The sequence below is a fragment of the Bradyrhizobium sp. CCGE-LA001 genome, assembly GCF_000296215.2.
Classification (GTDB): Bacteria; Pseudomonadota; Alphaproteobacteria; order Rhizobiales; family Xanthobacteraceae; genus Bradyrhizobium.
The window spans coordinates 7,345,071-7,402,741 of sequence record NZ_CP013949.1 but is presented as its reverse complement, the minus strand read 5'-3'; the positions used below and the strand labels follow the sequence as shown (position 1 = coordinate 7,402,741).

Here is a 57,671-nt window from a genome sequence, read left to right as displayed (position 1 = left end):
TTGCAAATACCTCCAGAGTTCCCCTGCCTCCTCTACGAGGACATGGCCCGATTGCGCTGTTGGCGGCTCGGTGATGCGGAATCACACAAGCAATAGATGGTTTCGCTAAGGACTTGGTAATGCTATGCAAGCTTAGGCAGTAGATACTTACTTAGATTTTAACCCTTTTTACGGTGCGCGGTTGAATTACGCTGGCAAATTTGACGCCGCGATCCCCTTGGATGGCCAGGGTTCCCGTTCGCTCGGCGATATCCATGTCGATTCTTTTGCACCCAAGCCGTTCATCGCAAAGGCGCATGGTCACGTGCCCGAGGGTGCGGTCGTCGTTCCCGACCCCAACCTGATCTTCAATGGCGAGTTCAAGCGCACGGGCCTCGATCTCGTGCTGTCCCATGAGGGGCGCGAGTTCGTCGTTCACGATTATTTTAGAGGCGACAAGCGCCCGGCCATCGCCTCGCCGGACGGCGCCCACCTCACCGGCGACATCGTCAACGCGCTCACCGGCCATGTGCAATATGCGCAGGCCGCGCCCGGCCCTGCCGCGGCCCAGGTCATCGGCCACGTCACCAAGCTGGTCGGCAGCGCGACAGCGATCCGTAACGGCGTCTCGGTCATCCTGAACAACGGCGACAACGTCGAGAAGGGCGACGTCGTCTCGACCGGTGCCGATTCAACGCTCGGCATCACCTTCATCGATGGCACCGTGTTCGGCCTGTCCTCGAATGCGCGGATGGTGCTGAACGAGATGGTCTACGACCCCAACGGGTCGAGCAACTCCTCGCTGCTGAGCCTGGTCGCCGGCACCATCACCTTCGTCGCCGGCGAGACCGCCAAGCACGGCGACATGAAGATCGACACGCCGGTCGCAACCATGGGCATCCGCGGCACGGCGGTGCTGACCCAGATCAATTTCGTCGTCCCGGCCGGGGGCGGCGATCCCCAGCCGCAGGCCAGCTTCCAGGTGCTGGTCGAGCCGAACGGCACGACGGGCTCCTACATCCTGTTCGACAAGGTCACGCTGCTGCCGATCGCGACGGTCAACCAGGCCGGTCAAATGATCCAGATCAGCGGCGGCAACGTCTCGATCTCCAATGCGCTGATGTCGCCGGATGTGCAGAAGCTGATCACGGACGTGTTCACGCTGAAGTTCAGCGACAACACCAACACCAAGCTGACCACGAACTTCACCGACACGCTTACGCCGATGAGCCTGGACGTGGTGTTCAAGTCGGCATTCGGCGCCGTCGCAACCGCGACATTCGTCAACCTCAATACGCAAGGGCAGGAGGGGCCGAGCACTCCCCCGCCGCTCGTCACCCGTATTCCCGGCCAGCCGCTGGTGCAGAGCCTCGATTCCGGCGGCAACGTGAAGACGGCGTTCGCACTGACCGAGCGCGCCGACACGACGGGCGCGACGACGCCCGACACGGTCTTCGGCCGGATCACCTTCATCGATCAGAATCTCGGCGACCGGCCGACGGTGAGCATTAGCCTCGCCGAGGCGCCGAACTACATCTACAAGAATGCCGGCCAGCAGGACGTCACCGGCTCGCTCTCCGTGCTCCAGAAGCAGGCCATCGCGGCGACGCAGATCCAGATCGGCGTCGTCCCCGATCCCGGCAACAACAACAGCGGCTCGGCGGTCTGGACCTATACGATCCCGGACAAGGTCTTCGACTTCCTCGCGGCCGGCGAGACGCTGACGCTGACCTACATGGTTCGCGTCGACACCAATTTCACGGTGAACCCCGAGAGCAAGTTCATTCCCATCACCATCACGATCACGGGAACGAACGACAAGCCTACCGTTGCGACGTCAGGTGGCACCGTCATCGAGCAGGTCGGGACCGGTAACGAGGCGCTGGACGTCATCACGGGCACGGTCACCTTCACCGACGTCGATCTGACCGACCGGCCGATCGTGAGCGCGGCGCTCTCGACCGCCCAGCCGTTCAAATATCTCGATGCCGAAGGCACCGATGTCACCGTGTTCCTGACGCCGGAGCAACGCGCCGCGATCGCCGCCGTCGAGGTGCCGCTGACCGTGGTTCAGGGCGCCGGAAACGGCAACAACGGCACGGCCACCTGGACCTATAGCGTTCCCGACCATCTGTTCGATTTCCTCGGCAAAGGCGAGAAGCTGATTCTCAATTACGTGGTGCAGGTCGATGATGGCCACGGCGGTGTCGTCAGCACGCCGCTCACGGTGTCCATTGATGGCGCGGACGTCAACGTTGAGGGCACCAACGACGTGCCGACGATCGTCGAGGACTCGACGACGCCGACGGGCGCTGTGACGGAGGATTCGGCGGCAACCCTGACGGCGAACGGCACGGTTTCCTTCAACGATCCCGACCTCACGGATACGCACACTGCGAGCTACGTCCTGAAGTCGACGACCTCGAACGCGCATCTGCCCGGCTTCGGCAACGGCACCTCGCATATCGGCACTTTCGCGCTGGCGGCGGTGAGCGAGAGCCCCGGCGTCAGCACGCGCGGATCGGTGGGCTGGACCTTCACGCTCAACGACAACGATCCGGTGCTGCAGTCGCTGGCCAAAGGCCAGACCATCACGCAGGTCTATAGCGTGACCGTCGACGACCATCACGGTGGGACGGTGACCCGGGACGTCACAGTCACGATCACCGGCGCCAACGACGCGCCGACCATCACGAGCGATGCCGACGCTGCAAAGGGGAGCGTCACAGAGGATTCCGGCGCGACGCTGTCGATCGAGGGCACGCTTGCGATCCAGGATCTCGACCTGATCGACACCCACACCGCGCAGGCGGTGTTCACCTCGTCGTCCGTCAGTTCAGCTCTGCCGGGGTTCGGCGCCAACGCGAATATTGGCACGTTCACGATCGATCCGTCGGTGCTCGAATCCAGCACCGATACCAACAACGGCGCGACGCTGGGCTGGCACTTCAGCCTTAGCAACAACAACGCGGTGCTGCAGTCGCTGGCCGAGGGCCAGACCATCACCCAGGTTTACACCGTCACCTTCACCGACAATCACGGCGCGCAGGTCTCGCAGAACGTGACCGTCACGATCAACGGCGCCAACGACGCGCCGACGATCACGAGCGATGCCTGCGCGGCGAAAGGCGAGGTCACCGAGGATGACGGCAGCTTGCTGACCACCTGCGGCACGCTGGCGATCCAGGACGTCGACCTGATCGACACCCACACGGCGCAGTGGTCGTTCAAGTCTTCGTCCGTCAGCACGGATCTGCCGGGCTTCGGGACCGGCTCGCATATCGGCACTTTCTCGATCGGCGCGGTGTCCGAATCCAACGCCGACACCAGTAACGGCGCGACGCTCGACTGGCACTTCACGCTCGACAACAGCGATCCCGTGCTGCAGTCGCTGGCGGAAGGACAGACCATAACCCAGGTCTACACCGTCACGTTCACCGACAATCACGGCGCGCAAATCTCGCAAGACGTCACCGTCACCATCACCGGCACCAACGATGCGCCTGCGGTGTCCTATGTCACGTCAGACTACATGAACTTCGATGGTGCGACCATCGCGGTCGGCGACGTGCCGACGGTCGCCACCGACGACGTGACGCTGGACGGCTGGGTGAACTGGAACGGAGATGCTGCGTCCGCCAGCCAGGTCTTGTTCTACAATGGCAATACCTCGACCGCCGGTTTCGGTCTCATGGGCACCGTCATCAGCGGCAAACTGGAGTTGGCGATTCTCGAGGGAGGCGTCGAGATCCAGGATACCGGCTTCGCGCTCACTGCAGGGGAATGGCATAACCTCGCCTTGACGCGCGACGACGGCATCTTCACGCTTTACGTCGATGGGAACGCCGTTTATTCCCACAGCGGAGGCGTGAACTCGATCGGATACGGCGGCGATCCGTCCTACATGATGATCGGGGCGGCGAGCGACAGATTTGCCCCGGGCTTCGGGGCGCAAGGCTTCACCGGCTCGATCGCCGATGTCAGCGTCTGGACCACCGCACTCTCGCAGGCGCAGATACGATCGCTCGACTTCACCGCGCTCACCGGCAACGAAGCGAACCTTGCCGGCTATTATCAGCTGGCCGACGGCAGCGGATCCATTGCCGCCAATGCAGTCAACTCCGCCCAGAGTCTCTCCATCGAGGGTGATGCGGACTGGGCGAGCGGGACCTCCGGGCCTGGCGGCGCATTTGCCGATCTGATGGAGACCAATGCCGGCCAGGTCTCGCACGGCGTGCTGGCGGTCTCCGATGTCGACGCGACCGATCACGTCACGGTGGCGGTCAGCCAGGTGCAGGTCAAACTCGACAACGTGTTGCAAACGGGCAGCGTCGGTGGGCTGTCGCATGCCGATCTCCTGAACTATCTCACCGTCCCCTCCGGCGACATTCTCGACGGAACGTCGACCCACGCCCAGTTTGCCTGGCAGTTCAATTCGGCCGGCCAGGCTCTCGATTTTCTCGCCGCCGGCCAGACGCTGTCGCTGCAGTACACCATCGTTCCCTCGGATAGCCACGGCGCTGGCACGGGTGCGGTCGTCACCATCAACATCGCCGGCACGAACGACGCGCCGACCCTGTCCGATCTCCACATCGGTCCGCTCACGGACACCGCCGCGGCCGACACCTTCTCCGATATCACCGGGCAATTGTCCGGGACCGACGTCGACAGCGGCGAGACGGCGACGTTGACCTACGCCGTCCTCAATGCAGATCACCACGCGGCGACGACCGTCGCGGGCCTGTACGGGACGCTGACGGTCAACTCCGACGGCAGTTATAGCTACGTTCCGAACGATGCGGCGATCAACGCGCTGGCGGCCGGATCGTATGTCGACACGTTCACGGTCCTGACCACGGACATCCATGGTGCGACCGACACGGCAACGCTCACGGTGGACGTGACTGGGGCCGATGACGCCGGCGGCCCGGTCATCAACACCGAGAGCTTCCAGGTCGAGCACATCATCGAGAACAGCAACGAGATCATCACCGATCTCGAGATTACTGACACCGATCCCGGTGCCGCGACGGACACTTTCACCGTCACGCTGTCGACCGCGCATCCGGATGTCAGCCTCGCCAGTGTCTATCCGACGACCGGTACGCTCGCCCAGATCAACACGGGCCTCGCAGAGGGCGCGGGCATCGTCTACGATCCGATCGGCGCCGATCCCGAGGCGGAGCTGCCCGGAATCGAACAGATCACGCTGACCGTTGCCGACTCGGCCGGTCGTTCTGACACCGTGAACTTCATCTTCGTCGAAGGAGCCGAGAGCCAGGGCATGACCCTGCAAGGCACCGCCGGCAAGGACGTCATTTTCGCGACCGAGTCGAGCGACACGCTCATCGGAGGCGGCGGCAAGGACCAGTTCGTGTTTGCGCCAGCATCGTCGCAGGATACGGTCCAACACACCGTCGACGATTTCGAGTTCGGTCTCGACAAGATCGACCTGCGGCATTTCAGCGGCATCAGCTCTTTGAGCGACCTTACCCCGACCACCGCGCAGGATGGCGGCACGCTGCTCACGCTGGATAGCCACGAGACGATCCTGCTCAAGGGTGTCGCGCTCGCAAATCTCCAATCCAGCGATTTCATCTTCGGCACTCATGGCGCCTAGTGAATGCGGTGGCCGCCGGCTGGCCTGTAACCGCGGCAAAAAATCCATGATCCTCAGCACTCGGGAATAGCTAATCGCGCGCCGACGCTCCATGATCGCTGCGCCCGGCATGATCCGGGGCAGGAAGTCTGACTGGCATGAAACGTCTCAAAATCCTGCGGCGGTGGTTTGCGCGCAAGTTCGGCTTCGCGCGGCTGATGTGCCTCGCGCTGCTGGTGCTGTTCGCCGGCGCGCGCCTGTGGGATCCGCCGCCGATCCAGGAATTGCGGCTGCGCACCTTCGACATGTTCCAGCTGATCGACCCCAGGCACAAGGCGGCGCGGCCTGTCGTCATCGTCGACATCGACGACAAGAGCCTCGCCAAGCTCGGGCAATGGCCGTGGCCGCGCACGCGGATCGCCGATTTGATCCAGAACCTGACCAGTAACGGCGCCGCCGCGATCGGCTTCGACGTGGTCTTCTCCGAGCCCGATCGGCTCAACCCGGATCTGGTCGCGAGCCAGATGCGCCATCTCGACGATGCCACCCGCGCCAAGCTGCGCGAACTGCCGACCAACGACCAGATCCTCGCCGAGGCGATCAAGCGCTCGCGCGTGGTGCTGGGCGAAACCGGGCTTCCGGCCGTCTTGTCCGAACTCGATAAATCGCTTCCGTTCACCGGCGTGGCGACGGTGGGGGAGGAGGGCGCCGAACGCTTCCTGTTCGAATTTCCAGGCTTGCTGCGCAACGTGCCGGACATAGAGAAGGTCGCTGCCGGCCGCGGCCTGTTCTCGATCAGGAAAGAGCGCGATGGGTTCATCCGCCGCGTGCCGATGGTCATGCGGGCCCAGGGCAACATCATGCCGTCGCTCAGCCTCGAGATCCTGCGCGTGGTCACGGGCACGCCGACGCTGCTCGTCAGGACCGACAAGACCGGCGTGCGGGCCGTGCGCCTCAAGGGCGTCGAGATCCCCACCGACAAGAACGGCCAGTTCTGGGTGCACTACGCCCGCCGGGATCCCTCGATCTACGTCTCCGCGGCCGACGTGCTCGACAACAGCGTGTCACCGAGCAAGTTCGCCGGCAAGCTTGTGCTGGTCGGGACCTCCGCGGCCGGGCTCAACGACATCAAGACCACGCCGGTATCCGCGACCATGCCGGGTGTCGAGATCCATGCCCAGGTGCTGGAGAGCGTGCTCAGCGGCGCGGTGATCTCGCAGCCGAACTACGCGCTCGGCATCGAGCTGATCGCGGCGCTGGTCATAGGGCTGCTCGTCATCATCTTCACGCCGAATCTCGGTCCCGTGCGTCTGGTGCTCGCCGGTGCGGCCTTCGCCGCCATCCTGGTTGGGGTGTCCTGGTTCTTCTACACGCAATACCGCTATCTCATAGACTTCACCTATCCGCTGCTGTCGACCACCGCGGTCTATCTGACCTTGATCTTCGCGAGCTTCGTGCGTGAGCAACGCCAGCGCGTGCAGATCCGTGGCCAGTTCGCGCAATACATGTCGCCGGTGCTGGTCGAGCAGCTGGTGCAGTCGCCGGAGAAGCTCGTGCTCGGCGGCGAGGAGCGCGAGATGACCATCATGTTCTCCGATGTGCGCGGCTTCACCACGATCTCGGAGAGCTACAAGCACGATCCCCAAGGCCTCATCGAGTTGATGAACCGCTTCCTGACACCGCTGACGGACGTGATCATCGAGCAGAAGGGCTACATCGACAAATACATGGGCGACGCCATCATGGCGTTCTGGAACGCGCCGCTCGACGATAACAAGCACGAGGTCAACGCCTGCGAAGCCGCCATCCAGATGCTGGAGCAGATCGACACGGTCAACAAGGAGCGCGAGCAGGAAGCCGCCGATGGCGGCCACGTCTACATTCCGCTCAATGTCGGCATCGGGCTCAACACCGGCATCGGCGTGGTCGGCAATATGGGCTCCGACCTGAAGAAGAACTATTCGGTGCTCGGCGACAGCGTGAACCTGGCCTCGCGCCTCGAGGGCCAGACCAAAGAATACGGCTTCCCGATCATCGTGGGATCCCGGACGGCGCTCGCCGCCAAGGACAAGTTCGCCATCCTCGAGCTCGACTTCATCATGGTCAAAGGCAAATCCGAGCCGGAGGTGATCTACGCCATCGCCGGCCGCGAGGACGTGATGCATTCGGGCGCCTTCCAGCGCCTGCGCAACATCACCATCGAAATGCTCGGCTGCTACCGCAGCCGCGACTGGCAGGGCGCCCTCGACGCCATCGAGCGCGGCCGCAAGAGCGAGGATGCCGACACGCTGGAAAAGCTGTTCAGGCTGTACGAAAAGCGGATCAAGGATTTCCAGGTCGACCCGCCGCCGGAGGGATGGACCGGGGCGTATGCGCTGCTGACGAAGTAGGGTCGTCAGGTGTGGTTTGAAGGCCGCCCCATCGGCGGTGTCATCCCCGCGCAGGCGGGGATCCATACCCACAGGGAGCGGTTATGGCGCGAGCCGGCAACTCCGAGTTTCCGCACAATTGCGGCCTGTGGCTATGGGTCCCGAGCTCGCGACTGCGTCGCGCCCCGGGACGACAGGGCAATGTGATGCGTAATTGTGGCTGCCCCCCTCACTCCGTCCCGATCGTCGTCAGATCCTGAAACCAGTGCTGCGCCTGCACGAACTGCTTGATCTTCGGCGACAGCGCGTGCGGGTTGGTGTCGTGGACGACCCAGACCAGCGTGGCGTCGTCGACGATCAGCGCGTGCGCCTGCGCCAGCAGCGCGTCCTGCTTGGTGGCATCGAAGGTCTGCTTGGCCTCGTCGATCAGCGCATCCACCTTCGGGTTCTTGTAGCCGCCCCAGTTGACGCCGACGGGTGCGATCTGGCCCGAATGGAAGAAGCGGACGATCGCGTAGAGCGGGTCGGAGGTGACATAGGCGATGTTATTGGCGGTGATGCCGGCGTTCATCTCGTCCGCCGCGCCCTTGCGCCAGTGCGTGTAGAGCGTCTCGAGCTCGACCACCTTGAAGTCGATGTCGATGCCGATCTCCTTGAAGCTCTGCTGTAGAAACTCGTTCATCGGCAGCGACAGCATCTGGCCGGTGCCGCCTTGCGCGATGATGAAGGTGGCCTTCAGCGGCTTCGCCTTGGAGTAGCCGGCTTCCTCGACCAGCTTCTTTGCGGCGGCGAGATCGTATTTCAGCTCGAAGCTCGGCTTGCCGAACCAGGGGCTCGACGGATCGACCTGTCCTTTGGCGGGTTTTGCCAGCCCATTCATCAGCCCAACCACGGCCTCGCGGTCGATCGCGAGATTCAGCGCCTTGCGCAGGCGGATATCGGTCCAGGGCGAGCCCGGCAGCACGCTGAGATGATAGTTCCAGACATGCGGCGTGACGTTGTCGACGAGCTTCATGCCGGCTGCTTTCAGCTGCGGCACGGCATCCGGCGCCGGCGTCTCGATCAAATCGACCTGCCCGGCGAGCAGCGCATTGGTGCGCGTCAGCGCTTCCGGCATCGGCACCAGCACGATCTTGTCGGCCTTGGGGATGCGCTTCTTGTTCCAGTAATCCGGGTTCTTAGTGAGCTCGGCGAGCTCGCGCGGCACCAGCTTGGTCAGCTTGAATGGACCGGTGCCCGAGGGCTGGCTGGCGAACTTGTCCCAATCCTTGCCGAGCTTGTCGTACTGCGCTGGGCTCGACACCAGGAACCACAGCATCTGATAGGGAAAGAAGGAGTCGACGGTCTTGGTGGTGATCTCCACGGTGAAGTCGTCGATCTTGGCGTAGCTAGCGACGGAGGGAAGGCGGGTCTTCACCTGCGCGCTCTGCCGCTTGTCGAACTGCGGCGCCTTGTCATTGAGCACCTTGTCCAAATTCCAGATCACCGCGTCGGCATTGAACTCGCTGCCGTCGTGAAACTTCACGCCCTTGCGCAGGGTAAAGCGCCACTTGGTCTTGTCGGCATCGTCGACCTTCCATTCGGTCGCAAGCCCGGGCACCAGCTTGCCGGGACGATCAGCGACGTCCATCTCCCAGGCGACCAGGGGATCGTAGATCGTGTAGGCCGTGAACTGATAAGCACCGGCACCGCGATCGGGCTGGCCGGTCGTCAGCGGAATGTCCGCCATCGAGATGCCGTAGCGCACCACGCTTTCGGCGCGCGCCGAGATTGCGGTTGCCGCCAGCGCAAGCACGGCGAGACAGGTCGATAGGCGGTTACGCATGGTTCAAAGCTCCCAGGGATTTCGGGAGCGGACTTGCAATCTTGATGCCAGAATAGGCAATGCGATGCGTCGGTCGGTGCATTGACCACAAGGACTTGTCGTCGCAGTGACAAATTGCAGAATAAGTTTCTCATTGGCATAGCCATTGCATACGATTGCATCAAAAATAGTCATCGAAGCCGGAAAAGGAATTGAGGCGATGCTTATGAAGAAGACGACACGCGCGGCATTGATCGCGGGGCTTGCTCTGACGACGGCGGCGGCATGGCCGCGCGTCGTGAGCGCCCAAACGGTGCTGCGAATCGGCATGACTGCTGCCGATATTCCGCGCACGCTGGGCCAGCCCGACCAGGGCTTCGAGGGCAACCGCTTCACCGGCCTCACCATGTATGACGCGCTGACCGGCTGGGACCTGTCCTCGGCCGAGAAGGCCAGCGTGGTGATCCCCGGCCTTGCCACCGAGTGGAAGGTCGACGATGCCGACAAGACCAAATGGGTGTTCAAGCTGCGCCCCGGCGTCACATTCCATGACGGCTCGCCGTTCAATGCGGACGCCGTGGTGTGGAATGTCGAGAAGGTCCTGAAGCAGGACGCGCCGCAGTTCGACGCCAGCCAGGTCGGCGTCACCGCCTCGCGCATGCCGACGCTGGCCTCCGCCAAGAAGATCGACGACATGACGGTCGAGCTCACCACCAAGGAGCCCGACAGCTTCCTGCCGATCAATCTCACCAACCTCTTCATGGCCAGTCCGACGAAGTGGCAGGCCTTCTATGACAAGGCCGAAGGCGCCGACGCCAAGGCAAAGTCGCAGGCCGCCTGGACCGCTTTCGCCAGGGACGCCTCGGGCACCGGCCCGTGGAAGATGGCCAGCTTCACGCCGCGCGAGCGGCTCGAACTCGTCAAGAATGCGGCCTATTGGAACAAGGATCGCGTGCCCAAGGTCGACAAAATGGTGCTCTTGCCGATGCCGGAGCCGAATGCGCGCACCGCGGCGTTGCTCTCCGGGCAGGTCGATTGGGTCGAGGCGCCCGCGCCGGATGCGCTGCCCGAGCTCAAGCAGCGCGGCTTCAAGCTCTACTCCAATGAGCAGCCGCATGTCTGGCCCTGGCAGTTCTCGCGCATCGAAGGCTCGCCCTGGAACGACATCCGCGTGCGCAAGGCGGCCAACCTCTGCATCGATCGCGAAGGCCTCAGGGACGGCCTGCTCGCCGGCCTGATGGTGCCTGCGACCGGCACCTTCGAGCCCGGCCATCCCTGGCGCGGCAAGCCGAGCTTCCAGATCAAGTATGACAAGGCAGCCGCGCAAAAGCTGATGCAGGAGGCCGGATACGGCCCGAACAAGAAGCTGACCGTGAAGACGCAGACGTCCGCATCCGGCTCTGGTCAGATGCAGCCTTTGGCGATGAACGAATATCTCCAGCAGGCGCTGGCCGAATGCTATTTCGACGTGAAGCTCGACGTCATCGAGTGGAATACGCTGTTCACCAACTGGCGCCGCGGCGCCAAGGACCCTAGCGCCAACGGCTCGAACGCGACCAACGTCACCTATGCGGCGATGGACCCGTTCTTCGCGCTGGTGCGCTTCCTGCAATCGGGCATGGCGCCGCCGGTCTCGAACAATTGGGGTTTTATCAACGAGCCCAAGTTCGACGAGCTGGTGAAGAAGGCGCGGCAGACCTTCGATCCCGCTGCGCGTGACGCCGCGCTCGCCGAGCTGCACGCGGCCTCCGTCGACGATGCCGCCTTCCTCTACGTCGCCCACGACGTCGGCCCGCGCGCCATGAGCCCGAAGGTAACAGGCGTCGTGCAGCCGAAGAGCTGGTTCATCGACTTCTCGCCGGTGTCGATCGCGAAATAGCTCGCACCGCGTACTCGCTGCACCCTCTCCCCTTGTGGGAGAGGGTGGCTTCGCGACAGCGAAGCCGGGTGAGGGGTCTCTCTCCGCGGATGCGGACCTCTCCACCGATGCAATCTTCATCCGCGGATAGAACCGCCTCATCCGGCGCGCTGAGCGCGCCACCTTCTCCCACAAGGGGAGAAGGAAGAAAGAACCAAACGTGCTTGCCTATATCGCCAGACGCATCGTCTATGTCGTCCCGATCATCATCAGCGTGGCGCTGGTGTGCTTCCTTCTTGTGCACATCACGCCGGGCGATCCGCTGGTCGCCGTGCTGCCGGCCGACGCCTCGCAGGAGCTCGCCGCGCAGCTGCGCGCCGCCTATGGCTTCGACCGCCCATTGCCGGTGCAGTTCGGGCTTTGGCTGCTCCGGGCCCTGCACGGCGATCTCGGCAATTCCATCGCCACCGGTCGCCCCGTGCTCGCCGAGGTCATGCGCGCGGTCGGCAACACCGTCACGCTGGCGATCGCCGCCGCGATCATCGGCTTCACCATGGGCATCCTGCTCGGCCTGATCGCCGGCTATTTCCGTGAGACCTGGATCGACAAGCTAGCGACCTCGTTCGCCATCGCCGGCGTCTCGGTGCCGCACTACTGGCTCGGCATGCTGCTCGTCATCATCTTCTCGGTGCAGCTGAGCTGGCTGCCCGCGGTCGGCGCCGGGCCCAGCGGCTCCAATTCCTGGGCCTGGGACTGGGCGCATTTGAAATATCTGGTGCTGCCGGCGATCACGACATCGGTGATCCCGATGGGCATCGTCACCCGCACGGTGCGCGCGCTGACCGGCGACATCCTCAGCCAGGATTTCGTCGAGGCGCTGCGGGCCAAGGGCCTGCGCGAAACCGGCGTATTCCGCCACGTCATCAAGAATGCTGCGCCCACTGCGCTCGCGGTGATGGGGCTCCAGCTCGGTTACATGCTCGGCGGATCGATCCTGATCGAAACCGTGTTCTCCTGGCCTGGTTCAGGCTTTCTTCTCAACTCGGCAATCTTCCAGCGCGACCTGCCGCTGCTCCAAGGCACGATCCTGATCCTGGCGCTGTTCTTCGTCTTCCTCAATCTGCTGGTCGACATCGCCCAAGCCGCGATCGACCCGCGTATCAAGCGGGGCTAGCGATGAGCGAGCTTCCGTTGTCCGCCACCACTGACGCCGCGCTTCAGGCCGCGCCCGCGACCAAGGCGCGCGGTTATTGGGCGACGGTCGGCCGCCGCATCATGCGCGACAAGGTCAGCATGGCCTGCGCGCTGGTGCTGCTGCTGATCTTCCTGTCCGCGATCCTTGCGCCATGGCTGGGTCTCGAAGACCCTTACAGGGGCTCGATGATCCGCCGCCTGCGCCATATCGGCACCGCGGGTTACCCGCTCGGCACCGACGAGCTCGGCCGCGACATGCTGGCGCGGCTGATCTATGGCGGGCGGCTGTCGCTGGTCATCGGCATTTTGCCTGTCATCCTTGCCTTCTGCATCGGCACCTCGCTCGGTCTCGTTGCCGGTTATGTCGGCGGCAGGCTCAACACCGCGATCATGCGCACGGTCGACGTGTTCTATGCGTTCCCGTCGGTGCTGCTGGCGATTGCGATCTCCGGCGCGCTCGGCGCCGGCATCCTCAACTCCATCGTGTCGTTGACCGTGGTATTCGTGCCGCAGATCACCCGCGTTGCCGAAAGCGTCACCACCGGCGTGCGGAACATGGATTTCGTCGAGGCCGCGCGCGCCTCGGGCGCCGGCGCCTTCACCATCATGCGCGTGCACATCCTCGGTAACGTGCTGGGCTCGATCTTCGTCTACGCCACCAGCCTGATTTCCGTTTCCATGATCCTCGCCGCCGGTCTCTCCTTCCTCGGCCTCGGTACAAAACCGCCGGAACCGGAATGGGGATTGATGCTGAACACGCTGCGCACGGCGATCTACGTCAATCCCTGGGTCGCAGCATTGCCGGGCGCGATGATCTTCGCGGTCTCGATCTGCTTCAACCTGCTCTCGGACGGCCTGCGCAGCGCCATGGACATCAGGAATTGACGATGATGATGCAGATGGACACTGGCGCGGCAGGGAAGGTCGTCATGCCCGGGCTTGTCCCGGGCATCCACGTTCGCCTTTCCGCGTGGCAAGGCGTGGATGGCCGGGACAAGTCCGGCCATGACGGCATCGAGGCATTGGCGCAGGCCATATGCGATCAAGGATCGCAGCCATGAGCGAGAGCACATCCTTCGAAATGCTGGAGCAAGTCGAGGATCGCGGCGGCGTTGCGCAGACGCTGCTTCAGGTCAACGGCCTGACCAAGCATTTTCCCGTGCGTGGCGGCTTGTTCGCCGCAAAGCGCACCGTGCGGGCCGTCGACAACGTCTCCTTCACGGTGGCCAAGGGCGAAACCGTCGGTATCGTCGGCGAGTCCGGCTGCGGCAAGTCGACCACCGCGCGCCTCCTGATGCACCTGATGCCGCGCGATGACGGCGACATCATCTATGACGGCATGACCGTCGGCCAGTCACTTTCGCTGCGCGAGCTGCGCCGCGGCATGCAGATGGTGTTCCAGGACTCCTACGCCTCGCTCAATCCGCGCCTGACGATCGAGGAATCGATCGCCTTCGGTCCCAAGGTCCACGGCATGGCCGATGGCACCGCGCGCAATCTCGCGCGCGAGCTGCTCGGCAAGGTCGGCCTCCGCCCGGAGAATTTCGCCAACCGCTATCCGCACGAGATTTCCGGCGGCCAGCGCCAGCGCGTCAACATCGCCCGTGCGCTGGCGCTGTCACCGCGGCTGGTGATCCTGGATGAGGCCGTCTCGGCGCTCGACAAATCCGTCGAGGCGCAGGTGCTCAATCTGCTCGCCGATCTCAAGCGCGAGTTCGGGCTGACCTATCTGTTCATCAGTCACGACCTCAACGTGGTCCGCTACATCTCCGACCGCGTGCTGGTGATGTATCTCGGCGAGGTCGTCGAGCTCGGCCCGGTCGATCAGGTCTGGGATAGCCCTGCGCATCCCTATACGCGTGCGCTGCTGGCGGCGATGCCGTCCTCCGACCCCGACAGGCGCACCGAGACGCCGCCGATCACGGGCGATCCGCCCAATCCGATCGATCCGCCCCCGGGCTGCCGCTTCCATACCCGTTGCCCATTTGCGGAGCCGCTCTGCGCAAATGCGACACCAAAGCTCACCGCGCTGGATAATATGGGCCACGAGGCCGCGTGCTACATGGCTATACCGGGTTCAGGCCATAGCCGCGCGCCCAGGGGAGAAATCGTATGACGAGACCGACACCGAAAGAGATCAAGCCGATCGCACACATCGCGGGCGTCCCCGTGGATGACGAGATCGCGACCCGCATCTCCAATTCCATCGGACCTGCCTTCGAAGGCTTTGCGACCATTGCCGGCACGCTGCCGTTCGACCTTGAGCCCGCCGGCTATGTGATCGCGCAAACGCAGAAGGTGTCGAAATGAGCACCGAACCCGCATTGATGACGCTCGCCGAGGTCGCGCGTGCGATCGCGGCGAAGCAGCTGTCCTCGCATGAAGTGACGCGTGCGCTGCTGAAGCGGATCGCGCAATGGCAGCCGCATCTCAACGCCTTCATGTCGATTGAAGCGGATGAGGCGCTGAAGGCGGCAGAGACCGCCGACGCCGAGCTCGCCAAGGGCAATGTCCGCGGTCCCCTGCATGGCGTGCCGCTCGCGCACAAGGACATGTACTACGACGCCGGCAAGGTCTCGACCTGCGGCTCGCTGATCCGCCGTGACTTCGTGCCGACCACGACATCGACTGCGTTGCAGCGGCTGAAGGACGCCGGCCAGGTCAGGCTCGGGACATTGCATCTCGCCGAGTTCGCCTATGGCCCGACCGGGCACAACGCCCATTACGGCCCGGTGCGCAACCCCTGGAACGTCGCCCATATCACCGGCGGCTCGTCATCCGGCTCCGGTTCGGCGGTTGCGGCGCGATTGACCTATGCGGCACTCGGTTCGGACACCGGCGGTTCGATCCGCATGCCCGCCCATTTCTGCGGCGTCACGGGGCTGAAGACCACCGTCGGTCGCGTCAGCCGTGCCGGCGCGATGCCGCTGTCGCAATCGCTCGACACGGTCGGCCCGCTCGCCCGCACTGCCGAGGATTGCGCGCTGCTGCTGGCGCTGATGGCTGGCGCGGATCCGGCGGATTCCACCTGCAGCCACGAGCCGCTGTCGGACTATGTCGCCGCGACCAAGGGCTCGCTGAAGGGCCTGAAGATCGGCGTGCCCGCGTCTTTCTATGTCGACGATCTCGACAGCGAGGTCGCGCGTGTGCTGGACGAGACCATCGCGGTGCTCAAGCGCGAGGGTGCCGACATCGTCACGGTCGAGCTGCCGGACCAGCGGCAATTGTCGTCGGCGAGCCAGCTGGTGCTCGCCGCGGAAGCCGCCGCCTTCCACAAGCGCTGGATGATCGAGCGTCCGCAGGATTATGGCCCGCAGGTCCTGATGCGGCTCCAGAACGGCCTTGCCGTTCCCGCCATCACCTATCTCGAGGCGATGCGTTGGCGCGGGCCTGCGCTCGCCGCGCACAACGCAGCGACCGCGCACGTCGATGCGGTGATCGCGCCGGCCTCGCCCGTGCCGGCGCCGACCATCGAGGAGAGCGACGTCGGCGGCGGGCCGAATGCGCCGGCCATGGTGCAACGGCTGACGCTGTTCACCCGCCCCGTGAACTTCCTCGGCCTGCCGTCGCTCACGGTGCCCTCGGGCTTCACCAAGGCCGGCCTGCCGGTCGGCATGCAGCTGATCGGCCGCTCCTTCGACGAAGCCACCCTGCTCACCATCGGCGCCGCGTTCCAGCGCGTCACCGACTACCACGATAGATTGCCGAAACTGCCGTCATGACCAAGCTCGTCGAGATCTCAGGCCTCAACATCCGCTTCACCGGCGAGCGCACGGTCTATGCCGTGAACGACCTCAGCCTCTCGCTCGGCAACAGTGAGGTGCTGGGCCTGCTCGGCGAATCCGGCTCCGGCAAGAGCGTGACCTTGCGTGCGCTGATGCGGCTCTTGCCGAAGAAGCGCACGCAGATCTCCGGCACGGTCAACGTGCTGGGCCGCGACGTGCTCGCCATGAACGACGAGGAGCTGTCGTCGTTCCGTGGTCAGACCGTCTCGATGATCTTCCAGGAGCCTGCGCTCGCGCTCGATCCGGTCTACACTATCGGCGCACAGATCGCCGAAAGCGTGGTGCGCCATGAGGGCAAATCTCATGCGGAGGGCAGGGCGCGTGCGCTCGAAATGCTCGAAGTCGTGCGCATTCCCTCGGCAAAGCGCCGCCTGGATGCCTATCCGCACGAGATGTCCGGCGGCATGCGTCAGCGCGCGATGATCGCGCTTGCGCTGGCCTGCCGGCCGAAGATTCTGCTCGCGGACGAGCCGACCACGGCGCTCGATGCCACCGTGCAGATCCAGATCCTGTTGCTTCTGCGCGAACTCCAGCGCGAATTTGGCATGTCCGTCATCTTCGTCACCCACGACATCGGCGTCGCCATCGAGATCTGCGACCGTGTCGCGGTGATGTATGCCGGCCAGATCGTGGAGCAGGGCAGCCTGCGCGACATCGTCCGCTCGCCGGTGCATCCCTACGCCAAGGGCCTGCTCGCCTCCACCATCCACGGCGCCAAGCGCGGCGCGCGGCTGGAAACCATTCCCGGCACGCCGCCCTCGCTCTCCGAGAAGCCCCACAACTGCTCCTTCGCGCCCCGCTGCAAGCTCGCCGAGCCGCGCTGCCTGGAGCAATTGCCGGCGAATGTGGAGGTTGGGCCGAGTCGCGCAGCAAGGTGCGTGCTAGCGGAGCCAGTCGCGGCAGCGCCGTAAACTTCGGCGCTCGCCGACGGGCGCAGCTGCGCTCCCTCGCCCAGCTCTTTGTGGGAGAGGTGACGCGCAGAGTTCCCTACTTGAGAATTTTCTCTACGAAATCATCAACTTGTCTACTGTGCATGGGGTTGTTTTCGGCCCTTGTATCGAGACTCCCGCAACTGACCGGCCGCGAGCAGCATTCACACCTCATTCATCCCGGTTCCCGTTCCATGCGGGCATTCAGGGAAGAGGGACTTAACGGATGCACATTTCCAACGAAGGCCTGCTCGTCATCCTCTTCGTCGGCCTGGTCGCCGGCTGGCTCGCCGGAAAGATCGTGCGGGGCGCTGGATTCGGCATCATCGGCGACATCGTGATCGGCATTGCCGGTGCGCTGGTGGCGAGCCTTCTGTTTCCCAAGCTCGGCATTCGTCTTGGCACCGGGCTCGTCTCCGAGATCGTCTATTCCGCGATCGGCGCGGTCATTCTGCTGCTGGTGGTCCGGCTGGTGCGTGGCGGCGGGCGGCTCTAGCCCGGCGTTGGGGGTTGGAACTTTCGGTTTCTCCCTTTCCCCGGAACCGGCTGAAAGCCTGCAAGAAAAAGCCGTAAGCCTGTGAAATTCCGGATTGCGCGGAAGGCAATCAGGGGTAGATGTGGCCTGTCAGGGATCCGGATTATTTCGACCGCGTTGGACGGCCGGAAAACAGATGTTAATCCGCGGCGAGTACCCCTGAATCGTCTTTGAAATCAGGGGCCTCGCCCCTTACCTGAAAGAGACAAGACTGATGGCAGCCATCCCTGGCGTCCGCCGTTCAGAGCTCGGTGACGCCTTGCGTGCTTGTCGCACGGCGTTCATCGGCGTCGGCTTGATGAGCTGCATGATCAACCTGCTCTATCTGACGGGGTCGATCTTCATGCTGGAGGTCTACGACCGGGTGCTGCCCAGCCGCAGCGTTCCGACCCTGGTCGGCCTCATCATCCTCGCCAGCTTCCTCTACATGGCGCAGGGCCTGCTCGACATGATCCGCAACCGGATCCTCGGGCGGATCGGCACCGCGCTGGACGAAGCCCTCAACAAGCGCGTGTTCGACACCATCGTGCGCCTGCCGCTCCTCGTCGGCAGTCGCAACGAGGGCCTCCAGCCGCTGCGCGACCTCGACAATGTCCGCTCCTTCCTCGGCGGCATGGGTCCGAGCGCGTTCTTCGACCTGCCCTGGCTGCCGCTCTATCTCGCGATCTGCTTCGCCTTCCACGTCATGATCGGCGTCACCGCGCTGGTCGGCGCCATCATCCTGGTCGGCCTGACGCTGGTCACCGAATTCATGTCACGCCAGCCGGCGAAAGAAGCGATGGGCCTTGCCGCGCAGCGCAACGATCTCGCCCAGGCCAGCCGTCGCAATGCCGAAGTCATGGTGTCCATGGGCATGGCCGGCCGCATGAACCAGCGGTGGAGCGAGGCCAACGAAAAATATCTCGCCGGCAATCAGCGCGCGAGCGACGTCGCCGGCGGTCTCGGCGCGGTCGCAAAAGTGCTGCGTATGATGCTTCAATCGGCGGTGCTCGCGGTCGGCGCCTATCTCGTCATCCACCAGGAGGCGACCGCCGGCATCATCATCGCCGGGTCGATCCTCTCCGCCCGCGCGCTCGCGCCGGTCGATCTCGCCATCGCGCATTGGAAATCCTTCGTCGCGGCGCGCCAGAGCTGGCAGCGCCTGACCCGCCTGTTGGAGCAGATGCCGGCGCAAGCGATGCCGACGCAGCTGCAGCCGCCCACCAGCCGGCTCTCGGTCGAAGGCGTCGCCATGGTGCCGCCGGGCGACCAGCGCCTCATCGTGCAGGACATCACCTTCGCGCTCGCCGCCGGCAACGGCCTCGGGGTCATCGGGCCGAGCGGTTCCGGCAAATCGTCGCTGATCCGCGCGCTGGTCGGCGTCTGGCAGCCGGCGCGCGGCAAGGTCCGGCTCGACGGCGCGGCGCTGGATCAATGGTCGAGCGACGTGCTCGGCCGCCACATCGGCTATCTGCCGCAGGACGTCGAATTGTTCGGCGGCACCATCGCCCAGAACATCAGCCGGTTCGACCTCGAAGCCACCTCCGATGCCATCATCGCCGCGGCCAAGGAGGCCGGCGTGCACGAGATGATCATCAAGATGCGAGAGGGCTACAACACGCAGGTCGGCGAGCAGGGCACCGCGCTTTCGGCAGGCCAGGCGCAGCGCGTGGCGCTGGCTCGCGCGCTCTATGGCAATCCGTTCCTGATCGTGCTCGACGAGCCCAATTCCAATCTCGACACCGAAGGCGACGAGGCGCTGACCCGTGCCATCCGCGCCGCGCGCGAGCGCGGGGCCATCGTCGTCGTGGTGGCGCATCGGCCGATCGGCGTCGAGGCGGTCGACCAGATCCTAGTGCTGCGCGACGGCCGCATGCAGGCCTTCGGTCCGAAGGAGCAGGTCCTCGCCCAGGTGCTCCAGCCGCGCGTGACGCCGCCGGCCCCGATCAAGATCGTCAGCGAAGGTGGAGTGCCCAAGCCATGAGCACGTTGGCGATCGGTGGACCTAAGCCTTCCGCGAACAAGACCGTGCGCGATTCCATCAAGTTCCACCTGATGCTCGGGCTCGGGATCGTGCTGGTGCTGGTCGTCGGTCTCGGCGGCTGGGCTTCCACGGTGCTGATCTCGGGCGCGCTGATTGCGCCGGGCCAGATCGTGGTCGAATCCAACGTCAAGAAGGTGCAGCATCCGACCGGCGGCGTCGTCGGCGAGGTGCGCGCACGCGACGGCGACGTGGTCAAGGCCGGCGACGTCGTGGTGCGGCTCGACGACACCGTCACCAAGGCCAACCTTGCCATCGTCACCAAGAATCTCGATGCCGCGCAGGCGCGGGCGGCGCGGCTGCAGGCCGAGCAGCGCGGTCTCGACAAGATCGAGTTTCCGCAAAGCCTTCTCGAGCGCGCCAACGATCCCGACGTCAAAGCACTGCTCTCGGCCGAGACCAAGCTGTTCGACGTCCGCGTCAACGGCCGCACCGGACAGAAGGCGCAGCTGCGCGAGCGCATCACGCAGCTCAACGAGGAAATCTCCGGTCTCAGCGCCCAGGAGAAGGCCAAGGACCAGGAGATCTCGCTGGTGCAGAACGAGCTCACCGGCGTGCGCGAGCTCTACGACAAGCGCCTGGTGCAGATCTCGCGCCTGACCCAGCTCGAACGCGACTCGGCCCGCCTCAACGGCGAACGCGCGCAGTACATCGCCTCGCGCGCCCAGGCCAAGGGCAAGATCACGGAGACCGAGCTCCAAATCATCCAGATCGACAAGGACGTGGTCAGCGAAGTCTCCAAGGACCTGCGCGAGACCAACGACAAGATCGGCGAGCTGATCGAGCGCAAGGTCGCCGCCGAGGACCAGCTCCGCCGCGTCGACATCCGTGCGCCGCAGGACGGCATGGTGCTGCAATCGACGGTGCACACCATTGGCGGCGTCATCACCGCAGGCGACGCGCTGATGCTGATCGTGCCGCAGGCCGACGATCTCCAGGTCGAGGCCAAGGTCAACCCGGTCGACATCGACAAGCTTCAGATCGGCCAGAAGACGCTGTTGCGACTGTCCGCCTTCAACCAGCGCACCACGCCCGAGCTCAACGGCGTGGTCAGCCGCGTGTCGCCCGACGTCACCACCGACCAGCGTACCGGCCAGAGCTACTACACCATCCGCGTCTCGATGCCCGCCGAAGAGATCGCCCGCCTCGGCGACGTCAAGATGATTCCCGGCATGCCCGTGGAAGCCTTCGTGCAGACCGGCGACCGCACCATGCTGTCCTATCTGATGAAGCCGCTGCATGACCAGCTGATGCGCGCCTTCCGCGAGAAGTGACGCGCGATAGCGCGTCGTCTTCACTCGTAATTGCGAGCACAGCGAAGCAAATCCAGTCTGCCTCTACGGAGAGATTTCTGGATTGCTTCGCTGCGTTCGCAATGACGACTTTGCTGCCAGTTTGCTATACTACGATCGCAAACAGCAACCCGGCGGTCGAACAATGCAAACCCTACCCTCCATCGCCACCGAATCCTTCTCCGATGCAGGCCGCGCCGTCGCGCGGCTCGAAGAGATCTACGAGCGCAATACGAAATTCCTGCGCGAGCGGTTCGAGGCCTATGTCGGTGGCGAAGCGATCACGACGCGGGTTCGCGCTTACTATCCGTTCGTCCGTCTCACTACCGCAACGCATGCGCGGCTGGATTCGCGTCTCGCTTACGGTTTTGTCGCCGGCCCCGGCGTGCACGAGACCAGCGTCACGCGGCCCGATCTGTTCCGCAGCTATCTCACCGAGCAGATCGGTTTGCTGATCCAGAACCACGGCGTGCCGGTGGAGATCGGCGAATCCGCCGAGCCGATCCCGATCCATTTCGCCTATCGCCGCGACATCAACATCGAAGCCGCCATCACCACCAGCGAGAACTCGTCCGTCACGCGGACGCTGCGTGATGCGTTCGACGTGCCTGATCTCGCCACGATGGACGATTCGATCGCCGACGGCACCTTCGAGCTGCGGCCGGGGGTGGCCGAGCCGCTGTCGCTGTTCCGCGCCGCCCGGGTCGACTACTCGCTGCGACGGCTCTACCACTACACCGGCACCGATCCCGAATACTTCCAGAACTTCGTGATCTTCACCAACTACCAGTTCTATGTCGACGCCTTTGCGCAGCTCTGCCAGCAGCGGCTTCAGTCCGGCGAGGCCGGTCTCGATGCTTTCGTCGCGCCCGGCAACGTGATCACCACCAGCGGCGGTGCCGTCAGCGGCACAGGGCCGGCTCGCACACCACAGATGCCGGCCTTCCATCTGGTCGCACCGGATTATCGCGGCATCACCCTGATCAACATCGGCACGGGTCCGTCCAATGCGCGCAACGTCACCGATCACGTCGCCGTGCTGCGGCCGCACGCCTGGCTGATGCTTGGCCATTGCGCGGGCCTGCGCAACACGCAGCGGCTCGGCGACTACGTGCTCGCCCACGGTTATGTGCGCGAGGACCACGTGCTCGACAGCGAGCTGCCGCTGTGGGTGCCGATCCCGGCGCTGGCCGAGATGCAGGTCGCGCTCGAAGAGGCGGTCGAGGACGTCACGGGGTTGGAAGGTTTCGAGCTCAAGCGCTTGATGCGCACGGGAACGGTGGCGAGCGTCGACAATCGCAACTGGGAGATCTCCGGCCCGGAGGTGATCCGCCGCCTGTCGCAATCGCGCGCAGTGGCGCTCGACATGGAATCGGCCGCGATCGCCGCCAACGGCTACCGCTTCCGTGTCCCCTACGGCACGTTGCTCTGCGTCTCCGACAAGCCGCTGCATGGTGAGATCAAGCTCGCGGGCATGGCCAGCGAGTTCTATCGCCGCCGCGTCGGCCAACATCTGGAGATCGGCCTGAAGGCGCTGGATCGGCTCAAGCAGCAGGAATCCGAGCGGCTGCATTCGCGCAAGCTCCGCAGTTTCGCCGAAGTCGCGTTCCAGTAGGATCAAGCTGCGCTTTGCTGCTGACAATCGGAGCGATCTTCAGCATTGTTCAGAGCGGGAGCTCGACCAGGACGACTTGATGCCACTCATGCGCGACAAGATCATCGGCCATGATCTGGAACGGCTGGCCTTTCGCTTCACCATGCTGAACGACGGTGATGTGGTGCAGTGCCAGATCAGCGACGCCGCGATGGACGAGCTCGCGGGCATGCAGGGTACCGAAAGCAGCGCACGCCAGGCGCAGTTCCTGTCGTTGCGCGAGACCATCGAACGGATCGCATCCGACCTCTACGACGAAGCGCCGCGCTTCCACGGCTATGTGGTGCGGATCTTCATGCGGCATTTGGGCAGGTAGCTGCGGCTCCATTCTCCGCTGTCATGCCCCGCGAAGGCGGGGCATCCAGTACTCTGTGGCCTCGATTTCAATCACAACCTCCTCGGAGTACTGGATCGCCCGGTCAAGCCGGGCGATGACAGCTGTGACGTGGTGACCTCGCTCCCACTCGCTTGAGTCACGCTCGTTCACCCCTCCAGCTTCCTCAGCAGCAGCTTCAGCGCCGTCACTGCGAAGACCTGCATGTTGCCGAACCGGTCGTGGCTACCGGTCTCCAGCGTCATCACCTCTACCGCTGGCCCTGCGACTGCCATGCAGCTATGGCCCGCGGCATCGCCGTAGCGATTGCCGGTGGGGCCGGCGGCGCCGGTCTCGGAGAGGCCCCAGTCGGAGCTGAAGCGTGATCGCATCCGCTCCGCAAGCAGCTGTGCATAGGGCTCCGAAGACGAGCGAAAGCCCTTCATTCCCTCATCCGAAATATCCATCAGCGCACGCCGGGCATCGCGGGTGTAGACCACGGCACCACCGAGGAAATAAGCGGACGCGCCGGGCACGGCGAGCAGGCTGGCTGAGATCAGCCCGCCGGCGGAGGATTCCGCCACGGCGATGGTCTGCTTGCGCGCGATCAGTTTGGCGGCGACCTGTTCCGCAATGCCGACGAGCTCTTTCATCCTTTTGACCTCTCCTTCCCTCGCAACCGAGCCCAGCCTTCCTAGCATATGACAGAAGGCTTGGCCGAGTTGCGGGCGACGGGCAGGCCTGCTTGAATGGCGGACAAGACGGAATGAGACGAGGAAACGTGAAGGAGACGTCATGGCGTCCCTGATCGCTGGCGGGGTGGATTGCGATGTGCATCCGGCCGTGCCGCATCTGACCAGCCTGTTGCCGTACCTGAACGACTATTGGCGCGATCAGGTGACGACGCGCGGCATGGTCGATCTCGTCTCACAATCCTATCCCGAGAAATCGCCGATCGTGTCGCGGCCCGATTGGCGCCCAGAGTCCGGCAAACCCGGCGAACGCCTGGAGGATATGCAGCGCCATGTTCTCGATCCTTTCCAGCTCAGCTACGCCATCTGCAATCCGCTCTACGGCGTGCAGATGGTGTTCTCCGAGGACATGCAGGCGGCGTTCTGCCGCGCGCTGAACGATTGGCTCGCCAGAGAATGGCTCGGTCGCGATCCCCGCCTGCGAGGCTCGATCGTGATCCCCACGCAAAGCGTCGAGAAGGCCGTGGCGGAGATCGAGCGCTGCGCGCAGGACAAGCGCTTCGTGCAGGTGCTGATGCTGGTGATGGGCGATACGCCGCTCGGCAAGCGCGCGCTGTGGCCGATCTACGCGGCCGCGGAGCGTCTGGAACTCCCGATCGGCATCCACGCCGGTTCCGCCTATCACAATCCGCCGACCGCGGTGGGATGGGGGTCCTATCACATCGAGGATTATGTCGGTCAGGCCCAGGCGTTCCAGACCCAGCTCACCAGTCTGATTGTCGAGGGCGTGTTCGCCAAATATCCGCGGCTGATGATGGTGATGCTGGAATCCGGCGTCTCCTGGATCTCCCCTTATCTCTGGCGCCTGCACAAATTCTGGCGCGGGGTGCGGATGGAGACGCCGTGGGTCGACCGCGCGCCGCTGGACATTGTGCGCAGCAACATCCGCTTCTCGTTACAACCATTTGATGCACCGCCAGACTCGGCGACATTAAATCGCCTGTTTGATCATATGCAGTCGGACGAATTGGTCCTATTCTCCACGGACTATCCGCACTGGCAGTTCGATGGCCAGGACGCGCTGCCCGAAGGTCTGTCCCCCGATCTCGTGCGCAAGATCATGATCGACAATCCGCATGCGACCTATCCCCGCCTGAAATGAGCCCGCTGCCAAAGGAGGCAAGGCGATGAATATCCAGTTCCGCGAGAGCCAAGAAGCTGCTTCCCCACTGACGACGAAAACCGCGATCGCGGATTGCGACATCCATCCGGCTCGCGCCACCCGCACCGAGCTCTATCCCTATCTCGCCAAACGCTGGCAGCATCACCTCGAAATCTACGGCGTCCATGCCTATCAGGGCATGATGGAAGGCCCGCCCTATCCGAAGGCCCAGCCCAACGCCTCGCGCCGCGATGCCTATCCGCCGGAAGGCGGCCCGCAGGGCTCCTCGCTCTCCTTCATGCAGAAGCAACTGCTCGATCCCAACAACGTGCAATTGGGCGTGCTCAACCCGCTCAACACCGGGCAGGGCATCCGCAATCACGAGCTCTCGGCCGCTCTCTGCTCGGCGATCAACGACTGGCAGATCGACAAATGGACCAGCAAGGACAAGCGGCTGAAGGCGTCGATTGTCGTTGGCAATGAGGACGGGCTGTCGGCCGCCGCCGAAATCCGCGAGCGCGCCGGCGACAAGAATTTCGTCCAGGTGCTGCTGCTCAGCCGCAATGTCGAGCCGCTCGGCCAGCGCCGTTACTGGCCGATCTACCAGGCCGCGGAAGAGGCCGGCCTTCCCGTCGGCGTTCACGCCTTCGGCTTCGGCGGCAATCCGATTACGCCCTCGGGCTGGCCGTCCTATTACATCGAGGAGATGGTGGGGCACTCGCAGTGCCAGCAATCGGCGCTGGCGAGCCTCGTGCTGGAAGGCGTGTTCGAGCGCTTCCCGAAGCTGAAGATGGTGATGATCGAGGCCGGCTTCGGCTGGGCGCCGTCGCTGGCATGGCGGCTCGACAAGGCCTGGCAGCGCCTGCGCAGCGAGGTCCCACACGTGAAGCGGCCGCCGTCCGAATATATCCGCGAGCAGGTGTGGTGGACGACGCAGCCGATGGAAGACCCCGAGCGGCGCGAGGATCTGTTCGACGTCATCAACTGGATCGGCTGGGACCGGCTCTTGTTCGCAACGGACTATCCGCATTGGGATTATGACGAGCCGTCGCGCGTCTTGCCGGCAGGCGTCAGCGAGACCAATCGCGAGGCGTTCTATCTCGGCAATGCCAAGAAGCTTTACGGACTGGCTTGATGGCCCGTCATGTGATCGCCGCGGTCGACGAGCTTCCGCCGGGCACGCGAAAATTTCTGGAGATCGACGGACGGCCGATCGCCGTCTTCAACATCAAGGGTGAATATTTCGGCCTGATGAACCGCTGCCCGCATCAGGGCGCGGCGCTGTGCGAGGGCCCGCTGATCGGACTCGCGCAATCCAGCGATCCCGGCGAGATCGAATATACGAAACTCGGCGAGATCATCCGCTGCCCTTGGCACGGCTGGGAGTTCGACATCCGCACCGGCCAGTCCTATTGCGACCCCCGCCGCTTCCGCGTGAAGGCGTATCCCGCTCATGTCGAGCCGGGCGCCAGCGTGGTGAAGGGGCCGTATGTCGCCGAGACCATCCCGGTGAAGGTCGAGAGCGACTACGTGGTGGTGGAGCTGTAGATCCCACGGTCATTCCGGGGCGATGCAAAGCATCGAGCCCGGAATCCATCGTGCGACGGGAATGCTGGGAGAAATGGATTCTCCGATGCGCAATTGCGCATCTTAGCTCGCGCTATGCGCGCCCCGGAATGACACTGTCCTAATGCCCCGCCACCGGCTCCGGCACCGCATCATAAACCGGCACCGTGCCGCCACCGCGATACACCGTCGAGGCCGCGATGATGCCGAGCAGGGCTGCGAACATCAGCCAGAAGCCGGGCGCGGCCTTGTCGCCGGTGCGCTCGATCAACCAGGTCGACGCGAACGGCGTGAAGGTGCCGAACAGGGCGGCGGCGAGTGCGAAGGCGAGCGAGAAGCAGGTGGTGCGCACATGCGCCGGCACGATCTCGACGAGTGCGCCGAGCATGGTGCCGCTGTAAACGCCGAAATAGAACGAGAACATCATCTCGACCGCGAGCAGCTTGCCGAAGGTCGGCGCCGCCACCAGCCAGTGCAGCGCCGGATAGGCGGTGACGAGCGAGAGGCCGGCGATGGCGAGCAGCACCGGCTTGCGGCCGATGCGGTCGGACAGCGCGCCGCCGACCGGATTCCAGATGAAGTTGCTCACTGCCACCAGCAGAGTCACGAGCAGCGCGTCCTGCGTCGACAGCTTCAGCACGGTCTTGCCGAAGGTCGGCGTGTAGACGGTGACGAAGTAGAACGTCGTCGTGGTTAGGATCGCGATCATCATGCCGAGCACGACGATGCGCCAGTTGGTGAGGGCGGAGGCGAACACCTCGCGCGTGGTCGGATGCTTCTTCATGGCGAGGAAGGCCGGCGTCTCCTCCAGCGTCCGTCGCAGGACGAAGATCAGCGGAATGATCAGGCAGCCCACGAAGAACGGAATGCGCCAGCCCCAGGCCGCCACGGTGTCGGCCGGCATCAGCTCGGAGAGGATGAAGCCGAGGATCGAAGCGACGAAGATCGCGACCTGCTGGCTCGCCGATTGGAACGAGGTGTAGAAGCCGCGATTGCCGGGCGTTGCGATTTCCGCGAGATACACTGACACGCCGCCGAGTTCGACGCCCGCCGAGAAGCCCTGCAGCAGCCGGCCAGCCAGCACGATGATCGGCGCCGCGATGCCGATGGTTTCGTAGCTCGGGCAGAACGCGATGACGACGGTGCCGAACGCCATGATGCCGAGGGTGACGATCAGGCCCTGGCGGCGGCCGATGCGGTCGATATAGGCGCCGAGCACGATCGCGCCGACGGGACGCATGAGTGCGCCGAGCCAGAACACGCCGAATGTGTTGAGCAGCGAGGCCGTCTCGTTGGTCGAGGGGAAGAACGCTTTGCCGATCGCGGCGGCATAGAAGCCGAACAGGAAGAAGTCGAACTGCTCGAGGAAATTGCCCGAGGTCGCGCGCAGGATGGCGCCGATGCGCGACTTGATCGCGGGTGGATTGGTCGATGCGGCTGATCCAGCCATGGCGTTCTCCCCTTGGAAAGGCGTGGCCGGCCGAAAATCGTCCTTCCGGCAAGGCGACAGATTGATGCTGCGACAATATGCCATACCCCTTCCCGCGCGGGGCGAGGCGAGTCAACCGATTTTGCCGGGGAAGCTGATGATTTTTCAGGCTTTATTTTGCGTTGCAGCGATCATCCAGTCCCGGAAAGCGGCCAGTTTTGGCGCCTCACGGCGACCTTCCGGCGAGACCAGGTAGAAGCCGGCGTCCGCCGGCAGCGCGATCTTGAAGGGCACCACCAGCCGGCCCTTGGCGATGTCGTCCTGGACGTAGGACGTGCGTCCCATCGCCACCCCGATGCCGTCGATCGCGGCCTGGATGGTCATGAAGATCATGTCGAAGGTGATGCCGGGGTGCCTCGCGATATCGGAGGGCAGGCCGGCCGCCGTCAGCCACAGCCGCCAATCGTCGCTATTGGCGTTGGAGGTATGCAGCAGCGGATGGTTTCGCAGGTCCTCGGGCCGGCGCAGCGGCTTGTCGCCACGCAGCAGTGAGGGGCTGCACACCGGAAACAGCTCGTCCGCCATGAGCCAGTCGGCGCGCAGGCCGGGCCATTGGCCGCGGCCATAGCGGATCGCAGCATCGACGTCGTCGCGCTGGAAATCCACCAGGCTCGTCGAGGTGGTGATGCGGACATCGATGCCGGGATGCTGCTCCTGGAAATCGGCGAGCCGTGGCAGCAGCCATTTTGCGGCCAGCGACGCCAGTGTCGATACCGTCAGCACCTTGTCGTCGTCCTTGCGCAGCAGGCGGTCGGTGGCGAGGCGCAGGTCGTTGAAGGCAGCGCGCACACCGGGGAGGTAGTCTCGCGCCTCCGGCGTCAGCGCCAGCGCGCGGTTCTGCCGGACGAACAGGCGGATGCCGAGCTCCTCCTCCAATCTTCGGATCTGATGGCTGATCGCGGTCTGGGTCACGTTCAGCTCGCTCGCGGCCAGCGTGAAGCTGAGATGGCGCGCGGCGGCCTCGAACGCCCGCAAACCGTTCAAGGAGGGCAATCTGGCAGTCATCTGGCAGCAGGATACATGACGTTATTTCATGCGAAAAGGTACAAATTGTCGTTTGTCGCGGCGCAACAGAAGGCGGATATTAGCGGTCAACTTAGCTCAAGGAGCTGAAGATGTCCATTTTGACCCAGAATTCGATGACAAATCATCATGCGCTTGGTCTGCTCTACCAGATCGGTGACACCCTTCATGTCTGGCACGAGCGCTATCGCAACAGGCGCGAGCTCTCCAACTGGACGGCCCGGGATCTCCAGGACGTAGGCCTCTCCTGGTCCGATGTCGCCTATGAGGCCGAAAAGCCCTTCTGGCGGGCCTGATTGGCCGCCAGGCCGGCGCCGCCTAAGCACAGGGGCGCCGGCGGTCCTCTTTCCCCACGGCATGTGTCATGAGCACGCTTCGCCTCGAAGACCTCGCGCAATATTCGGATACACTGCGCACACGGCAGGGTGACGCCGTCACCGTCCGCTTCGTCGAGCCGCGCGACACCGACGAGCTCCAGCACTATTTCCGCTCGCTCTCGACCCGCTCGCGTTACAACCGCTTCTTCGGCGCGATCAGCGAACTGCCGAAGGGATTGCTGCACGATTTCCTCGAGGTCGGGGGGCACGAGCGCTTCACCGTCGTCGCGACCATGATGGTCGGTGGCTTTGAGACCATCGTCGCCGAGCTGCGCTATGCGCTCCATGCCGAAACCCCGACGGTCGAGTTCGGCATGTCGGTCGACGACCGCTGGCAAGGCCACGGCATCGCCACCGCGCTTCTGAAGAACCTCGAGTGCCGCGCCGCTGCGCTCGGCGCCGAGCATATCTTCGGCGACACGCTGCGCTCCAACGAGACCATGATCTCGCTCGCGCGCAAGTCCGGCTTCACGTTCGTCAACCATCCCGACGATTGGAAGCTGGTTCGGTTCGACAAGGAGATCAGCGTCGCGCCGAAAGACATTCCTTGTGCGAGCTGGCGCCTCGCCGCCCTTTCCCGTCAGGCCGATCGCCCCTCAGCCTCGGCCTGACACCACTGCAAGCCCGGCCTGGTGAGAACCAGCGCCGGGCTTCTTTTTTGCGCCGCCTACTTCCCCGTGAACACCGGCTTGCGCTTCTCGATGAAGGCCTGCACGGCCTCCTTGTGATCCGCGGTCGTGGTCAGGCGCACCAGCCGTTCCGCCTCATGGTCGCGGGCGGTTTCGAAGTCGAACAGCACGGCTTCGTCGAGATTGTCCTTCATGTAGCGCAGCGCCAGGCGCGGACCTGCGGCGAGCGACCCCGCCAAGGCGAAAGCTTCGGCCTGCAGCTTGTCATCAGGCCCGACGCGATTGACGAGGCCGATGGCCTCGCACCTGGCAGCATCGACCCGGTCGCCGGTGAACATCAATTCGCGCGCTCGCGCGGTGCCGACCAGACGGGTGAGCAGCCAGGCGATGCCGTAATCGCCGCTGAGCGCGATGCGGGCATAGCCGGTGGCGACGAAGGCCGATTGCGCGGCGATGCGGATGTCGCAGGCCATGGCGATGGCAAGGCCCGCGCCGACCGCGGGGCCGGGCAGGGCGGCGATGGTCGGCTTGCGCACCGACACCAGCGCGCCCGTGAGCAGCCGCTGCCGCTCCTGCAGATCGGCGACGCGCTCTTCCAGCGACATCTCCAGCTTCTTCGGATCGCGATGCTCGCCCATGCCCTTGACGTTGCCGCCGGCGCAGAAGGCTTCGCCCGCGCCGGTGAGCAGCAGCGCGCCGACATCCGGGTTCTCGCCGCAGCTCCGGATCATCGTGCGCAGCGCCGGCGTCAGCGCATCCGACAGCGAGTTGCGCGCCTCCGGTCGGTTCAGCGTGATGATTGCGACGCGGTCGCGAATGACGCAGAGGAGTTCGTTCGTGCCGGTGTCGATGGTGGTTTCCGTGGTCATGTCGCCTCCCATTAGCTTCGTCATTGCGAGGAGCGAAGCGACGAAGCAATCCAGTCTGCTTCCGCGGAGGCATCTCTGGATTGCTTCGCTTCGCTCGCAATGACGGTTGTTGTTGCCTTATCGCCTCAAAAATTCTCCACCCAGGGCCGCAGCTCCAGCTCCCAGCTCCAGGCGCTGCGCGGCTGCTGCAACACGCTCCAATAGCTCTCTGCGATCGCGTCGGGATCGAGCATCGAATCCGGCTTGTCCGCGGGTTCGGTGCGCGCGGCACTGCGAATGCCGCCGTCGATGACGAAATGCGCGACATGGATGCCTTGCGGCGACAATTCGCGTGCGAGGCTCTGCGCCAGCCCGCGCAGTGCGAACTTGCCCATCGCGAACGATGCCGACTGAGCATAGCCCTTCACGCTGGCCGAGGCCCCGGTGAACAGGATCGCGCCATGCTTGTTCGGCAGCATGCGCTTGGCCGCCTGCTGCGCCACCAGGAAGCCGCCATAGGCGCTGACCGCGATCGCCTGCGCCACATCGGCGGGGACGAGATCCACGAACGGTCCGCGGGTGCGGCCGCTGGCGTTGTAGACGACGAGATCGGGCGTGCCGATCTCGCGCTCGACGAGGCCGAACAGCCGCTCGACTTCCTCGGGGTCCGTCGCGTTGCAGGCATAGGCCTTGGCGCCGGTCGCGGTGCAGAGCGCGCCGAGCTTCTCGATCTTGCGCGCGGCAAGGGCGACGCGGATATTCTGGGCGGCCAACAGCCGCGCCAGCGACGCGCTCAATCCTTCGCCGGCGCCGACGATGAGCGCGATCTTGTATTTCGGGTGTTCCATGGCGTGATCTCTCGCAGACGGGGAGCCGTTGATCTATGCATGGTCCGCGCGGACAACCAGCCGGAGCGTTCACAATTCCGCACAGCGAATTGCTCACGCACGGCGATCATGCGGCCCTGACGATTTGCGGCTTTATCCGCGTCCGCCGCTGGAGCATGATCGACATCATCCCAAGCGGCAAGCGCCTGGACAAGTGAAGACTTGCCCCCGGACGGAAACGAAGAGGACGATCATGCACAAGCCGGTCCAAGCGCAGCCCGAAAAAGTCGCGGCCGAGCCGTCCGGCCTGCTGGCGCCCGACACCTCGGGCATGAATTTCTACCGCGCCGATCCGGCGCTGACGGACCTGCTGCGCATCCATCTGCCTGATAGACTTTTCCGTCACATCGAGCCGCATCTCGATCGTCTCGGCGAACTCGCCGGCGGCGTGCTCGACGAATGCGCGCGGCTCGCCGACCGGCACACGCCCATTCTGCACCAGCGCGACAAGTTCGGCCGCGACGTGCAGTGGATCGAATATCATCCGGCCTATCGCGAACTGGAGAAGGCCGCGTTCGGCGAGTTCGGCATTCACGCGCTCTCGATCCGAAAGGGCATCATGGGCTGGCCTGACAAATATCCTGTTGTCGCCAAGCACGCCTTCACCTTCCTGTTCAACCAGACCGAATTCGGCATGGGCTGCCCGATCAACGTCACCGACGGCTGCGCAAAACTGCTGGCGAATTTCGGCAGCGAGGCGCTGAAGGCGAAGTATCTCGACGGTCTCACACAGACAGACATGAGCAAGCTGACGCAGGGCGGCCAGTTCATGACCGAAAAGGAGGGCGGCTCCGACGTCGGCACGTTGACCACGCGCGCGGCGCAGGAGGGCGGCCATTGGCGCCTCTATGGCGAGAAATGGTTCTGCTCGAATGCCGACGCCAAGGTGGTGATGCTGCTCGCCCGCCCTGAAGGCGCCGGCCCCGGCACGCGCGGCGTCGGGCTGTTCCTGATGCCGCGCTTCCTCGACGACGGCTCGCAGAACCACTACCGGATCGTGCGTCTCAAGGACAAGCTCGGCACCCGCTCGATGGCCTCGGGCGAGATCAAGTTCGAAGGCGCCATCGCCTATGCCGTCGGCAAGCTCGACCGCGGCTTCGTGCAGATGGCCGAGATGGTGAACTCGTCGCGGCTCTCCAACGGCGTCAAGTCGACCGCGCTGATGCGCCGGGCCTATCACGACGCGATGACGGTCGCGAGGAACCGAGTGGTGTTCGGCAGCCGTATCATCGACCTGCCGCTGGGACGGCGGCAGATGCTGAAGATCATGCTGCCAGTCGAGCAGGCGCTGTCGATGAGCTTCCTCACCGCCGATGCGCTCGACCGCGCCGAAGCCGGCAGTCAGGACGCCGCGGCGCTGTTGCGCATCCTCACTCCGACGCTGAAATTCCGCGCCACCCGCGACGCGCGAAAGGTCTGCGGCGATGCGCTCGAGATGCGCGGCGGCATCGGCTATATCGAGGAATTCGCCACACCCCGTCTGCTGCGCGACGCCCATCTCGGCTCGGTCTGGGAAGGCACGGGCAACATCGTCGCGATCGACGCGCTCAGGCGCGCTGTCGGTCGTCACGGTGCCGAATCCGCGCTCGCGGCCGATCTGCATGCCCGGCTCGACGACAGCGCGACCGTGCCGCAGGCCTGGCGCGACCATCTGCGCGGGCTCGTCGATCGTGCCGTCGGCCTCGCACGCGAGGTCGCGTCAAAGGCCGACAACGAGGCGGACGCGCGGCGCGCCACCAGCCTGCTCTATCACGTCGCAAGCGCGGTCGCGCTCGCCTGGGAGGCACACCGCATCCACGACATGCGCGGCGATGCGCGCCGGCTGCTGCTGTCGCGTCTCGTGGTCGACCACCGCGTGTCGCCGGGTGATCCGTTCCGGCTGACGGAAAATCCCGTGCGGGCGAAGATCGCCGCACTGCTGCTTGGCGACAGCTCAGCCGGCATGAGCGAGGTTGGCGAACTGGTTCTGGCGGCGTAGGCTGTACTTCACGATCAAGCAAAAACACACCGGGGAGTGCTCGATGAAGGCCGCCGTCCTCCATGAAGTCAACCAGCCGCTCGTCATCGAGGACATCAGCCTGCCGAAGCCCGGCCCGCGCGAGGTTCTGATCCGCACATCGGTTGCCGGGCTCTGCCATTCCGATCTGCACTTCATGGAAGGACTTTACCCGCATCCATTGCCCGCGGTGCTTGGACACGAATCCGCCGGGGTGGTCGAGCAGGTCGGCTCCGACGTCACTTACGTCAAGCCCGGCGATCATGTCGTCACCTGCCTGTCGGTATTCTGCGGCACCTGCGACAACTGCACCACGGGCCGTACCGTGCTCTGCACCGACACCACGGTGAAGATGATGCCGGGCGTCTCGAACCGGATGCAGTGGTCGAGGCCCGAGAAGCTGCACCAGTTCCTCAATCTGTCCTCCTTCGCCGAGCAGATGCTGGTGCACGAGAACGCCATCGTGAAGATCCGTAAAGAAATGCCGCTCGATCTCGCCGCCCTGATCGGCTGCGGCGTTATCACCGGCTACGGCGCGGTGGTGAATACGGCCAAGGTGACGGCCGGCGAGACCGTGGCGGTGATCGGCTGCGGCGGCGTCGGCATGGCCGCGATCAACGGCGCGCAGATCGCCGGCGCCGGCCGCATCATCGCCATCGATACCAATCCGGCCAAGCTCCAGCTCGCGACCAAGCTGGGCGCGACCGACATCATCAATCCTGCCGATGGCGACGTCGTCAAGCAGGTGCGCGACCTCACCAATGGCGGCGTGCATCATTCCTTCGAGGTGCTCGGCCGCAAGGAGACCGCCGAGCAGGCCTTCGGCATGCTGACGTCCGGCGGCACCGCCACCATCGTCGGCATGATCCCGTTCGGGCAGAAGATCGAGCTGCATGGCTTCGACTTTCTGCGCGAGCGCAAAATCCAGGGCTCCTCGATGGGCTCGAACCACTTTCGCGTCGACATGCCGCGCCTGGTCGATTTCTACCTGCGCGGCCGGCTGCACCTGGAGGACTGGATCTCGGCCAAGCTGAAGCTGAGCGAGATCAACGAGGGCTTCGCCAACATGAAGGCCGGCAAGACGCTGCGCAGCGTCATCGTGTTCGATAGCTGACCACACTGACGGCGTCATCGCCCGCGCAGGCGGGCGATCCAGTACGCCGCGGCAGTAGTTCGTTGGCACAAATGCCGCCGCGGAGTACTGGATGCCCCGGTCAAGCCGGGGCATGACAGCGAAGGTTCGGAGGCAATACGCTCACTCACCGCGACACGTGCGCGGACACCGCGAGCCATCTGCCGTTCTGCTTGGCCCAGCAATCGGTGTACCGCCCCGTCGCCTGCTGGCCATCGGCCGTCGTATAGCTCGTTGCGGCGTGGATGATGGCGAAGTCACCCATGATGCGGATATTGACGTCGTGCGCGTGCAGATTGCGGATCGCGATCGGCCGCGCCGTCTGCTCCAGGAAGGCGGCGCGGTTCACAAGCGTCTTGTCCGGATTCGAGCAGTAGAACTCCGGCGCCAGGATCTCGTCGAAGCGCTTGACGTCGCAATTCTGCACGGCGGCGACATAGTCGTGGTTGAGCGCGGTGAGCCGCTCGAGGTCGTCGCTCATGGTGTTCCTCCTCCTGTTATTCCGGGGCGCGAAGCGCGTATCCGCAATCTCGATGTTGCTTGACCCGTCATTGCGAGCGTAGCGAAGCAATCCAGAAATGTCTCCGCGGATGCTGTCTGGATTGCTTCGTCGCACCAGCGCAAAATTGCTTCGCAATTTTGTCGCGGGCTCCTCGCAATAACGCGTGGGCGAGCGCTAATCGTTAAACATAGGCGGCGGCACGAATCCGCCGAATTCGCGCTCGATCAGCTCGGCAAGCTTGAGCGGCGTCCTGTCCTCGAGAAAGGGGCCGACGATCTGCACGCCGATCGGCAGGCCGTCTTTCGACAGGCCGAGCGGAACGGCCGTTGCCGGCAGGCCCGGAAGCGTCGCAATGCCCGGCCAGGCGAGTTGGTCGGAATAGGGATAGTCCTTGCCGTCGATGCCGATCGTTCGCAGGCGCTGCTCCGGCGAATGATCATGCGGAAACGCCGGCGTTGGCATGATTGGGCAGATCACCGCATCGAAACGCTTGAATAGCGCGCGCCATTGCGCGCGCAGGCCGGCGCGGGCACCGGCGTCGAGCACCCAGGCGCGGTGGCTTTCGGTCGCCCCCCGCAGTCGCTCTGCACTGAGGCTGCGGTCCTCCGGCGACAATCGGCTCGCCCGGGCCTGCACGTCCGCAAGCTCCTCCGGCAGGAAGAACGCGCCGAGGAAGCCCAGCAGCATGCGCATGTACAGCCGGGACGTCTCGGCGAAGTCTGGCAGCAGCGGGCTCTCACGCGCGACCGTCACGCCGGCCTTCGAAAGATCGGTCGCGAGCGTGTCGATCGCGCCGCGCACGTCCCGGTCGGTCGGCAGCAGCGGGTGGCTCTCGATCAAGAGAACACGGAAATCGCGCAGTGTCTGATGCCGTGCCGCCGGCAGATCGAGCTTGTAGGCGACCCCGGCTTCGAGCGGATCCGGTCCAGCCATGACGTCGAGCAGCAGAGACAGATCCGCTGCCGTGCGCGCCATCGGACCGATGACGGCGAGATCGCCCTCGCGCGGAATGGCCGGAAACGGCGGCGGCGTCTCGCCGCGCGCTGCGCAGAGATTGATGGTTGGCTTGTGGGCGAAGATGCCGCAATGAAACGCCGGTACGCGCAGCGAGCCGCCGATGTCGGAGCCGGTGGCGAGCGCGCAATAGCCCGCGGCGAGGGCCGCCGACGATCCCCCGGACGATCCCCCCGGCGTGCGGCCGAGGTCATACGGGTTGTTCGTGGTGCCGTAGATGTCGTTGTAGCTCTGCCAATCGCCGAGGCCGACCGGGACGTTGGTCTTGCCGAGGATCACGCCGCCCGCCTGCTTGATCCGCGCCACCGGCAGCGCGTCTTCGGCAGGCTTGAAGTTCTTCTGCGGAACGAATCCCCAGGTCGTCGGCAGGCCTGCGATGTTGAAGGATTCCTTGATCGTCAAGGGCAGGCCGAGCAGCGGCTTCCGCTCGCCGCGCGCCAGTGCGACATCCGCATCGCGTGCTGCAGCGAGCGCGCGATCGAAATCGCGAACGCAGATCGCGTTGATCTTACCGTCGTGCCGTTCGATGCGGCCGATCGCGTCCCGGGTGAGCTCGACCGCGGAAACTTTCTTTGCCGTCAGCGCAGTCGACAGCTCGACGGCGCTCTCGAAACTCCATTGCGATCCGGCCACTGCACGTCTCCTGTTCTTATTATCCAAGGATGATGCGCAGTTTGGCCGGATGCCGCAACGGGTGTTTGATCGCGATTGATGTGCTGCCGGTGATTGACCGGGAAGGTCCAGCCCATTTTGATGTGTCAGCTATGTCTCCGAACACCTGTCAGTGATCTGTCCGGTCTAAACATCAGGCCGGGGCATGACAGCGAGTATGAGGTTGCTACGCCGCCCCGATCACGATCCCCACCGCCAGCACGATGGCGCCGCCGAGCACGATCTGGAACACGGCCTGGAGGAACGGCGTGTCCATGTAGCGCGAGCGGATGAAGGCGATCGCCCACAATTCGAAGAACACGACGACGCAGGCGATTGCGGTCGCGATCCAGAATGCGTTGGCCCAGCTGTCGGGCACCAAATAAGGCGCGGTGTGGCCGAGGCCGCCGAGCGTCGTCATCGCGCCGCAGGTGAGGCCGCGCAGCCAAGGCGAGCCGCGCCCGGTGAGCGAACCATCGTCGGACAGCGCTTCCGCAAAGCCCATGCTGATGCCGGCTCCGATCGAGGCGGCAAGGCCCACCAGGAAGGTCTGCCAGTTCTGGTGCGTGGCGAAGGCCGCGGCAAACAGCGGCGCCAGCGTCGAGACCGATCCGTCCATCAGCCCGGCGAGCCCGGGCTGCACATACTGCAGCACGAACATCCGCCGCCGCGTGCGGTCTTCCTCGGCGCGCACGTCCGGCTTGAGGATCTCGTCGGTAAGCTCTGTGGCGCGGTGCTCGTGATGCTTCTCTTCCTCGGCGAGATCGCCGAGCAGGCGGCGCACGCCGACATCCTCGGCCTGCTCGGCGGCGCGCGCGTAGAAGCGCTCGGCCTCGAGCTCCATGGTCTCGACCTCTTTCCGGATGGTGTCGAGCGGCAGGTTCTTGGTCAGCCAGATCGGGCGCCGGCGCAAGAAGCCTTTGACGTCGTCGCGGCGGATCGGCGGCAGGTGTGGGCCAAAACGCTGCTCGTAGAGCTGGAGGAGGCGATGCCGATGGCCGCGCTCCTCCTCGGCCATCTGCTCGAAGATCCTGGCCGTGTCCGGATAACGCTCCCGCAGATCTTCGGCGAAGGTCATGTAGATGCGGCTGTCCTCCTCCTCGGAGGAGATCGCGACCGCCAGCACCTCGCGCTCCGTCAGCTCGGAAAAACTCTTCACGGCGGCCCTGGCATTAGTTTAGAATTATTCTAAACTATATAGGGTGCCCTCGTTCCCGGGTCAAATCAGCCGGTGCAAGTGTTGGCGAGAAACTCCAGCAGCAACCTGCTCACCTCGGCCGGCTGTTCCTGCTGCACCCAATGACCGGCGCCGTCGACGAGATGGCAGCCGAGCATCTTCGTGCAGCCGCGTCCCTGCATTGCTTCGTACACGCCCGGGCGCTGATAGGTGCCCCAATCCTGCTTGCCCGAGATGAAGCAGGAGGGCACGTCGATGCTTCGTCCAGCGAACAATTGCATCTCGTTGTTGAGCATGCCCGACGTGCCGTAGCGATACCATTGCAGCCCGCCCTGGAATCCGGTGCGGCCATATTCGGCGGCGTAATAGGCGAGATCGCTGTCCGGCAGCCATTGATTGGCGGCGATCGCAGCGGGAGAGGGCATCTCCTTCGAGACCGTTTCGGCCATGGTCTCATTCAAGTCCATGACGTAGTAGGTCGGCAGCTTTGCCAGCTCGCCTGCGGACCATGACTTCAGCGGATAAGGCTTGTTGTCGGTCCAGTCCGCACTCTTGTGATGATAATAGGCGCGCAGGAAATCATGCAGGCCCTGCGGGGCCTGCTGCATCTCGGCATTGGCCTGGCGTGTCGAATAGTACCATTGATAGTGCTTTCGCGGACGCGGCAGCGCGGCGAGTTCGCGATGAACGGGATCTTCCACCGCGGGCTTCGACGGACGGTCGACCGTGTCGAACGGCAGCGCCGGTGGTCCGCCGAAGGGCGCGCTCATCATCGTGACCGAACGAAACACATCGGGCCGGATCAGTGCGCACCAGGCCGCGACCGGGCTGCCGAAATCGTGCCCGGCCAGATCGACCTGCCTGTAGCCGAACGCCGACACCAGGGCGAGCGCGTCGCGGACCAGATTCAAGAGCGAGAAGGGGGTGAGATCGTCGTCATACTCGGCGCTCCATCCCGTCGTGCGGCCATAGCCGCGCTGGTCCGGCGCGATCACGTGATAGCCGGCGGCGGCGAGTGCGGGCATCACCTTGCGCCAGGAGAAGGCGAGCTCGGGAAAGCCGTGGAGCAACAGGATACAGGGCCGCTCTTTGGTTTCGAAGCCGGCCTCCAGCACATGCATCCGCAAGCCGTTGATGCCCTCGACGTAACGCGAGCGAATGCCGGCGGGCAGGGGGATTTCGGGGAGATCGGTCATGGTGTTCTCCACTCGGGCAGTATTGTAGGGTGGGCAAAGGCGCAAAGCGCCGTGCCCACCGATCTCCCACAACAGCCTGGTATGGTGGGCACGCTTCGCTTTGCCCACCCTACAGGTGCGGTGTCTTAGTCACACCGCCGCGCAGACGAATGCGTGGCCCTTGCGCTTGATCTTCCCGACCGACGGCGAGGGGAAATGCGCGGTGCAGCACAGCGTATCGGTGTCACAATAGCGCTCGAGAAAACTGCGGCGCGTTTTTGCTGCTGCGGGCGGATCGACGTCGAACTTGATCGACAGCTCCGGATAGAGCGTCTGAAGCGGCGAATGCATGAGATCGCCGGAGAACACCGCATCGTCCTTGCCACGGCCCATCGTGATGGCGATATGGCCCGGCGTGTGGCCGGGGGTCGGCAGGATGCGCACGTGATCGCCGATCTGGTGGTCGTTGCCGACGAGCTCATGGCGCTTGGCCTCGACCACCGGCAGCACGCTATCGGCGAAGGGTGGCACCTCCGCCTTCGCGTTTTGCGCGAACCAATGATCGAACTCCTGCTTGGCGAATAGATAGCGCGCCTTGGGGAAGGTCGGCACCCAGCGGCCGTTTTCCAGCCGCGTATTCCAGCCGACATGGTCGACATGCAGATGCGTACACATCACGAAGTCGATGTCATCGACCGAGAACCCTGCGGCCTTGAGGCCGGTTAAATAGGTGTCGTCGGTCTTCATGTTCCATTTCGGCCGCTGCGGTCGCGGCTTGTCGTTGCCGATGCAGCTGTCGATCAAAATGGTGTGGTGCGGCGTCTTCACCACGTAGGACTGGAAGCACAGCAGCAGCACGTCATGCTCATCCAGCGCCTTCGCCTCCCGCATCCAGGCCCGGTTCTCGGCCAGCACTTCGCTCGTCAGGCCCGGCAGCATCTCCAGTGCCGGGACGAACGAGGTTTCCTGCTCGATGACGCGATGGATGGTGAGATCGCCGACTGAGAACTTCAGGCTCATGGGGAACTCCGCTGCTATGCGGCTGGTGGCACCGAGATCTTCACCGAGGGCCGCTCCAGCATCTTCTGGTGGAAGGCGTCGAGCTTTGGATAGGCCTTGCGCCAGCCGCAATCGGCGAAGCGGAAGTCGGCATAGCCGAGCACGCAGACGAGTCCGATCTGCGAGATGTCGAACGGGCCGTTCAGCACCTCGGGCATGTTCTCGAAACGCGCCATGCCGGTCCAGGCCCTGTTCCAATGGTCGTCCGACCAGGCCTGCCATTGCAGGCCCTGCGGCCGCACCATCTTCTCGTAGCGACACAGCAGCATGGAATCGAGCATGCCGTTGATCAGCGAGTGGTTGGTCTTGGTCTTCCAGCGCCGCGGGCCGTAATCCGGCACTAGGCTGCCGCCGGCGAGCTCGTTGAGATATTCGACGATGACGTAGGAGTCCAAAATGACGTCGCCGTCATTGGTGATCAGCACCGGCAGCTTCTTCAGCGGCGTGATCTTCGAATAGTCCTCGTTGGCCGTGCCCGGCGCGACGGTCGCGGGGGTCAGCTCGATCTTATCGATCAGCCCGAGCTCGATCGCGGCAATGCGCACCTTGCGGGCAAAAGGCGAGGCGGGGGAGAAGGTGAGTTTCATTGAAGGTATCCTACGATGACTTAACGACAGCTCTCTCATCCGTCATGGCCGGGCTTGACCCGGCCATCCACGTCGTTCCGCAATCCGCACCGTAAGACGTGGATGCCCGGGTCAAGCCCGGGCATGACGACGGAGTGTGACGCGCGCGCCTTACGCCGCGATGATCTCCTGGCGCTGCTCGCCGAGACCTTCGATGCCGAGCGTGACGACGTCGCCGACATTGAGGAAGGTCGGCGGCTTCATGCCGAGGCCGACGCCGGGCGGGGTGCCCGTCGTGATGATGTCGCCCGGCAGCAGCGTCATAAACTGCGAGACGTAGGAGACGCACTTGGCCATGGAGAAGATCATGGTCTTGGTCGAGCCGGTTTGGCGACGCTGGCCGTTGACGTCGAGCCACATCGACAGATCCTGCACGTCCTTGATCTCGTCCTTGGTGGCGAGCCACGGCCCGAGCGGGCCGAACGTGTCGTGCGACTTGCCCTTGGTCCACTGGCCCAGGCGCTCGGTCTGGAAGTGGCGCTCGGACACGTCGTTGCAGACGCAATAGCCGGCGACGTAGTTCAGCGCGTCGGCCTCCGAGACATATTTGGCGCGCGTGCCGATGATCGCGGCGATCTCGACCTCCCAGTCGAGCTTGGTCGAGCCGCGCGGCTTCTCGACCGCGTCGTTCGGGCCGGACAACGAAGTGTTCGCCTTCATGAAGATGATCGGCTCGGTCGGAATCGCAGCGCCCGTCTCCTTGGCGTGGTCGCTGTAATTGAGGCCGATGGCGACGAATTTCGAGATACCCGTGACCGGAGCGCCGAGGCGCGGCTTGCCGGAAACGGCGGGCAGCGAGGCGGGATCGATGGCGGCAAGCTTCTTCAGGGTATCAGGCGAATAGGCTTCGCCGGTGAGGTCCTTCACATGCGCCGACAGGTCGCGCAACTGGCCGGATTTGTCGATCAGGCCGGGCTTTTCCGCACCCTTCTCGCCATAACGAACAAGCTTCATTCTGTTTCTCCCTGGGAATGGACCGATCGGTTAACAGCTTCATGGAACAGGGCGGCGGGAAATTCAACCGCCCAAAACGGGGATCACCCCAGCGCCACGAACCTGAACGCGTCGCCGTCGCGCTTGATATGCCCGGCCGAATAATGACCGCCGATCACCAGCGTCGGCGTGTCGGCGAACCGCGAGAACAACGCGTGCCGGCTTGCCGCCGATTGCGCGGGGTCGGTATCCACCGTCGAGCACCAGTCGAGATGCGCCATCTGGCAGGGATGATGGGCAACGTCGCCGGTCAGCAGCGCCTGCTCGCCATCGGACTCGATCAGGACGCTCATATGTCCCGGGCTGTGACCTGGGGTTGGGATCAGCTTGATCTCCTCGCAGAGCCGCTGGTCGCTCGGGACGAGCTCGGCTTGGTCGGCATCGACCACCGGCTTCACGGAATCATTGAACACCGCGACCTTGTCCGGCTCGGCCGTGTAATCACGCCAGTGCTCATATTCGATCTTGCCGAAGACGTAGCGCGCCTTTGGGAAGGTCGGCACCCATCGGCCGTCGACCAGTCGCGTATTCCAGCCGACATGGTCGACGTGAAGATGCGTGCACAGGACGGTGTCGATGCTGTCAAGCGGAAACCCCGCCGCGGTCATGGTCTCCAGGAACGGCGTGCTGCGGTTGTTCCAGGTGGGGACGCCGCGGCCCTGCTTGTCGTTGCCAAGACCGGTGTCCACCACGATCCGGCGCGAAGGTGTCTCCACCAGCAGCGAATGGATCGACATTTTCAGCCGGCCTTCTTCGGTGGCGAAATGCGGGATCAGCCAGGGCAGCTTCTGGATCTCGTCGTTGGTCGCGGCCGGCAGGATGAAACGGGTCGAGCCAACCGTCTCCATTTCGACAAATTTCGTGATCTTGACCTTGCCGACCTTCCACTGCATCCGGCGCCTCCCTGTGTTCTTGCTCTTGCGCTGGAACATGCACGCTTTCTGCCCGCGAGCGCAATGGATCATCTGCGGTGATGTGGCGTTATCGCGGGGAACCGGAAAAGAGTCGAAGAGGAAGCCATGCCAGAGCTTGCGATTTCCGCGGAGAAGGTCGCCTTCATCATCGAGAAGGCGCGTCAATTCGACGTCAAGGAGGGGGCGTCCGATCCCGATTCCGGCTCGAACGCGGCCGACGACGATATGATGGACGTCCTCGACGATGATGGCTCCGATCCCGTCGTCAACGAGCTCGGCAGCTTCATGATCGCGTTGAACGAGGACGAGCAGCTCGATCTCGTCGCGCTGACCTGGCTCGGTCGCGGTGAGGGCACGATCGACGATTGGAATGATCTGCGCGCCCGGGCCGTGGAGGCGAGGAGCGAGTATCGCAGCCCGCGCCGCGAGACCGTGCACTATCTGCTCGGCGAACCTATGCTAGGTGACCTGCTCGCCGACGGGCTCGAAGAATTCGGCATCGACTGGACCGACGAACGCACGACGGCCGATTCCTCCGCTCCGAGCCAGCAGGACGAAGACGAGCCGACGAAGCAGCGGTGAGTGCCGGGCCTCGCGGCGAGCTCGAATTCATCGCGCCCCGACACCTCCACATCGTCATGGCCGGGCTTGACCCGGCCATCCACGTCGTCCTGCACAGTCAAAAGAACATGGATGCCCGGGACAAGCCCGGGCATGACGATCTTCCGTAGATTGCGCAGTTGCGGATGCGCTGATGACTCACAACGTCCCGGGGAACGCGCCGCCATCCAGCAGGATGTTCTGCCCCGTGATGAAGCCGGCCTTGGCGCCGCATAGGAAGGCGCAGGCATAGCCGAACTCGTCGGGCTGGCCGAAGCGGCCGGCGGGGTTGAGCTTGGCGCGCTCGGTCAGGATCTGCTGCGGCGTGACGCCGCGTTTGTCCGCTTCGGCCTTGGCAGTGCCGGTCAGACGATCGGTCTCGAACGGGCCGGGCAAGAGGCCGTTGATGGTGACGTTGTTGATCACGGTCTTGCGCGACAGGCCGGCGATGAAGCCGGTGAGGCCGGCGCGCGCGCCGTTGGAAAGGCCGAGAATGTCGATCGGCGCCTTCACCGCCGCCGAGGTGATGTTGACGATGCGGCCGAACTTGCGCGCCATCATGCCGTCCACCGTGGACTTGATCAGCTCGATCGGGGTGAGCATGTTGGCGTCGATCGCCTTGATCCAGTCGTCGCGCGTCCAGTTGCGGAAATCGCCGGGCGGCGGGCCGCCGGCATTGTTGATGAGGATGTCGGGATCGGGGCAGGCCTTCAGCACGGCATCGCGCCCAGCGGGCGTCGTGATGTCGCCGACGATCTCGGTGACGGTAACGTCAGGGTAGGCCTTGCGGATCTCATCGGCCGTCTTCTTCAGGGCTTCGGCGCCGCGCGCAGTCAGCGTGACGTGAACGCCGGCCTCCGCCAGCGAGATGGCGCAGGCGCGCCCGAGGCCCTTGCTGGATGCGCAGACGATGGCGCGGCGACCTTTGATCCCAAGATCCACTGTTTCACTCCCGTAAATGTCAGGCAGGTTTTGGATGCAGCTACTCTAGCCAACATCGCGGCCGCTGGTAAGGGATGGGCTCGCACCAAAATGCATGCGCGTCCGCGCCGCGATGCAAATGAGCATGCATGATCCGGACCCGAAGGACGCGTAGCGAAAGTGCGCAGCGGTTTTCCGAAAAGATCATGCGAAAACATGAGGTGCGATCTCATCGCGCTCAGATGCGGCGCTCCCGCTTGAGGCGGTCGATGGCGGCCGCGGCGTCCGGCGGCAGCGACTTGAAGCCCCTCTGTCCCGCCGCGGAGAACAGCGGCCGCAGATGCGAGCCCGCCAGGAACGGCGGCTGGTGGTTGACCGGCACGATCTGATCGAACACCAGCACCAGCGTGGTGGCGACGAGGCCGACCCTGGCCGCGCCGAGCGCCGCGCCGCCGAGCCGGTCGCCGATGCCGGCCTCGCCAACGGTGTCGTTCAGCGCGACGCGGCCGATATGGCCGAGCAGCATGCCGACCACAACGAAGATGGCGAAGAACCAGATCCAGTTCTGCAGCAGCGGTGGATCCGGGTTGGCCGCGATCTGCGGCACGATCAGCGGCATCAACGTCACTGCCATCGGCGCGGCGAGGAGATAGGCGAGGATCGTCATGGCGCTGCGCAGCAGGCCAGTCCTGAAACCGAGGCCGACCGCGATGGCGAGTGCCGAATAGACCGCAAGATCGAAGCTGTTCATGGAAGCCCTGCCGCGACGGAACGAATGAACGCCGAACCGATCATTCCGGTTTCAGATCGCTAAAATCGTCTGTATTGATGGCTCCAAAGCTCAGGACACGCGCAAGGAATACGTCATGTCAGACCTATTCGACGTCAGTAAAGAAACCATCCTCGTCACCGGCGCGAGCCAGGGACTGGGGCGGCAATTTGCCCGGGTGCTGGCGGCCCATGGTGCATCCGTCGCGCTCGCCGCGCGCCAGACCGAGAAGCTGAAGGGCCTTGAAGAGGAAATCCGCGGCAAAGGCGGCCGCGCCGCCGCAATCGCGCTCGACGTCACCGACACCGCCTCGATCGCGAAGGCCGTCGATGCCGTGGAAGCCGCGCTCGGGCCGGTCACGGTGCTGATCAACAATGCCGGCATCGCCATCGAGAAGCTCGCGACCGAGCAGACCGAGGCTGATTGGGACGCCGTGATCGGCGCCAATCTCAAGGGCGCCTATTTCCTCGCGACGGAAGTGGCGCGGCGCATGATCGCGCGCAAGCAGGAAGGCAACATCGTCAACATCGCCTCCGTGCTCGGCACCGGCGTGCTCAAGGCGGTGTCGCCTTACGCGATCTCCAAGGCCGGCATCCTCCAGGCCACGAAAGCGATGGCGCTCGAGCTTGCGGGCCAGAACATCCGCATCAATGCGCTGGCGCCCGGCTACATCGACACCGAGATGAACCACGCCTTCTGGTCGACGCCCGCAGGCGAGCGCCTGGCCAAGCGCATCCCCCAGCGCCGCGTCGGCGCCGAATCCGATCTCGACGGCGCGATCCTGCTGCTGGCCTCGAACGCGTCGCGGTACATGACGGGGAGCGTGGTGACGGTGGACGGCGGGTTCTTGTTGAATTGATTTTCTCCCGCGCCCAACAGGCGGTTTTCACTCGACGTCGTCCCGGACAAGCGCGTCCAAAGTGCGCGCCGGTCCGGGATGACAGCGGAGAATGACGCGCCGGCCTTGCGCTACTGCAGAACGCGCGGCCATGGTGCGGAGGCATCCTCCAGCATTCCAAGCGGGGAGCGTGTCGAGGATTGGTCCAAGCTGCGACCCAGGGCAGGGTCCACGGCGATCCCCTCAATGGGCGTCCGCCCCTGGTTTTCTTGCGGCCCAGCGGCCCTTGGCGGAACTCCCCGCAAGTGCGCGCCAAGCGGACCCAAAATCGGTCCATCCGCCTGTCATAAAGTCGAAAAAAACGTGCCCGCAGCCCTTTCCAAAGGCAGCCCGCCTTGATACATACGCCCCGCACCCGACGGGCTTTGCCCCGGGGTTGCCTTCCAAGGAAGCCTTTGGGACGAATGAGGCAAGCCACGCCACAAGCGCGGGCCTCAATCCACCGTCCCCGGGATTTAACTGAAGGCATGCACGTGTTTAACGCGGGGTGGAGCAGCCCGGTAGCTCGTCAGGCTCATAACCTGAAGGTCATAGGTTCAAATCCTATCCCCGCAACCAAGTAACCTTCTGTAAATGAAGGAAAATTGGAAAAGGCCGCTTAGTTCGAGCGGCCTTTTCTTTTCAAGAATCGCCACCGAGTCGCCACTGCACCGTTTTGTCCCGGGTTGCTCCTGAAGTGTTTGGCGTTCGGACATCTTTGGGTTTGGCGGTTCGCTACCTGCCGCACCAGTTAGGCCGTTCCCTTTGAAGGCGAGAGCGACCAAACAGCGGGTCTCCCCGTTTCGGCCTACGTCCGGACCTGAGACCGATTAGCGCGATCCGGGTGCGCCGGTTAAATTAACGCGATGCGGGGCTTGCCTTCGCCTGAGGGTTGCGGAACACTTTTCGGAGCTGGGGCTCACCGGAGTGCGTATTTGGAATGGTGGTCCTTGGCGTTGCGCCTGCGTGGGCCGCGTCCATTGCCTTGTCGCCAATAGCGCAACTGGCGGCGGCAGGAGGAACTTTGATTGTCCATTCCTGACTATCAATCGTTGATGCGACCTCTTCTCGCTTTCGCTTCGGATGGATCCGAAAAGAACATAAATGATGCGATCAACCACATCGCTGGTCAGTTAAATCTGACCGACGACGAGCGGCATCAACTTCTACCAAGCGGTAAGCAAGCAATCTTTGCCAATCGAGTGCACTGGGCGCGAACCTACTTGGATAAGGCTGGCGCAATAAAGCGAACTCGGCGCTCTCATTTTCAAATGACCGATCGAGGTAAGCAGCTGCTTGCGGAAAACCCAACCCGCGTTGATGTGCAGGTTCTCAAGAAGTTCCCCGAATTTATAGCTTTTCAGACCCCAAAAGTCCCCGACGCTGCGGGAGAGAACGTTGCCCCTCTGCCGGCTGAGACTGAGATTCCGGAGTCTGCGGTCACACCCGAGGAGGCGGTCCAGCAAGCAGAATCTCAAATCTTCGAAAATTTGCGAAGTCAGCTCTTGATTCGGATTTTCGAGTCGTCGCCGAGTTTCTTTGAAGGATTGGTGGTCGATCTCGTTGTCGCAATGGGATACGGGGGATCAAGAGCGAGCGTTGTGCAAAGACTCGGCAAAAGTGGTGATGAAGGTATCGATGGTGTCGTTAACGAAGATCCGCTAGGTCTCGACGTCGTCTACATACAAGCAAAGCGCTACGCAGCCGACAATACAATTGGACGCGAGCGTATTCAGCAATTCGCTGGTGCCTTAGTAGGTCAAGGTGCTTCCAAAGGCGTTTTTGTAACGACAAGTTCGTTTTCGAGAGGCGCTATTGAGTACGCGATCAAGGTTCCGCAGCGCATCATCCTAATAGACGGTCAAGAGCTTGCCCGGCTCATGGTTCAATACGGCGTGGGTGTCCGAGTCGAAAGAACCGTAGAAATAAAACGAATCGATTTGGACTACTTTGATGAGGGCGACGATTAAGCAAGAGTGATCAAGAAGGGCGGCGCCCTTAAGAGGCGACCGTCGGGGCGGGATTTCTGTATTCATCCAGAGGGTATGGTCCACTCAAACTGGATGAAAGCTTGGGTAAATGCTACTCATCCGCGTGGGGGTGCAGTGACGGATGACCAAAACTGAGGCTCAGACACGGTCAGATTTGATTGACCGCCAACTCGCGTTGTCCGGCTGGAACGTCAAAGATCCCACGCAGGTTCTCGAAGAGTTCGATATCCTGATCGGCCATTCCAATGGCATGGCTGAGCCGAGCACCCCCTATGATGGCCGTCAATTCAGCGACTACGTCCTGTTGGGCAAGGACGGCAAGCCGCTTGCCGTCATCGAAGCGAAGAAATTCGGTCGGGATGCTGCCGTGGGCCGTGAGCAGGCCAAGCAGTATTGCTACAACATCCAGAAGCAGCTCGGCTGCGAGCTGCCATTCTGCTTCTACACGAATGGTCTAGAAATCTACTTCTGGGATCTTGAGAATGCCGCACCCAGGAAAGTCGTTGGCTTTCCTTCGCGCGACGATTTGGAACGGTTCGCCTACATCCGTCGAAACCGCAAGCCGCTAACGCAAGAGTTCATCAATACTTCAATTGCGGGGCGCGATTACCAGATCCGGGCCATTCGCTCAGTGCTCGAAGGTATCGAGCAGAAGAAGCGCGATTTCCTGCTAGTGATGGCCACCGGCACAGGCAAGACACGCACTTGCATTGCCATGGTCGATGCCTTGATGCGCGCGAGCCATGCAGAAAAGGTACTATTCCTGGTGGACCGCATTGCCCTGCGCGAACAGGCGCTCGCCGCCTTCAAGGAGCACATGCCGAACGAGCCTCGCTGGCCCAATGTCGGCGAAAAGCTCATCACCAAAGATCGCCGCATCTATGTGGCCACTTACCCGACGATGCTCAACATTATTAGAGACAACGCCCAGCACCTGTCCCCGCACTTTTTCGATTTCATCGTGGTGGATGAGAGTCACCGCTCTATCTATAACACGTATGGCGAAATCCTCGATTACTTCAAGACTATCACCCTGGGGCTGACGGCGACGCCAACAGACATTATCGACCACAACACATTCCAGCTTTTTCACTGCGATGATGGCCTTCCAACCTTTGCCTACACTTTTGAAGAAGCCGTCAATCGCGTGCCCCCATACCTGTGCAACTTCCAGGTTATGAAAATTCAGACCAAGTTTCAGATGGAAGGCATCAGCAAGCGCACCATTTCACTGGAAGACCAGAAGAAGCTAATCCTCAAAGGCGAGGACATCGAGGAAATCAACTTCGAAGGCACCCAGCTAGAAAAGCAGGTGATCAATAAGGGCACCAACGCCCTGATCATCAAGGAATTCATGGAGGAGAGCATCAAGGACGCCAATGGCGTGCTGCCGGGCAAGACCATCTTCTTCTGTTCGTCTAAAGCCCATGCTCGTCGCATCGAAGAGATCTTCGACAAGCTCTATCCCCAATACCATGGCGAGTTGGCTAAAGTACTGATATCGGATGACCCGCGCGTATACGGCAAGGGCGGCTTGCTCGACCAGTTCACCAACAACGACATGCCGCGCATTGCCATCAGCGTAGATATGCTCGACACCGGCATCGACGTGCGCGAAATCGTCAATCTTGTATTCGCCAAGCCGGTGTACTCCTATACCAAGTTCTGGCAGATGATCGGACGCGGTACACGTTTGTTGGAAACCAGCAAATCCAAGCCCTGGTGCACGGAGAAGGATGCCTTTCTGGTTCTCGACTGCTGGGATAATTTCGAGTACTTCAAACTGCAGCCCAAGGGTAAGGAACTGAAACCTCAGTTACCGCTGCCGGTGCGGTTAGTCGGCTTGCGGCTCGACAAGATCGAAAAAGCTATCGACAGTGGTCACGAAGACATTGCCGCGAACGAAGTCACCAAACTGCGCCAGCAGGTCGCCGCGTTACCTACGAATTCCGTAGTGATCAAGGAGGCGACCGTTGCACTGGCTCGTGTCGAAGACGAAAACTTCTGGATTAACCTCAATCACCAGAAGCTCGAATTCTTACGAACTGAGATCAAGCCGCTGTTTCGTACCGTCTCGGAGGCCGACTTCAAGGCGATGCGGTTCGAACGGGATGTGCTTGAGTACTCGCTGGCCGTGCTGAACGAAGACAAGGAGCAGGCAGGAACGCTCAAGGAAGGCATCGCTGAGCAGCTCAGCACGCTACCGCTCTCGGTCAGCTTCGTAAAGCAGGAGGAAGCGCTGATCCACGCCGCGCAGACCCACCATTACTGGGCGAATGCCGATGAGAACAAGTTCGACGAACTGGTGGCCAGGCTAGGCCCGCTGATGAAATTCCGCGAGCAGATGACCGGCTCCGGCCCGGTGCACCTGGACCTCACCGACGTGCTGCACAATAAGGAAATGGTCGAGTTCGGCCCGCAGCACGAGGCCGTGAGCATTAGCCGCTACCGCGAAATGGTTGAAGCATTGATTGCCGAACTTACAGAGCACAATTTAGTGCTGAAGAAGATCAAGAACGGCGAGGCGGTGAGTGCTGACGAGGCGAATCAGCTGGCCGAGCTTCTGCATGAGGAATACCCGCACATTACTGAAGACTTGTTGCGCCAGGTCTACAGGAACCGCAAGGCCCACCTTGTCCAGTTCATCCGCCACATCCTCGGCATTGAAGCTCTGAGGAGCTTCCCGGACGAGGTGAACGCCGCATTTGAGCAGTTCATCCGCACCCACACCACCTTGTCCAGCCGGCAGATGGAGTTCCTCAACTTGTTGAAGAATTTCGTCCTTGAACGCGAGAAGGTTGAGAAGAAAGACTTGATCAACGCTCCCTTCACGGTAATTCATCCGCAAGGCATTCGTGGCGTATTCAGTCCGAACGAAATCAACGAGATTTTGCAACTCACCGAGCAGTTGGCGGCGTAAAGAATAGGTTTAGCACGTGCTACAAAACAACCCCGAACTCAAAGGCAAGATCGACCTGCTCTGGAATAAGTTCTGGAGCGGCGGCATCAGTAACCCGCTCACCGCCATCGAGCAGATCACTTATCTGCTGTTCATGAAGCGGCTCGATGAACTGGACCTTAAGCACCAGTCCGACTCTGAATGGACCGGCGAGACATATGCATCCAAGTTTGAGGGCAGCTGGATTCCTCCCGAATATCGCGCGCGGCAAGACGCAAGAGATAACGATGCCAATTGGGCGAGGAAGTTAGATGACGAAAAGCGATACGCCATCGACAAACGTTCTTTGCGCTGGAGCGAATTCAAGCGCATGCAGGCGGAAGAAATGCTTCTGCATGTCCAAAGCAAAGTGTTCCCTTTCTTGAAGGATCTCAATGGCGCGGAATCCAATTTCAGTCACCATATGAAGAATGCGGTGTTCATCATCCCCAAGCCGGCGCTGCTGGTGGAAGCGGTGAAGACCATCGATGAAATCTTCGAGGTGATGGAAAAAGACTCGCAGGAAAAGGGCCAAGCCTTTCAGGACATCCAAGGCGACGTGTATGAGTTCCTGCTTTCTGAAATTGCAACTGCAGGCAAAAACGGCCAATTCCGCACTCCGCGTCATATCATCAAGCTAATGGCAGAATTGGTGCAGCCGCAGCTGGGTCACAAGATAGCCGATCCAGCTTGTGGCTCCGGCGGCTTCTTGCTCGGCGCCTACCAATACATTGTCACCCAGCTCGCCATAAAGGCGGGCTCCACAAACTTAACGCCAGACGAAGATGGCTTTGTACGCACCTCGGTGGCGGCAGCGCTCACCGAAAAAGCCCAAGCAATTCTGGCTAGCTCGCTTTGGGGTTACGACATCGACAGCACTATGGTGCGTCTCGGCTTGATGAACCTGATGATGCACGGTATCGACGAGCCACACATCGACTATAAGGACACGCTCTCTAAGAGCTATATTGAAGAAGCCGAATACGACATCGTAATGGCTAATCCGCCGTTCACCGGTAGCATCGACAAGGGCGACATCAACGAGAACCTCCAGTTGGCCACCACTAAGACCGAACTGCTGTTCGTCGAAAACATCTATCGCTTGCTAAAGAAGGGCGGGACCGCCTGCGTGATCGTACCGCAGGGCGTGCTGTTTAGTACCGGCGGCGCTTTCAAGATTCTGCGTCAGCTATTGATCGAGCGATGTGATCTCAAGGCCGTGATCACATTGCCCAGCGGCGTTTTCAAACCCTATGCCGGCGTCAGTACTGCAATCCTGCTATTTACGAAGGTCTGGGCGTCAAAGGAAAAGGTTACCAAGCCCGCCACCGAGTACGTGTGGTTTTACGACATGGCAGCCGACGGCTACAGTCTGGATGACAAGCGCGCCAAGCAGGAAGGCTTCGGAGATCTGCAGGATATCATTACCAAGTATCACGCCCGTAATGCTGAAACCGACACCGACCGCGCCAGCAAATACTTCATAGTATCTCGTGCTGAACTCGAGGCTGAAAGCTATGACCTCTCCATGTCTCGCTATAAGCAAGATGTACCCCAGGAAGTGCACTATGATGAGCCAAGTGCAATTCTGGATCGATTGATCCGGGCCGAGGTCGGAGACCTAAATGGGGCTGATCTTGCGAAGATGGAGAGTGGCATTGTGCGCGAGCTGCTGGAACTAAAGGGGATGGTGGGGTGAGCTATCCGCAGAAGCACCTCGGCGAGCTGTGCAACATTGTCATTGGGCGCACCCCTTCACGAGGCGAGCCATCGTATTGGGGGGGCGGAAATAAATGGGTTTCTATTTCGGATCTAATTAGCAAGATTGTCAGTGACACCAAAGAAGAGATTACAGACATCGCTGTCACTGCAGCGCGCTGTCGCCGTATAGCGAAAGGCACCTTGCTTTTTAGCTTTAAGCTGACGATAGGAAAAATGGCATTCGCCGGCTGCGATCTGTTCACAAACGAGGCGATAGCGGCTCTCGAAATCAAAGATAAAAATAGCCTTTCCAATGATTACCTGTATTACGCGCTTAAATCCGCTAGGATTGAGGGCTCTAATCAAGCCGTAATGGGTAAGACGCTGAATTCAAGGTCACTTGCCGAGATAGCAATCTCAGTCCCTGAACGCCTCGATGACCAGATCCGCATTGCTCGGCTCTTCGGTAAGGTCGAGGGACTGATCGCCGAGCGCAAACAACACCTGGAACAGCTCGACGTCCTGCTCAAGAGCGTCTTTCTGCACATGTTTGGTGATCCGGTGAGGAATGAAAAGGAGTGGAAGAAGAAAGCGTTTTCAACACTACTCAATGAAATCGAAAGTGGGAAAAGTCCAACTTGCGAGGCAAGACCGGCTTTGGCCCATGAGTGGGGAGTGCTGAAGCTCGGAGCGGTCACAAGCTGCTATTTCGACGAAAGAGAGAATAAAGCTCTCCCAAACGAAACACTTCCCTCGGATCGCTATGAAGTAAAAGCTGGCGACCTTCTCTTCAGTCGCAAGAATACATATGCGTTGGTTGCAGCTTGCGCGTACGTATTTTCAACCAGGCCAAAGCTGTTGATGCCAGACCTCGTTTTCCGGTTCGTATTTAGGGATGATGCTGAGGTCCATCCGATCTACATGTGGAAGCTGCTTACAGCAAAATCCCAACGAACGAAAATTCAATCACTTGCCGCTGGTGCCGCGGGCTCCATGCCGAACATTTCAAAGACGAATCTCAGAGAAGTTCAGCTTCCTATCCCTCCGCTCCCACTTCAGAGCAAGTTTGCGGACATCGTAACCAAGGTCGAAGGGCTCAAATCCAAGTACCAGAAAAGCCTCCGCGATCTGGAAGAACTCTACGGCGCACTTAGGCAGCGGGCATTCAGCGGCGAGCTAGATCTTTCGCGGGTGTCTCTGCCGGAGTCGCCGATGAACGGCGAACAAGCATTGGTCTCCGATGTTTTGCAAGCCATCGCCACTCCCGCTATCAATCTGCCCGATACTGACCTGCTGGTCGCGGCATTGGAAAACCGCGAACTCGTTAAGGATCTGCTGCATCTTTGGTTAGACTCCTATCATCGTCAGTTGAGTGGCGAAGCGTTTTCCCTGGAACGCTTTTTGGCCGCCGCACAAACCCGGCTAGCCGAGTTGCATCCGGACACCGACTTCGAGCTGGGCAATAGCGACTATGAGCATATTAAGAACTGGGCGTTCGACGCGCTGGCGTCCGGCAAGTTAATGCAAACCTACGACGAGACCAACAAGCTCGTGCAGCTGCAAGCCGGGTAAGTATGAAGCTGCTGCGGCTAAAGATCACCGATCCGTCAGGTTTTCGCAGCCTGCCATCCGGTTTTGAGCATCACTTCCGTACCGAATGGACACTGCAAGAGGAGTTAGACAAGGTCGAGGGTTTTGCTCCCTTCGTCTGCGCCGGGCCCAACGGCAGCGGTAAATCGAACTTGCTTGAAGCGCTAGCTGCCATCTTCTTTCAGCTGGAAATTCTGCGTGTGCGCCGCAGCTTTCTGCCAGAAGTGTTGCAGAACTCTGATCTTGATTTCTCTCCAGTCGGGTTTGAATTGGACTATCTAATTCGGATCCCGACCGAATACCGCCGCCCTGATGGCCCCATATGGGCAAAGGTCGGGGTTCGGAAGGTTCCTGGCGGGTCAGCTATTTTTCTTTGGGAGAACCAGAGTGACTTCGACATCGACGGATATGAAGTCACCCAAGGCGGCCATGCCATCCTATTGCCTCAGTATGTGCTGGGTTACTCGTCCGGCGAGAACGAAATTCTGAGTCTACCATTCTTTAAGCTGCGCTTCGTTCAATTCGATGAATACTGGAATGCCCTGACCCGGCAGTTACCCTATCCAGGACATCCAGAAGCACGGCTGGCTTATCTCGATAACGGCTTCAGTCAGGCCATCCTGCTTTGCAATCTGCTATTTCAGGACGAGCCGACACTACATCCATTCCGGACTGATGTCGGCATTGAGGCGCTAAAAGAATTTCGCATTATCCTCCGGCGCAGTATTCCTCTGCAGCCTGAGCAACTCACTGTCTTTGCGAACGAAGGCCAGAACCAAAGCCAGTCGCTCGACGATATTGTTGAAAGCAACCCCGCCTTGCGCGCTGAGACTAACGATCAAGGCACAACTAGTTACCGCTTAAACCTGGTCCAATTATTGGAGGGTGACCAAAAATCCTCACTGATGGTGACAGCATTGATGCGCTGCGCCACGCTGAGCTATCTGGATGAGGTCTCCGACACGCTGATCTTAGATTATTGGGTGAATGACGCCACCAAGAAGGCGTTCCGCGAGAACTTTGACAGCTCGCCGCTAGCGCTCTTCCAAGCCTTTCAGGTGTTGCTGACTTTGAACCTGTACTCAGTTGGCGCTTCGCTAAAGGCCGACCTGTACAAGTCCACGAGCCATTATGTGAGCGAAACGGTGCCAACTCTGGCATCGGACCAGCGCGTTATGCGCTTCAAGTTTGTACGCTTCAGTAAGCGGGATGTGGCCCAGCCGATGATGCTGAAGGAGTTGTCAGACGGCGAGCATCAATTGCTTCATAGCCTGGGTCTGTGTCTTCTGTTCCGAAATACCAACAGTCTTTTCCTACTCGACGAGCCGGAAACTCACTTTAACCCAAACTGGCGCGCCAATTTCATTAGTCGCCTGCGGCAGTGCCTACCCGGCAATGGCGATGTTGGACAGGAAATGTTGATTACCACCCACACGCCCTTTCTGATCAGCGATAGCAGGCCCGAGAATGTATTGGTTTTCAGTAAGGACCCATCCACTGGCAAGGCGAGTATCGAACGGCCCGACTACAACACCTTGGGTGCCTCGATAAACAAGATCACCATGAACACCTTTGGCAAGCGTGAGACCATCGGTGCTTACGCCCAGGCAATGCTGGACGATTTGCGCGGCCGCCTCGAGACGGGCGGCGAAGAGACCTCAGCATTGATCGATGAGGTCAACAGAGAGCTAGGCGACTCGGTGGAAAAGATCCTGCTAATGAAGGCAATGCTCGACAAAGCCGAAGGCGCGGCTGCGGAAGGACAAGGTTGATGCTGTTTTCCTACACTTACGTGCCGCATCAGATGGAGAAGATGCAGGAATTCATCGATTTCATCTTTTTCGAGGTGTGGTGCAAGGCGCCAGACAGTGAGCGTTTTAACCTGAGCTTGTTTGCAACCAAGCCTGAACTGCACGACGTGATGCAGGCCTTCTTCTACTCGGATGCTAATGGCGCAGATTTCTTCTATGGGCACGTCGAGCGAATCTACAATCTATTCTCGAAACTGGACGAGCCGCAGATCGAACAGTTCAAGCAATGGTACCGGGGCAATAACAATGTCGAGAAGGTTTGTGCCAACGATTCGATCACGCAGCTGGTGCGTTATGCCGACATTCCAGTCGCCCTCAAAGACCTGAGCGATCAGCTCTCGTCGTTTTTCAAAGGGCTGTACTCACAGTCACTACTAGATTTGACCACCTTGAGGAATAAGATCGGCGACATCGACAATCACTACCGCTCTTTCCTGAAAGCGAACAAGGCAGGCAAGTGCCCGTTTTGCGGCATCAGCGACTTGCATGGTCAATACCACACTAAGCGCGAGGCCTACGACCATTACCTACCCAAGGCGCTGTATCCCTTCAACTCGATCAATCTCCGGAATCTTGTCCCGGCCTGCCACAACTGCAACAGCAGCTATAAGACCAGTAAAGACCCGGCTCACCCCGTTAAGGATCCTGCAGGTGGTACCAAGCGGCGGAAAGTATTTTATCCATACTGTACGGACCCACAGCCCATCGAGATTGTGGTTAACATAGCAAAGCCGGACGTTTCGGCACTCACCCCGCAAGACATCAGCATACATTTCGGTCCGGCGACGTTGGTCGATGAGATTGATACTTGGCGTGACGTCTACGGCATTGACGAGCGCTACAAGGCCAAGGTGCTAGGCGAGAATGACGGCAAGTATTGGATCACCCAAGTCTTGGATGAGTGGCAAGAAGAGGGCAGATCGCCAGAGGCTTTCCTGCAGATCCTCGCTAAGCAAACGTTGAAGAGCCCATTTGCTGAAGCCAATTTCCTGAAAATGCCGTTTCTCGAAGCGTGCCGAGCCAAAGGAGTGTTCGATGCGGCCAATCCGTTGTGATTTGCGTAGCCTACCCTTTGCATCAATGGGTCGCGAGCTGCCTTAGGCATTCTGTAAGACATTGAGGAGGACGCCTAACGCCGCAGGGCAACTGACCTTTCGCTCGGTTTGTGGGAAGACCTCAGATGCGCGAATTCAAAGGGGATTGGCGCAGATGCTCCGAAGCCGAGCAACT

47 protein-coding genes and 1 tRNA gene are annotated in these 57,671 nt (G+C 62.3%); 32 read left to right on the top strand and 16 right to left on the bottom strand.

What is annotated here, in order from left to right; genetic code table 11:
* Positions 1–217 precede the first annotated feature (217 nt).
* Together BCCGELA001_RS33625 and BCCGELA001_RS33620 are read left to right on the top strand one after the other, a co-directional pair.
* The gene (locus tag BCCGELA001_RS33625; RefSeq protein ID WP_236840802.1) at positions 218–5,599 is read left to right on the top strand and encodes a VCBS domain-containing protein; all 5,382 of its coding nucleotides are present in this window, start codon (positions 218–220) and stop codon (positions 5,597–5,599) included.
* Between the two features lie 137 nt (positions 5,600–5,736).
* Complete coding sequence (locus BCCGELA001_RS33620; RefSeq protein WP_008541403.1) at positions 5,737–7,968, top strand: CHASE2 domain-containing protein; 2,232 nt, start codon at positions 5,737–5,739, stop codon at positions 7,966–7,968.
* A 208-nt stretch (positions 7,969–8,176) separates the two neighbouring features.
* Here the strand turns inward: BCCGELA001_RS33620 and BCCGELA001_RS33615 are convergent, their stop codons facing one another.
* Positions 8,177–9,772 carry an ABC transporter substrate-binding protein gene (locus BCCGELA001_RS33615; protein ID WP_060737249.1) on the bottom strand — a complete coding sequence of 532 codons (1,596 nt, stop codon included), beginning with the start codon at positions 9,770–9,772 and terminating at the stop codon, positions 8,177–8,179.
* A gap of 199 nt (positions 9,773–9,971) precedes the next feature.
* On the opposite strand from BCCGELA001_RS33615, the gene BCCGELA001_RS33610 reads away from it, so the two are divergent.
* From BCCGELA001_RS33610 to BCCGELA001_RS33555, 13 genes are all read left to right on the top strand, one after another.
* Positions 9,972–11,630 carry an ABC transporter substrate-binding protein gene (locus BCCGELA001_RS33610; RefSeq protein ID WP_060737248.1) on the top strand — a complete coding sequence of 553 codons (1,659 nt, stop codon included), beginning with the start codon at positions 9,972–9,974 and terminating at the stop codon, positions 11,628–11,630.
* 199 nt (positions 11,631–11,829) lie between these two features.
* Positions 11,830–12,783: an ABC transporter permease gene (locus BCCGELA001_RS33605; RefSeq protein ID WP_060737247.1), complete on the top strand. Its 954-nt coding sequence runs from the start codon at positions 11,830–11,832 to the stop codon at positions 12,781–12,783.
* A gap of 2 nt (positions 12,784–12,785) precedes the next feature.
* Complete coding sequence (locus BCCGELA001_RS33600; RefSeq protein ID WP_060737246.1) at positions 12,786–13,688, top strand: ABC transporter permease; 903 nt, start codon at positions 12,786–12,788, stop codon at positions 13,686–13,688.
* A gap of 2 nt (positions 13,689–13,690) precedes the next feature.
* Positions 13,691–13,864: a hypothetical protein gene (locus BCCGELA001_RS38090; protein WP_158511672.1), complete on the top strand. Its 174-nt coding sequence runs from the start codon at positions 13,691–13,693 to the stop codon at positions 13,862–13,864.
* Complete coding sequence (locus BCCGELA001_RS33595; protein WP_060737245.1) at positions 13,861–14,919, top strand: ABC transporter ATP-binding protein; 1,059 nt, start codon at positions 13,861–13,863, stop codon at positions 14,917–14,919. Before BCCGELA001_RS38090 ends, BCCGELA001_RS33595 begins: the two co-directional genes overlap by 4 nt.
* Entirely contained in the window at positions 14,916–15,113 is a 198-nt protein-coding gene (locus BCCGELA001_RS33590; protein ID WP_008541445.1) for a hypothetical protein, read from the top strand. Before BCCGELA001_RS33595 ends, BCCGELA001_RS33590 begins: the two co-directional genes overlap by 4 nt.
* Entirely contained in the window at positions 15,110–16,525 is a 1,416-nt protein-coding gene (locus tag BCCGELA001_RS33585; RefSeq protein WP_060737244.1) for an Asp-tRNA(Asn)/Glu-tRNA(Gln) amidotransferase GatCAB subunit A, read from the top strand. Before BCCGELA001_RS33590 ends, BCCGELA001_RS33585 begins: the two co-directional genes overlap by 4 nt.
* The gene (locus BCCGELA001_RS33580; protein ID WP_060737243.1) at positions 16,522–17,499 is read left to right on the top strand and encodes an ABC transporter ATP-binding protein; all 978 of its coding nucleotides are present in this window, start codon (positions 16,522–16,524) and stop codon (positions 17,497–17,499) included. The genes BCCGELA001_RS33585 and BCCGELA001_RS33580 overlap by 4 nt, the downstream gene beginning before the upstream one ends.
* Positions 17,500–17,743: 244 nt before the next feature.
* Positions 17,744–18,013: a GlsB/YeaQ/YmgE family stress response membrane protein gene (locus BCCGELA001_RS33575; protein WP_008541453.1), complete on the top strand. Its 270-nt coding sequence runs from the start codon at positions 17,744–17,746 to the stop codon at positions 18,011–18,013.
* 253 nt (positions 18,014–18,266) lie between these two features.
* The gene (locus tag BCCGELA001_RS33570) at positions 18,267–20,015 is read left to right on the top strand and encodes a type I secretion system permease/ATPase (RefSeq protein WP_060737242.1); all 1,749 of its coding nucleotides are present in this window, start codon (positions 18,267–18,269) and stop codon (positions 20,013–20,015) included.
* Positions 20,012–21,346, top strand: a complete 1,335-nt coding sequence (locus BCCGELA001_RS33565; RefSeq protein WP_008541469.1) for an HlyD family type I secretion periplasmic adaptor subunit — start codon at positions 20,012–20,014, stop codon at positions 21,344–21,346. The genes BCCGELA001_RS33570 and BCCGELA001_RS33565 overlap by 4 nt, the downstream gene beginning before the upstream one ends.
* A gap of 163 nt (positions 21,347–21,509) precedes the next feature.
* Positions 21,510–22,979, top strand: coding sequence for an AMP nucleosidase (locus tag BCCGELA001_RS33560; protein WP_008541471.1), 1,470 nt, complete (start codon positions 21,510–21,512; stop codon positions 22,977–22,979).
* A gap of 88 nt (positions 22,980–23,067) precedes the next feature.
* Positions 23,068–23,334, top strand: coding sequence for a DUF1488 family protein (locus BCCGELA001_RS33555; protein WP_008541473.1), 267 nt, complete (start codon positions 23,068–23,070; stop codon positions 23,332–23,334).
* Positions 23,335–23,501: 167 nt separating this feature from the next.
* On the opposite strand, the gene BCCGELA001_RS33550 is transcribed toward BCCGELA001_RS33555, so the two are convergent.
* Positions 23,502–23,984, bottom strand: coding sequence for a CinA family protein (locus BCCGELA001_RS33550; RefSeq protein WP_008541474.1), 483 nt, complete (start codon positions 23,982–23,984; stop codon positions 23,502–23,504).
* Between the two features lie 142 nt (positions 23,985–24,126).
* Between BCCGELA001_RS33550 and BCCGELA001_RS33545 the strand changes: the two genes are divergently transcribed.
* From BCCGELA001_RS33545 to BCCGELA001_RS33535, 3 genes are read left to right on the top strand one after another with little or no spacing between them, the layout of a single operon-like run.
* The gene (locus tag BCCGELA001_RS33545) at positions 24,127–25,185 is read left to right on the top strand and encodes an amidohydrolase family protein (protein ID WP_008541475.1); all 1,059 of its coding nucleotides are present in this window, start codon (positions 24,127–24,129) and stop codon (positions 25,183–25,185) included.
* 25 nt (positions 25,186–25,210) lie between these two features.
* Positions 25,211–26,320, top strand: coding sequence for an amidohydrolase family protein (locus tag BCCGELA001_RS33540; protein WP_008541476.1), 1,110 nt, complete (start codon positions 25,211–25,213; stop codon positions 26,318–26,320).
* Positions 26,320–26,733 (top strand): Rieske (2Fe-2S) protein, encoded by a 414-nt coding sequence (locus tag BCCGELA001_RS33535; protein WP_008541477.1) that lies wholly within the window; start codon positions 26,320–26,322, stop codon positions 26,731–26,733. Before BCCGELA001_RS33540 ends, BCCGELA001_RS33535 begins: the two co-directional genes overlap by 1 nt.
* Before the next feature lie 139 nt (positions 26,734–26,872).
* On the opposite strand, the gene BCCGELA001_RS33530 is transcribed toward BCCGELA001_RS33535, so the two are convergent.
* Together BCCGELA001_RS33530 and BCCGELA001_RS33525 are read right to left on the bottom strand one after the other, a co-directional pair.
* On the bottom strand, positions 26,873–28,201 hold the full coding sequence (locus tag BCCGELA001_RS33530) for an MFS transporter (RefSeq protein ID WP_060737998.1): 1,329 nt from the start codon (positions 28,199–28,201) through the stop codon (positions 26,873–26,875).
* Between the two features lie 144 nt (positions 28,202–28,345).
* Positions 28,346–29,245, bottom strand: coding sequence for a transcriptional regulator GcvA (locus tag BCCGELA001_RS33525; protein WP_060737240.1), 900 nt, complete (start codon positions 29,243–29,245; stop codon positions 28,346–28,348).
* Positions 29,246–29,355: 110 nt separating this feature from the next.
* On the opposite strand from BCCGELA001_RS33525, the gene BCCGELA001_RS33520 reads away from it, so the two are divergent.
* Together BCCGELA001_RS33520 and BCCGELA001_RS33515 are read left to right on the top strand one after the other, a co-directional pair.
* Complete coding sequence (locus BCCGELA001_RS33520; RefSeq protein WP_008541482.1) at positions 29,356–29,559, top strand: DUF1127 domain-containing protein; 204 nt, start codon at positions 29,356–29,358, stop codon at positions 29,557–29,559.
* Positions 29,560–29,627: 68 nt separating this feature from the next.
* Complete coding sequence (locus tag BCCGELA001_RS33515) at positions 29,628–30,251, top strand: GNAT family N-acetyltransferase (RefSeq protein ID WP_060737239.1); 624 nt, start codon at positions 29,628–29,630, stop codon at positions 30,249–30,251.
* Positions 30,252–30,307: 56 nt separating this feature from the next.
* On the opposite strand, the gene BCCGELA001_RS33510 is transcribed toward BCCGELA001_RS33515, so the two are convergent.
* Both BCCGELA001_RS33510 and BCCGELA001_RS33505 read right to left on the bottom strand, forming a co-directional pair.
* Positions 30,308–31,138 carry an enoyl-CoA hydratase gene (locus tag BCCGELA001_RS33510; RefSeq protein ID WP_060737997.1) on the bottom strand — a complete coding sequence of 277 codons (831 nt, stop codon included), beginning with the start codon at positions 31,136–31,138 and terminating at the stop codon, positions 30,308–30,310.
* A 125-nt stretch (positions 31,139–31,263) separates the two neighbouring features.
* The gene (locus tag BCCGELA001_RS33505) at positions 31,264–31,965 is read right to left on the bottom strand and encodes an SDR family NAD(P)-dependent oxidoreductase (protein WP_060737238.1); all 702 of its coding nucleotides are present in this window, start codon (positions 31,963–31,965) and stop codon (positions 31,264–31,266) included.
* A gap of 35 nt (positions 31,966–32,000) precedes the next feature.
* On the opposite strand from BCCGELA001_RS33505, the gene BCCGELA001_RS38085 reads away from it, so the two are divergent.
* The 3 genes from BCCGELA001_RS38085 to BCCGELA001_RS33495 are packed head-to-tail and all read left to right on the top strand — an operon-like array spanning position 32,001 to position 35,114.
* Positions 32,001–32,162, top strand: a complete 162-nt coding sequence (locus tag BCCGELA001_RS38085; RefSeq protein WP_158511671.1) for a hypothetical protein — start codon at positions 32,001–32,003, stop codon at positions 32,160–32,162.
* A 35-nt stretch (positions 32,163–32,197) separates the two neighbouring features.
* Complete coding sequence (locus tag BCCGELA001_RS33500) at positions 32,198–33,982, top strand: acyl-CoA dehydrogenase family protein (protein WP_008541486.1); 1,785 nt, start codon at positions 32,198–32,200, stop codon at positions 33,980–33,982.
* Between the two features lie 43 nt (positions 33,983–34,025).
* Positions 34,026–35,114: a Zn-dependent alcohol dehydrogenase gene (locus tag BCCGELA001_RS33495; protein WP_060737237.1), complete on the top strand. Its 1,089-nt coding sequence runs from the start codon at positions 34,026–34,028 to the stop codon at positions 35,112–35,114.
* A gap of 145 nt (positions 35,115–35,259) precedes the next feature.
* Here the strand turns inward: BCCGELA001_RS33495 and BCCGELA001_RS33490 are convergent, their stop codons facing one another.
* The 8 genes from BCCGELA001_RS33490 to BCCGELA001_RS33455 form a co-directional block, all read right to left on the bottom strand.
* Positions 35,260–35,613: a nuclear transport factor 2 family protein gene (locus BCCGELA001_RS33490; protein WP_060737236.1), complete on the bottom strand. Its 354-nt coding sequence runs from the start codon at positions 35,611–35,613 to the stop codon at positions 35,260–35,262.
* Positions 35,614–35,808: 195 nt separating this feature from the next.
* Positions 35,809–37,281 (bottom strand): amidase, encoded by a 1,473-nt coding sequence (locus BCCGELA001_RS33485; RefSeq protein WP_060737235.1) that lies wholly within the window; start codon positions 37,279–37,281, stop codon positions 35,809–35,811.
* A gap of 205 nt (positions 37,282–37,486) precedes the next feature.
* A complete protein-coding gene (gene mbfA, locus BCCGELA001_RS33480) occupies positions 37,487–38,458 on the bottom strand; it encodes an iron exporter MbfA (RefSeq protein ID WP_060737234.1) in 972 nt (323 codons plus the stop codon).
* Positions 38,459–38,523: 65 nt separating this feature from the next.
* Positions 38,524–39,672, bottom strand: a complete 1,149-nt coding sequence (locus tag BCCGELA001_RS33475) for an alpha/beta hydrolase (RefSeq protein ID WP_060737996.1) — start codon at positions 39,670–39,672, stop codon at positions 38,524–38,526.
* Between the two features lie 129 nt (positions 39,673–39,801).
* Positions 39,802–40,671, bottom strand: coding sequence for an MBL fold metallo-hydrolase (locus BCCGELA001_RS33470; protein WP_008541514.1), 870 nt, complete (start codon positions 40,669–40,671; stop codon positions 39,802–39,804).
* A gap of 14 nt (positions 40,672–40,685) precedes the next feature.
* Positions 40,686–41,297, bottom strand: a complete 612-nt coding sequence (locus BCCGELA001_RS33465) for a glutathione S-transferase family protein (RefSeq protein WP_060737233.1) — start codon at positions 41,295–41,297, stop codon at positions 40,686–40,688.
* Positions 41,298–41,447: 150 nt separating this feature from the next.
* A complete protein-coding gene (locus BCCGELA001_RS33460) occupies positions 41,448–42,290 on the bottom strand; it encodes a fumarylacetoacetate hydrolase family protein (RefSeq protein WP_060737232.1) in 843 nt (280 codons plus the stop codon).
* Positions 42,291–42,373: 83 nt separating this feature from the next.
* Entirely contained in the window at positions 42,374–43,222 is an 849-nt protein-coding gene (locus BCCGELA001_RS33455; RefSeq protein WP_008541524.1) for an MBL fold metallo-hydrolase, read from the bottom strand.
* Positions 43,223–43,348: 126 nt separating this feature from the next.
* Here BCCGELA001_RS33455 and BCCGELA001_RS33450 point away from each other — a divergent pair, with 126 nt between their 5' ends.
* Positions 43,349–43,825: a DUF3775 domain-containing protein gene (locus BCCGELA001_RS33450; protein ID WP_008541525.1), complete on the top strand. Its 477-nt coding sequence runs from the start codon at positions 43,349–43,351 to the stop codon at positions 43,823–43,825.
* A 177-nt stretch (positions 43,826–44,002) separates the two neighbouring features.
* Here BCCGELA001_RS33450 and BCCGELA001_RS33445 read toward each other — a convergent pair whose 3' ends face one another.
* The gene (locus tag BCCGELA001_RS33445) at positions 44,003–44,785 is read right to left on the bottom strand and encodes an SDR family oxidoreductase (protein WP_008541526.1); all 783 of its coding nucleotides are present in this window, start codon (positions 44,783–44,785) and stop codon (positions 44,003–44,005) included.
* A gap of 217 nt (positions 44,786–45,002) precedes the next feature.
* Entirely contained in the window at positions 45,003–45,515 is a 513-nt protein-coding gene (locus tag BCCGELA001_RS33440; RefSeq protein ID WP_008541527.1) for a CvpA family protein, read from the bottom strand.
* 115 nt (positions 45,516–45,630) lie between these two features.
* Between BCCGELA001_RS33440 and BCCGELA001_RS33435 the strand changes: the two genes are divergently transcribed.
* The 8 genes from BCCGELA001_RS33435 (at position 45,631) to BCCGELA001_RS33400 (ending at position 57,496) form a co-directional block, all read left to right on the top strand.
* Complete coding sequence (locus BCCGELA001_RS33435; protein WP_008541529.1) at positions 45,631–46,392, top strand: SDR family oxidoreductase; 762 nt, start codon at positions 45,631–45,633, stop codon at positions 46,390–46,392.
* A gap of 520 nt (positions 46,393–46,912) precedes the next feature.
* Positions 46,913–46,989: transfer RNA gene (locus BCCGELA001_RS33430), tRNA-Met, on the top strand.
* 449 nt (positions 46,990–47,438) lie between these two features.
* Positions 47,439–48,380: a restriction endonuclease gene (locus tag BCCGELA001_RS33425; protein WP_060737231.1), complete on the top strand. Its 942-nt coding sequence runs from the start codon at positions 47,439–47,441 to the stop codon at positions 48,378–48,380.
* Between the two features lie 142 nt (positions 48,381–48,522).
* A complete protein-coding gene (locus BCCGELA001_RS33420) occupies positions 48,523–51,321 on the top strand; it encodes a type I restriction endonuclease subunit R (RefSeq protein ID WP_060737230.1) in 2,799 nt (932 codons plus the stop codon).
* Between the two features lie 16 nt (positions 51,322–51,337).
* Entirely contained in the window at positions 51,338–53,038 is a 1,701-nt protein-coding gene (locus BCCGELA001_RS33415; protein WP_008541540.1) for a type I restriction-modification system subunit M, read from the top strand.
* Positions 53,035–54,612 carry a restriction endonuclease subunit S gene (locus BCCGELA001_RS33410; RefSeq protein WP_008541542.1) on the top strand — a complete coding sequence of 526 codons (1,578 nt, stop codon included), beginning with the start codon at positions 53,035–53,037 and terminating at the stop codon, positions 54,610–54,612. Before BCCGELA001_RS33415 ends, BCCGELA001_RS33410 begins: the two co-directional genes overlap by 4 nt.
* Positions 54,613–54,614: 2 nt before the next feature.
* Entirely contained in the window at positions 54,615–56,402 is a 1,788-nt protein-coding gene (locus BCCGELA001_RS33405; protein WP_060737229.1) for a restriction system-associated AAA family ATPase, read from the top strand.
* On the top strand, positions 56,402–57,496 hold the full coding sequence (locus tag BCCGELA001_RS33400; protein ID WP_060737228.1) for an HNH endonuclease: 1,095 nt from the start codon (positions 56,402–56,404) through the stop codon (positions 57,494–57,496). Before BCCGELA001_RS33405 ends, BCCGELA001_RS33400 begins: the two co-directional genes overlap by 1 nt.
* The last annotated feature ends 175 nt before the right edge of the window (positions 57,497–57,671 follow it).

What these genes read in the sequence shown, in the direction of transcription:
- BCCGELA001_RS33530 (WP_060737998.1), bottom strand. Translation starts at nt 28,201, where the DNA reads ATGGCTGGATCAGCCGCATCGACCAATCCACCCGCGATCAAGTCGCGC.
- BCCGELA001_RS33510 (WP_060737997.1), bottom strand. Translation starts at nt 31,138, where the DNA reads ATGACCACGGAAACCACCATCGACACCGGCACGAACGAACTCCTCTGC.
- BCCGELA001_RS33420 (WP_060737230.1), top strand. Translation starts at nt 48,523, where the DNA reads ATGACCAAAACTGAGGCTCAGACACGGTCAGATTTGATTGACCGCCAA.
- BCCGELA001_RS33545 (WP_008541475.1), top strand. Translation starts at nt 24,127, where the DNA reads ATGGCGTCCCTGATCGCTGGCGGGGTGGATTGCGATGTGCATCCGGCC.
- BCCGELA001_RS33500 (WP_008541486.1), top strand. Translation starts at nt 32,198, where the DNA reads ATGCACAAGCCGGTCCAAGCGCAGCCCGAAAAAGTCGCGGCCGAGCCG.
- BCCGELA001_RS33470 (WP_008541514.1), bottom strand. Translation starts at nt 40,671, where the DNA reads ATGAGCCTGAAGTTCTCAGTCGGCGATCTCACCATCCATCGCGTCATC.
- BCCGELA001_RS33435 (WP_008541529.1), top strand. Translation starts at nt 45,631, where the DNA reads ATGTCAGACCTATTCGACGTCAGTAAAGAAACCATCCTCGTCACCGGC.
- BCCGELA001_RS33555 (WP_008541473.1), top strand. Translation starts at nt 23,068, where the DNA reads ATGCGCGACAAGATCATCGGCCATGATCTGGAACGGCTGGCCTTTCGC.
- BCCGELA001_RS33440 (WP_008541527.1), bottom strand. Translation starts at nt 45,515, where the DNA reads ATGAACAGCTTCGATCTTGCGGTCTATTCGGCACTCGCCATCGCGGTC.
- BCCGELA001_RS33560 (WP_008541471.1), top strand. Translation starts at nt 21,510, where the DNA reads ATGCAAACCCTACCCTCCATCGCCACCGAATCCTTCTCCGATGCAGGC.
- BCCGELA001_RS33610 (WP_060737248.1), top strand. Translation starts at nt 9,972, where the DNA reads ATGCTTATGAAGAAGACGACACGCGCGGCATTGATCGCGGGGCTTGCT.
- BCCGELA001_RS33565 (WP_008541469.1), top strand. Translation starts at nt 20,012, where the DNA reads ATGAGCACGTTGGCGATCGGTGGACCTAAGCCTTCCGCGAACAAGACC.
- BCCGELA001_RS33515 (WP_060737239.1), top strand. Translation starts at nt 29,628, where the DNA reads ATGAGCACGCTTCGCCTCGAAGACCTCGCGCAATATTCGGATACACTG.
- BCCGELA001_RS33570 (WP_060737242.1), top strand. Translation starts at nt 18,267, where the DNA reads ATGGCAGCCATCCCTGGCGTCCGCCGTTCAGAGCTCGGTGACGCCTTG.
- BCCGELA001_RS33400 (WP_060737228.1), top strand. Translation starts at nt 56,402, where the DNA reads ATGCTGTTTTCCTACACTTACGTGCCGCATCAGATGGAGAAGATGCAG.
- BCCGELA001_RS38090 (WP_158511672.1), top strand. Translation starts at nt 13,691, where the DNA reads ATGATGATGCAGATGGACACTGGCGCGGCAGGGAAGGTCGTCATGCCC.
- BCCGELA001_RS33465 (WP_060737233.1), bottom strand. Translation starts at nt 41,297, where the DNA reads ATGAAACTCACCTTCTCCCCCGCCTCGCCTTTTGCCCGCAAGGTGCGC.
- BCCGELA001_RS33540 (WP_008541476.1), top strand. Translation starts at nt 25,211, where the DNA reads ATGAATATCCAGTTCCGCGAGAGCCAAGAAGCTGCTTCCCCACTGACG.
- BCCGELA001_RS33600 (WP_060737246.1), top strand. Translation starts at nt 12,786, where the DNA reads ATGAGCGAGCTTCCGTTGTCCGCCACCACTGACGCCGCGCTTCAGGCC.
- BCCGELA001_RS33475 (WP_060737996.1), bottom strand. Translation starts at nt 39,672, where the DNA reads ATGACCGATCTCCCCGAAATCCCCCTGCCCGCCGGCATTCGCTCGCGT.
- BCCGELA001_RS33590 (WP_008541445.1), top strand. Translation starts at nt 14,916, where the DNA reads ATGACGAGACCGACACCGAAAGAGATCAAGCCGATCGCACACATCGCG.
- BCCGELA001_RS33580 (WP_060737243.1), top strand. Translation starts at nt 16,522, where the DNA reads ATGACCAAGCTCGTCGAGATCTCAGGCCTCAACATCCGCTTCACCGGC.
- BCCGELA001_RS33450 (WP_008541525.1), top strand. Translation starts at nt 43,349, where the DNA reads ATGCCAGAGCTTGCGATTTCCGCGGAGAAGGTCGCCTTCATCATCGAG.
- BCCGELA001_RS33525 (WP_060737240.1), bottom strand. Translation starts at nt 29,245, where the DNA reads ATGACTGCCAGATTGCCCTCCTTGAACGGTTTGCGGGCGTTCGAGGCC.
- BCCGELA001_RS33460 (WP_060737232.1), bottom strand. Translation starts at nt 42,290, where the DNA reads ATGAAGCTTGTTCGTTATGGCGAGAAGGGTGCGGAAAAGCCCGGCCTG.
- BCCGELA001_RS33615 (WP_060737249.1), bottom strand. Translation starts at nt 9,772, where the DNA reads ATGCGTAACCGCCTATCGACCTGTCTCGCCGTGCTTGCGCTGGCGGCA.
- BCCGELA001_RS33495 (WP_060737237.1), top strand. Translation starts at nt 34,026, where the DNA reads ATGAAGGCCGCCGTCCTCCATGAAGTCAACCAGCCGCTCGTCATCGAG.
- BCCGELA001_RS33455 (WP_008541524.1), bottom strand. Translation starts at nt 43,222, where the DNA reads ATGCAGTGGAAGGTCGGCAAGGTCAAGATCACGAAATTTGTCGAAATG.
- BCCGELA001_RS33520 (WP_008541482.1), top strand. Translation starts at nt 29,356, where the DNA reads ATGTCCATTTTGACCCAGAATTCGATGACAAATCATCATGCGCTTGGT.
- BCCGELA001_RS33505 (WP_060737238.1), bottom strand. Translation starts at nt 31,965, where the DNA reads ATGGAACACCCGAAATACAAGATCGCGCTCATCGTCGGCGCCGGCGAA.
- BCCGELA001_RS33550 (WP_008541474.1), bottom strand. Translation starts at nt 23,984, where the DNA reads ATGAAAGAGCTCGTCGGCATTGCGGAACAGGTCGCCGCCAAACTGATC.
- BCCGELA001_RS33620 (WP_008541403.1), top strand. Translation starts at nt 5,737, where the DNA reads ATGAAACGTCTCAAAATCCTGCGGCGGTGGTTTGCGCGCAAGTTCGGC.
- BCCGELA001_RS33585 (WP_060737244.1), top strand. Translation starts at nt 15,110, where the DNA reads ATGAGCACCGAACCCGCATTGATGACGCTCGCCGAGGTCGCGCGTGCG.
- BCCGELA001_RS38085 (WP_158511671.1), top strand. Translation starts at nt 32,001, where the DNA reads ATGCATGGTCCGCGCGGACAACCAGCCGGAGCGTTCACAATTCCGCAC.
- BCCGELA001_RS33595 (WP_060737245.1), top strand. Translation starts at nt 13,861, where the DNA reads ATGAGCGAGAGCACATCCTTCGAAATGCTGGAGCAAGTCGAGGATCGC.
- BCCGELA001_RS33575 (WP_008541453.1), top strand. Translation starts at nt 17,744, where the DNA reads ATGCACATTTCCAACGAAGGCCTGCTCGTCATCCTCTTCGTCGGCCTG.
- BCCGELA001_RS33490 (WP_060737236.1), bottom strand. Translation starts at nt 35,613, where the DNA reads ATGAGCGACGACCTCGAGCGGCTCACCGCGCTCAACCACGACTATGTC.
- BCCGELA001_RS33535 (WP_008541477.1), top strand. Translation starts at nt 26,320, where the DNA reads ATGGCCCGTCATGTGATCGCCGCGGTCGACGAGCTTCCGCCGGGCACG.
- BCCGELA001_RS33405 (WP_060737229.1), top strand. Translation starts at nt 54,615, where the DNA reads ATGAAGCTGCTGCGGCTAAAGATCACCGATCCGTCAGGTTTTCGCAGC.